Annotated in this window: 46 protein-coding genes and 2 pseudogenes (1 of these 48 running past the window's edge); 28 read left to right on the forward strand and 20 right to left on the reverse strand. The window is 66.8% G+C overall.

Going from position 1 to position 57,671, the window contains the following annotated elements; all coding sequences use genetic code 11:
• The 6 genes and pseudogenes from U7114_RS15745 to U7114_RS15770 all read right to left on the reverse strand — a co-directional run.
• Positions 1-358: pseudogene (locus tag U7114_RS15745) on the reverse strand (endonuclease); the annotation flags it as partial.
• A 94-nt stretch (positions 359-452) separates the two neighbouring features.
• On the reverse strand, positions 453-2,960 hold the full coding sequence (locus tag U7114_RS15750; protein WP_321215012.1) for a GcvT family protein: 2,508 nt from the start codon (positions 2,958-2,960) through the stop codon (positions 453-455).
• 38 nt (positions 2,961-2,998) lie between these two features.
• Positions 2,999-3,976: a formyltetrahydrofolate deformylase gene (gene purU / locus U7114_RS15755; protein WP_157239856.1), complete on the reverse strand. Its 978-nt coding sequence runs from the start codon at positions 3,974-3,976 to the stop codon at positions 2,999-3,001.
• 9 nt (positions 3,977-3,985) lie between these two features.
• Positions 3,986-5,962 carry a BCCT family transporter gene (locus U7114_RS15760; protein ID WP_321215011.1) on the reverse strand — a complete coding sequence of 659 codons (1,977 nt, stop codon included), beginning with the start codon at positions 5,960-5,962 and terminating at the stop codon, positions 3,986-3,988.
• 262 nt (positions 5,963-6,224) lie between these two features.
• Positions 6,225-7,640, reverse strand: coding sequence for a ferredoxin reductase (locus U7114_RS15765; protein ID WP_323057891.1), 1,416 nt, complete (start codon positions 7,638-7,640; stop codon positions 6,225-6,227).
• Positions 7,637-8,941, reverse strand: a complete 1,305-nt coding sequence (locus U7114_RS15770; protein WP_323057892.1) for an aromatic ring-hydroxylating dioxygenase subunit alpha — start codon at positions 8,939-8,941, stop codon at positions 7,637-7,639. The genes U7114_RS15765 and U7114_RS15770 overlap by 4 nt, the downstream gene beginning before the upstream one ends.
• Positions 8,942-9,100: 159 nt before the next feature.
• On the opposite strand from U7114_RS15770, the gene U7114_RS15775 reads away from it, so the two are divergent.
• Positions 9,101-10,033 carry a LysR family transcriptional regulator gene (locus tag U7114_RS15775; RefSeq protein ID WP_157239862.1) on the forward strand — a complete coding sequence of 311 codons (933 nt, stop codon included), beginning with the start codon at positions 9,101-9,103 and terminating at the stop codon, positions 10,031-10,033.
• A gap of 55 nt (positions 10,034-10,088) precedes the next feature.
• Here the strand turns inward: U7114_RS15775 and U7114_RS15780 are convergent, their stop codons facing one another.
• The 4 genes from U7114_RS15780 to U7114_RS15795 are packed head-to-tail and all read right to left on the reverse strand — an operon-like array spanning position 10,089 to position 15,777.
• Positions 10,089-11,867, reverse strand: coding sequence for a biotin carboxylase N-terminal domain-containing protein (locus U7114_RS15780; RefSeq protein WP_323057893.1), 1,779 nt, complete (start codon positions 11,865-11,867; stop codon positions 10,089-10,091).
• A 7-nt stretch (positions 11,868-11,874) separates the two neighbouring features.
• The gene (locus U7114_RS15785) at positions 11,875-13,593 is read right to left on the reverse strand and encodes a 5-oxoprolinase/urea amidolyase family protein (RefSeq protein WP_323057894.1); all 1,719 of its coding nucleotides are present in this window, start codon (positions 13,591-13,593) and stop codon (positions 11,875-11,877) included.
• Between the two features lie 15 nt (positions 13,594-13,608).
• Positions 13,609-14,961, reverse strand: a complete 1,353-nt coding sequence (locus tag U7114_RS15790; RefSeq protein ID WP_157239868.1) for an MFS transporter — start codon at positions 14,959-14,961, stop codon at positions 13,609-13,611.
• 57 nt (positions 14,962-15,018) lie between these two features.
• Positions 15,019-15,777 carry a 5-oxoprolinase subunit PxpA gene (locus tag U7114_RS15795; RefSeq protein WP_323057895.1) on the reverse strand — a complete coding sequence of 253 codons (759 nt, stop codon included), beginning with the start codon at positions 15,775-15,777 and terminating at the stop codon, positions 15,019-15,021.
• Between the two features lie 107 nt (positions 15,778-15,884).
• On the opposite strand from U7114_RS15795, the gene U7114_RS15800 reads away from it, so the two are divergent.
• Positions 15,885-16,571, forward strand: a complete 687-nt coding sequence (locus tag U7114_RS15800; protein WP_104996383.1) for a GntR family transcriptional regulator — start codon at positions 15,885-15,887, stop codon at positions 16,569-16,571.
• 25 nt (positions 16,572-16,596) lie between these two features.
• Here U7114_RS15800 and U7114_RS15805 read toward each other — a convergent pair whose 3' ends face one another.
• Both U7114_RS15805 and U7114_RS15810 read right to left on the reverse strand, forming a co-directional pair.
• Positions 16,597-17,409, reverse strand: coding sequence for an IclR family transcriptional regulator (locus U7114_RS15805; RefSeq protein WP_157239871.1), 813 nt, complete (start codon positions 17,407-17,409; stop codon positions 16,597-16,599).
• A 94-nt stretch (positions 17,410-17,503) separates the two neighbouring features.
• Positions 17,504-18,727, reverse strand: coding sequence for a response regulator transcription factor (locus U7114_RS15810; protein ID WP_323057970.1), 1,224 nt, complete (start codon positions 18,725-18,727; stop codon positions 17,504-17,506).
• A gap of 193 nt (positions 18,728-18,920) precedes the next feature.
• Here U7114_RS15810 and hxlB point away from each other — a divergent pair, with 193 nt between their 5' ends.
• Together hxlB and hxlA are read left to right on the forward strand one after the other, a co-directional pair.
• A complete protein-coding gene (gene hxlB, locus U7114_RS15815; protein ID WP_323057896.1) occupies positions 18,921-19,538 on the forward strand; it encodes a 6-phospho-3-hexuloisomerase in 618 nt (205 codons plus the stop codon).
• 48 nt (positions 19,539-19,586) lie between these two features.
• Positions 19,587-20,209, forward strand: a pseudogene (gene hxlA, locus U7114_RS15820) (3-hexulose-6-phosphate synthase).
• Positions 20,210-20,288: 79 nt separating this feature from the next.
• On the opposite strand, the gene U7114_RS15825 reads toward hxlA, so the two are convergent.
• Positions 20,289-21,845 carry a glycoside hydrolase family 32 protein gene (locus tag U7114_RS15825; RefSeq protein ID WP_323057897.1) on the reverse strand — a complete coding sequence of 519 codons (1,557 nt, stop codon included), beginning with the start codon at positions 21,843-21,845 and terminating at the stop codon, positions 20,289-20,291.
• Between the two features lie 276 nt (positions 21,846-22,121).
• Between U7114_RS15825 and U7114_RS15830 the strand changes: the two genes are divergently transcribed.
• The 5 genes from U7114_RS15830 (at position 22,122) to U7114_RS15850 (ending at position 27,943) form a co-directional block, all read left to right on the forward strand.
• A complete protein-coding gene (locus U7114_RS15830; protein ID WP_323057898.1) occupies positions 22,122-23,558 on the forward strand; it encodes a glycoside hydrolase family 32 protein in 1,437 nt (478 codons plus the stop codon).
• A 47-nt stretch (positions 23,559-23,605) separates the two neighbouring features.
• A complete protein-coding gene (locus U7114_RS15835; RefSeq protein WP_323057899.1) occupies positions 23,606-24,940 on the forward strand; it encodes an ABC transporter substrate-binding protein in 1,335 nt (444 codons plus the stop codon).
• Positions 24,941-25,032: 92 nt separating this feature from the next.
• Positions 25,033-25,914 (forward strand): sugar ABC transporter permease, encoded by an 882-nt coding sequence (locus U7114_RS15840; protein ID WP_321216322.1) that lies wholly within the window; start codon positions 25,033-25,035, stop codon positions 25,912-25,914.
• Positions 25,911-26,816, forward strand: a complete 906-nt coding sequence (locus U7114_RS15845) for a carbohydrate ABC transporter permease (protein WP_323057900.1) — start codon at positions 25,911-25,913, stop codon at positions 26,814-26,816. Before U7114_RS15840 ends, U7114_RS15845 begins: the two co-directional genes overlap by 4 nt.
• 38 nt (positions 26,817-26,854) lie before the next feature.
• On the forward strand, positions 26,855-27,943 hold the full coding sequence (locus tag U7114_RS15850) for a LacI family DNA-binding transcriptional regulator (protein ID WP_416235565.1): 1,089 nt from the start codon (positions 26,855-26,857) through the stop codon (positions 27,941-27,943).
• Positions 27,944-27,981: 38 nt separating this feature from the next.
• On the opposite strand, the gene U7114_RS15855 is transcribed toward U7114_RS15850, so the two are convergent.
• On the reverse strand, positions 27,982-29,181 hold the full coding sequence (locus U7114_RS15855) for a helix-turn-helix domain-containing protein (protein WP_323057901.1): 1,200 nt from the start codon (positions 29,179-29,181) through the stop codon (positions 27,982-27,984).
• Between the two features lie 125 nt (positions 29,182-29,306).
• Between U7114_RS15855 and U7114_RS15860 the strand changes: the two genes are divergently transcribed.
• Genes U7114_RS15860 through U7114_RS15870 form a run of 3 tightly spaced genes read left to right on the forward strand, consistent with a single transcriptional unit; the run spans position 29,307 to position 33,584 of the window.
• Entirely contained in the window at positions 29,307-31,001 is a 1,695-nt protein-coding gene (locus U7114_RS15860) for an amidohydrolase (protein WP_323057902.1), read from the forward strand.
• Complete coding sequence (locus tag U7114_RS15865) at positions 30,988-32,310, forward strand: MFS transporter (protein WP_323057903.1); 1,323 nt, start codon at positions 30,988-30,990, stop codon at positions 32,308-32,310. The genes U7114_RS15860 and U7114_RS15865 overlap by 14 nt, the downstream gene beginning before the upstream one ends.
• 8 nt (positions 32,311-32,318) lie before the next feature.
• Positions 32,319-33,584 carry an ArgE/DapE family deacylase gene (locus U7114_RS15870; protein ID WP_323057904.1) on the forward strand — a complete coding sequence of 422 codons (1,266 nt, stop codon included), beginning with the start codon at positions 32,319-32,321 and terminating at the stop codon, positions 33,582-33,584.
• A gap of 62 nt (positions 33,585-33,646) precedes the next feature.
• Here U7114_RS15870 and U7114_RS15875 read toward each other — a convergent pair whose 3' ends face one another.
• Entirely contained in the window at positions 33,647-34,930 is a 1,284-nt protein-coding gene (locus U7114_RS15875; RefSeq protein WP_323057905.1) for a M20 family metallo-hydrolase, read from the reverse strand.
• 150 nt (positions 34,931-35,080) lie between these two features.
• Positions 35,081-35,752 carry a GntR family transcriptional regulator gene (locus tag U7114_RS15880; RefSeq protein ID WP_157239895.1) on the reverse strand — a complete coding sequence of 224 codons (672 nt, stop codon included), beginning with the start codon at positions 35,750-35,752 and terminating at the stop codon, positions 35,081-35,083.
• Between the two features lie 156 nt (positions 35,753-35,908).
• On the opposite strand from U7114_RS15880, the gene glyA reads away from it, so the two are divergent.
• The 8 genes from glyA (at position 35,909) to U7114_RS15920 (ending at position 45,979) form a co-directional block, all read left to right on the forward strand.
• Positions 35,909-37,249, forward strand: a complete 1,341-nt coding sequence (gene glyA / locus U7114_RS15885; protein ID WP_323057906.1) for a serine hydroxymethyltransferase — start codon at positions 35,909-35,911, stop codon at positions 37,247-37,249.
• Positions 37,246-38,466, forward strand: coding sequence for a sarcosine oxidase subunit beta family protein (locus tag U7114_RS15890; protein ID WP_321214995.1), 1,221 nt, complete (start codon positions 37,246-37,248; stop codon positions 38,464-38,466). Before glyA ends, U7114_RS15890 begins: the two co-directional genes overlap by 4 nt.
• A gap of 37 nt (positions 38,467-38,503) precedes the next feature.
• A complete protein-coding gene (locus tag U7114_RS15895) occupies positions 38,504-38,926 on the forward strand; it encodes a sarcosine oxidase subunit delta (RefSeq protein ID WP_157239897.1) in 423 nt (140 codons plus the stop codon).
• The gene (locus U7114_RS15900; RefSeq protein WP_323057907.1) at positions 38,923-41,868 is read left to right on the forward strand and encodes a sarcosine oxidase subunit alpha family protein; all 2,946 of its coding nucleotides are present in this window, start codon (positions 38,923-38,925) and stop codon (positions 41,866-41,868) included. Before U7114_RS15895 ends, U7114_RS15900 begins: the two co-directional genes overlap by 4 nt.
• Entirely contained in the window at positions 41,861-42,499 is a 639-nt protein-coding gene (locus U7114_RS15905) for a sarcosine oxidase subunit gamma (RefSeq protein WP_323057908.1), read from the forward strand. Before U7114_RS15900 ends, U7114_RS15905 begins: the two co-directional genes overlap by 8 nt.
• Positions 42,500-43,873, forward strand: coding sequence for an L-serine ammonia-lyase (locus U7114_RS15910; RefSeq protein WP_157239901.1), 1,374 nt, complete (start codon positions 42,500-42,502; stop codon positions 43,871-43,873).
• 3 nt (positions 43,874-43,876) lie between these two features.
• Positions 43,877-44,773 carry a formyltetrahydrofolate deformylase gene (gene purU, locus U7114_RS15915; RefSeq protein WP_323057909.1) on the forward strand — a complete coding sequence of 299 codons (897 nt, stop codon included), beginning with the start codon at positions 43,877-43,879 and terminating at the stop codon, positions 44,771-44,773.
• Positions 44,774-44,938: 165 nt separating this feature from the next.
• The gene (locus U7114_RS15920) at positions 44,939-45,979 is read left to right on the forward strand and encodes an AAA family ATPase (RefSeq protein WP_321214991.1); all 1,041 of its coding nucleotides are present in this window, start codon (positions 44,939-44,941) and stop codon (positions 45,977-45,979) included.
• A gap of 26 nt (positions 45,980-46,005) precedes the next feature.
• Here U7114_RS15920 and U7114_RS15925 read toward each other — a convergent pair whose 3' ends face one another.
• Complete coding sequence (locus U7114_RS15925; RefSeq protein WP_323057910.1) at positions 46,006-46,953, reverse strand: DUF559 domain-containing protein; 948 nt, start codon at positions 46,951-46,953, stop codon at positions 46,006-46,008.
• Between the two features lie 148 nt (positions 46,954-47,101).
• The gene (locus U7114_RS15930; protein WP_323057911.1) at positions 47,102-48,652 is read right to left on the reverse strand and encodes a PucR family transcriptional regulator; all 1,551 of its coding nucleotides are present in this window, start codon (positions 48,650-48,652) and stop codon (positions 47,102-47,104) included.
• Between the two features lie 109 nt (positions 48,653-48,761).
• Here U7114_RS15930 and U7114_RS15935 point away from each other — a divergent pair, with 109 nt between their 5' ends.
• The 3 genes from U7114_RS15935 to U7114_RS15945 all read left to right on the forward strand — a co-directional run bounded on the left by U7114_RS15935 (position 48,762) and on the right by U7114_RS15945 (position 51,610).
• Positions 48,762-50,291 carry a cytosine permease gene (locus U7114_RS15935; protein ID WP_323057912.1) on the forward strand — a complete coding sequence of 510 codons (1,530 nt, stop codon included), beginning with the start codon at positions 48,762-48,764 and terminating at the stop codon, positions 50,289-50,291.
• Between the two features lie 16 nt (positions 50,292-50,307).
• Complete coding sequence (locus U7114_RS15940; RefSeq protein ID WP_157239912.1) at positions 50,308-51,264, forward strand: polysaccharide deacetylase family protein; 957 nt, start codon at positions 50,308-50,310, stop codon at positions 51,262-51,264.
• Positions 51,265-51,415: 151 nt separating this feature from the next.
• Complete coding sequence (locus U7114_RS15945) at positions 51,416-51,610, forward strand: three-helix bundle dimerization domain-containing protein (RefSeq protein WP_157239914.1); 195 nt, start codon at positions 51,416-51,418, stop codon at positions 51,608-51,610.
• Positions 51,611-51,683: 73 nt separating this feature from the next.
• On the opposite strand, the gene U7114_RS15950 is transcribed toward U7114_RS15945, so the two are convergent.
• On the reverse strand, positions 51,684-52,940 hold the full coding sequence (locus U7114_RS15950) for an MFS transporter (protein ID WP_321214987.1): 1,257 nt from the start codon (positions 52,938-52,940) through the stop codon (positions 51,684-51,686).
• A gap of 107 nt (positions 52,941-53,047) precedes the next feature.
• On the opposite strand from U7114_RS15950, the gene U7114_RS15955 reads away from it, so the two are divergent.
• The 5 genes from U7114_RS15955 (at position 53,048) to U7114_RS15975 (ending at position 56,853) form a co-directional block, all read left to right on the forward strand.
• Positions 53,048-53,728 (forward strand): ArsR/SmtB family transcription factor, encoded by a 681-nt coding sequence (locus U7114_RS15955; protein ID WP_323057913.1) that lies wholly within the window; start codon positions 53,048-53,050, stop codon positions 53,726-53,728.
• Positions 53,729-53,841: 113 nt separating this feature from the next.
• Complete coding sequence (locus tag U7114_RS15960; protein ID WP_157239918.1) at positions 53,842-54,093, forward strand: SHOCT domain-containing protein; 252 nt, start codon at positions 53,842-53,844, stop codon at positions 54,091-54,093.
• Positions 54,090-54,659, forward strand: a complete 570-nt coding sequence (locus U7114_RS15965; protein ID WP_323057914.1) for a sulfocyanin-like copper-binding protein — start codon at positions 54,090-54,092, stop codon at positions 54,657-54,659. The genes U7114_RS15960 and U7114_RS15965 overlap by 4 nt, the downstream gene beginning before the upstream one ends.
• 117 nt (positions 54,660-54,776) lie before the next feature.
• Positions 54,777-55,433, forward strand: coding sequence for a VOC family protein (locus tag U7114_RS15970; RefSeq protein WP_323057915.1), 657 nt, complete (start codon positions 54,777-54,779; stop codon positions 55,431-55,433).
• A gap of 238 nt (positions 55,434-55,671) precedes the next feature.
• The gene (locus U7114_RS15975) at positions 55,672-56,853 is read left to right on the forward strand and encodes an ABC transporter substrate-binding protein (RefSeq protein WP_323057916.1); all 1,182 of its coding nucleotides are present in this window, start codon (positions 55,672-55,674) and stop codon (positions 56,851-56,853) included.
• A 169-nt stretch (positions 56,854-57,022) separates the two neighbouring features.
• On the opposite strand, the gene U7114_RS15980 is transcribed toward U7114_RS15975, so the two are convergent.
• On the reverse strand, positions 57,023-57,671 hold the 3' portion of the coding sequence (locus U7114_RS15980; protein ID WP_157239921.1) for a carbohydrate kinase family protein. Its footprint extends 293 nt past the window's final position; the window shows 649 of its 942 coding nt (coding positions 294-942); its start codon lies off the right edge, out of view; it ends in the stop codon at positions 57,023-57,025.

Below are 57,671 nucleotides of genomic sequence, written 5' to 3' on the forward strand. Positions count from 1 at the left end.
GGGAGGTGCTCAGGGCGTGGGAGCGGGCCAGCAGGGCTCCGGCTGCCCGGTCACCGATGGCCATGACACAGCTGATCTCGGCGGCGATAGCCCTTTCAAGCGCCTGCACTTGCGGGTCCGGCGGGGCGGCCGCCCGTGCGGTGGCGGCGTAAGTCCCTGCAGCGCTGACCACCAGCCCCGCCACCCTGGCCTGGACCCCGGCGGCCCCGGCAAGGATGTCCAGGCACCCGTCGGCCAGCCCGGCCAGCGGATCAGCAGCGGAAAACGGCTCCGAACCGCACCCGTCCGCCTCGGCAATGAGCACGGCAAGAGCGGCATTCATGTCCGCAAACGCCTTCGCCACCGCCGCTTTCCCCATACCAAAATCATCGCGGCAGGGTACGACATTTAACCGCGGGCCTCGACCTGAGGACGGGAACCCGGGGGCAAATGTCGTACCCTCCCGCGAACGGTTAGCCGCGGAGGCGCTCCATGCCCGGGTCGAAGAGCGGTTCGGGGGTGACGGTGGCTGCGATGCGCTTGCCGAAGTACTCAATCTCCACCGAGTCGCCCTCGGATACCGACGCCGGCAGCCAAGCGTAGGCGATCGGCCTGCGGACGGTGTAGCCGTAGGCGGCGCTCGTGACGTAACCAACCGCAGCACCGTCCGCGTACACCGGTTCCTTGCCCAGCACGATGGACGTGCCGTCGTCGACCGTCAGGCAGCGCAGCGCCCGCGTGGCGGGTTGCTCCTTGCGGGCGGCGAGAGCCTCACAACCCACGAAACCGGTCTTGTCCTTGGCCACCGAGAAGCCCAGGCCGGACTCGTAGGGGTGGTGTTCGGACGTCATGTCCGTGCCCCACAGCCGGTACCCCTTCTCCAGCCGCATGCTGTTGAAGGCGCCGCGGCCGGCGGCGATGATGCCGTGCTCCCGGCCCGCCTCGAACAGCAGGTCCCAGAGCTTCAGCCCGTACTCGGCGGTGGTGTAGAGTTCCCAGCCGAGTTCGCCCACGTAGGAGAGCCGCATGGCTGTCACCGGGATGCCGCCCACGGAGATTTCCTTGGTGCGGAAGTACTTCAGGCCGTCGTTGGTGAGGTCGTCCGAGCTGACCTTGCCGATCACTTCGCGCGCCAGCGGGCCCCACAGCCCGATGCAGCAGGTGCTGCCGGTGATGTCGGAGACATGCACCCACTGGCTTGGATCGGCAGCGGACTGCTTCCGGGCCTCCACCCGGAGGTAGTCGAAGTCCACGTTGCTGTTCACGCCCAGCTGGAAGTCCTCCTCCGCCAGCCGCGCGACGGTCACGTCACTGCGGATGCCGCCGTCGTGCTCCAGCAGCAGGCAGTACGTGACTGCGCCCGGTTTTTTGGCGATGTTGCCGGTGCTGAGCCGGTGCAGCAGCGCCTGCGCTCCCGGGCCCACCACGGACAGCCGCTTCAGCGGCGTCATGTCGAAAAGCGCGACGGCGGTACGCGTCTTCCACGCCTCGGCCGCCGAGATGGGGGATGAGAACATGGCGGACCAGGAGTCCCGCTCCGGCGCCTGCCACTCGGCCGGCAGCTCCTCGAGCAGGCCGCGGTTGGCCTCGAACCAGTGCGGCCGCTCCCAGCCGGCGGACTCCAGGAAGAACGCTCCCAGTTCCTTCTGGCGGACGTTGAACGGGCTCACGCGCAGGTCCCGCGGAGATTCCCTGGGCTGCAGCGGGTGCATCACGTCGTAGATCTCCACGAAGTTCTGCTGGGATGTCTCGCTGACGTACGCATCGGAGGTCTGGACCTTTTCGAAGCGGGTGAGCTCGCAGCCGTGCAGGTCCGTGCGGGACCGGCCTTCCACCAGCAGCTCCGCCATTGCCTTGGCCACGCCGGCCGAGTGCGTGACCCAGACGGCTTCGGCCACGAAGAAGCCGGAGAGCTCGGGCGCCTCGCCCATGAGCGGGCCGCCGTCCGGGGTGAAGGAGAAGATGCCGTTGAAGCCGTCCTGGATCGCTGAGCTGCGCAGCGCCGGCAGCAGGTCCTGGCTGTCCTCCCAGGCGGGCAGGAAGTCTTCCAGGGTGAACTCCAGGCGGGAGGGCATGCGGTGGTCCGACATTTCCTCTGCGGCGACCTTCGGCAGGGCGGACATGTCCACCGGCATGGGGCGGTGGGCGTAGCTGCCGATGCCGATGCGATCGCCCCATTCCCGGTAGTACAGGTCCTTGTCCTGGTAGCGCAGGATGGGCTTGCCGGCGCCCTTGGGAAGCTCGTTGACGCCCTCGAGTTCGGGCAGCGGGGTGCTGATGGCGTACTGGTGGGCCAGCGGCAGCAGCGGGACTTCCAGGCCCACCATCTTGCCGAGTTCACGGCCCCAGAAACCTGCGCAGGACACCACGATGTCCGCCGGGATCAGTCCGTTGCCGGTTTCGACGCCGGTCACCTTGCCGCCCTCCCGGGCGATGCCGGTCACCGTAGTGGAGCCGAGGAAGGTCACGCCACGCTCGCTGGAGCGTTCGATCAGCAGCTGCACCGCACGGGCGGCCAGGGCCAGGCCGTCGGTGGGGATGAGCAGGCCGCCCAGGACTTCGCGGCCGCCGGTGAGCTTGCCCGTGTTCAGGAGGGGGTAGATCTTTTCGCATTCGTCGGCGTCGACGATCCGGCTTTCGACGCCCCAGGAGGTCATCACGCCCATCTTGCGCTTGAGGTCGGCCAGGCGCTCGGGGGTGGTTGCCAGTTCCAGGCCGCCCACCTGGTTGAAGCAGGACTGGCCGTCCTTGCTCAGGGCCAGCAGCTTGTTCACCGTGTAGGTGGCGAATTCGGTCATGGTCCGTGACGGGTTGTTCTGGAACACCAGGCCCGGCGCGTGCGACGTGGAGCCGCCGGCAAGTTCCAGCGGGCCCTGTTCCACCACCGTGATGTTGGTCCAGCCGCGGGTGGCGAGTTCGTCGGCAAGGTTGGTTCCGACAATGCCGGCGCCGATGATGACAACGCGTGGTGATGCGCTCATGGGTCTTGTTTCTCCTGTTAGCTTGGCGGGCGTTGGCGTTAGCGGAAGACGACGGTGCGGGTGTTGTTGAGCAGGACCCGGTGCTGGCAGTGCCATTTGACGGCCCGGGCCAGCGCCTGTGTTTCGGCGTCGCGGCCCACGGTCACCAGGGCGTCCGCGTCGAGGCTGTGGTCCACCCGGAACACCTCCTGCTCGATGATGGGTCCCTCATCAAGGTCTGCCGTCACGTAGTGGGCGGTGGCTCCGACGAGCTTCACGCCGCGGTCATAGGCCTGGTGGTACGGCTTGGCGCCCTTGAAGCCGGGCAGGAAGGAGTGGTGGATGTTGATGGCGCGGCCACGGAGGCTTTCGCACAGATCGTTGGAAAGGACCTGCATGTAGCGGGCCAGGACCACCAGGTCCGCGTTGTACTCGGCCACCAGTTCCAGGAGCCGGGCCTCGGCCTCGGGTTTGGTGGCCGACGTCACCGGGACGTGGATGAAGGGCAGTCCGGCGGCTTCCGCCATGGGACGCAGGTCCTCGTGGTTGGAAACCACGACGGCGATCTCCGCGCCAAGGCTCCCGGCCTGCCACCGGAAGATGAGGTCGTTAAGGCAGTGGCCGAACTTCGAGACCATCACCAGGAGCCGCTGCGGCCTGCCGTCGTTGATGGTGAAGTCCATGGCGAACTCAGCGGCGATGGGCGCAAAGGCCGAGCTGAGGCCTTCCACGTCCTGGTGGTTGAGCCCGTTCTCCTGGTGGATGTCGGAGCCAAGGGTGAAGGCCGTGCGGAGGTAGAGCTTGCCGCTGACGTGGTCGTCGAACTGCTGGTGCTCCACGATGTCGAAGCCGCGGTCCGCCAGGAAGGCCGTGACTGCCCGGACGATGCCGGGCTGCTCCGGGCAGGACAGGGTAAGGACGAACTGGGCCTGGCGCGTGGTGGGGCCCGCCGTGGCTGCGGCGGCTGCGGCGGTGCTGCTGGCAGGGGCGCCGACAGCGGCGGTGCCTGACGGGATGTTCTCGATAACGATGGTCATGGTGTGCTCCTAAAGTGTGGGTGCCGGTTTGATGGCGTCAGCGGGTTCACCGTTGGTGGAGCCCGCTTTCGGGGAATCGCTGCTGGCTGCATCACTGCCTGGACTGTCTCCCCGGCAGGTGCCGTCCGGGCAGCGTTCGCCGCATTCATGCTTGGTGACGAGGTCGAACTGGACGCCGCCATGCTGGTCAACGCCCGTGCGGATGGCGCGCTCAACTACGGAGTCAGCCAGCCGCCGCCGCAGGGACAGCGGGTCCCGCCGCAGGTCCTTGACCAGGGCGACACAGAGCAGCAGCATGACCAGCACGAACGGCAGGGCGGCCACGATGGTGATGCGTTGCAGGCCGGACAGCGCCTCGGAGGGCTCATCACCGCCGGCCAGCATCATCACGGCGGCGACTGCGCCGGTGAGCAGGCCCCAGAAGATGACGAGCCCGCGCTTCGGGTCGGAGGATCCGTTGGAGCTCAGGGACGCCATGATGATCGACGCCGAGTCGGCACCGGTGATGAAGAAGATGGCCACCAGGACCATGGCGAGGACAATAACGGCTGTGGTCAGCCAGGCAGGCATGGACATGTTCCGGACCAGGTCGAACAGGGCTCCGTCGAAGTCGATGGACGGTGAACCGCTGGCCATGGAGACCAGGCCCGGGGTGCCGGCCTTGTCCGCGTCTTCCTGGACCTTGAAGGCCGTGCCGCCAAAGATCCCGAACCAGATGACGCTCACGATGCTGGGAACCAGCAGGACGCCGGTGACGAACTGCCGGATGGTGCGTCCGCGGCTGATCCTGGCGATGAACATGCCCACGAACGGCGTCCAGGAAACCCACCAGGCCCAGTAGAAGATGGTCCAGCCGGACATCCAGGTGCGCAGCGCCTCGTCCCCCACTGCTTCGGTCCGCGAGGACATTTCGGCCAGGTCCCTGGCGTAGTCGCCTACTGCGGCCGGAATGAGGTTGAGGATGAACAGGGTGGGTCCGGCCACGAAGACGATCAGCGCCAGGATCACGGCGAGGACCATGTTGATGTTGGACAGCCACTGGATGCCGCGGCTGATGCCGGACACTGCCGAGGCGACGAAGCAGGCGGTCAGGATGGCAACGATGGCCACCAGTACAGGTGTGCCGATCTCGCCGATCCACCCGTTGGATGTCAGTCCGCTGCCGATCTGGAGTGCGCCGAGGCCCAGGGACGCGGCCGTGCCAAACAGCGTGGCAAAGATCGCCAGGATGTTGATGAACTTGCCCACCGGGCCTTCTACCGTCCTGATGCCGAACAGCGACGTGAACGCTGCCGAGATCAGCTGCCGGCGGCCCAGGCGGTATGTGCCGTAGGCCATGGCGATGCCAACGACGGCATACATCGCCCACGGGTGCAGCGTCCAGTGGAAGATGGAGGTGGCCATGGCCGTCTGGATGGCTGCGGGGGTCCGTCCGTCCACGGTGCCGGGTGGCGGCGCAATGTAGTGGTAGAGCGGTTCGGCAACGCCGTAGAACATCAGGCCGATACCCATGCCGGCAGCGAACATCATGGCGATCCATGAAACGGTGCGGAACTCGGGCTTTTCGCCGTCCTTGCCGAGGGGAATATTGCCCCACTTGCCCAGGGCCAGCCAGAGGACGAACACAACGAACAACGAGGCCAGGACCATAAAGAGCCAGCCGGTGTACTCCATGACCCAGCCCAGGGCGAGTGTTGAGGTGGCGGCCAGGCTGTCCCGGCCCAGGAAGCCCCAGGCCACAAAGGCCAGGGCGAGGACACCGGTGATGCCGAAGGTGGCCTTGTCGAGGGTGAGCTTACGGTTCCGCCGTTCTGCCACAGCCTGTTCGGCCCTGGTCTGGCGGAGTTCCTGCATGATTTGTTCGGTGTCCTCCGCGTCGTGTGAGTCGTGGGCGGAAGGAGCGTGCTCCGGTGCAGGAACGGGTTTGGGCTCTTCCATCTCGAGAGGGGGTTGGGCATCCGGGCGGATGTCGCTGCTCAAAGCCATGTCAAGTCCTTTGGTTTGAATTCTCGGTTTTGACGCTGTACTCCGGCGTCCCCAAGCCGGGCGGAAGATCGGGGTCTTCCTGGCATTCGGTCATCAAGGTCAGCTTTGCTTCCATCGCGGCAGTTGTTCCGTAAAGATCAACACGTCTCGCGATAAGCAACAGAGTGGCCTGCATAGCGGCCGCGTGTCAAGGTTTTTCTGAAGTCTTAAGCCCTATTTCAGAGGTTCCGGCCACGCCTTGACAGCGGGCCGGAACAGGGGGTCAGGCATCGATCACCAGGTCCGTCTGCGCGGTGGAGCAGCAGGGCAGGAACTTGCCCGCAGAGATTTCCCGCGCCCGGATCCCGCCCTGGTGGTTCATCTCGATCTCCCCTGAAAGCTTGACGACCTTGCAGGAGCCGCACATGCCTTCCTTGCAGTTCGCGCCGATCCTGACGCCCGCCCGCTGGGCCACCTCGAGGATGCGCTCGGTGGGGTCGATCCGCACATTGACGCGGGTACGCATGAAGGACATGGTGAGGCTGCCTGTTCCCACCGTGTCGAAGCTCGAGGCATCAGGGGAACCGGCTTCCGGCTCACCGCCCGGGCTGTCGGCGGAGGGGTCGGAGCCGGGAGTGTCCGGGTCGGCGATTTCCAGCGGCATGCCGGAGGCCTGCAGAGTCCCGTCAGCGTCGTAGCCAGGCTCGTAGAGCCCGAACGCGGCGGGCTGGCTTTCAAAGTAGTCCTCGGCGGATTCGGAGATCTCCTCGGCGATTTCCTCCGCGACGTCGGCTGCAAGTGCTACCTCCGCCTGGTATTCAAGGAGCGTCTGGCGGTCTCCCGAGAAGAACTCCATGTAAATGGAAGTGTCGTCGACGCCGACCTTCTTGAGCAGCTCGGTGGCCGTGTTCAGGTAACCCTCGGGACCACATGCGTACACCTGGCGGCCGTTGGCGTCGGGGGCCACCTCCTCGAGCGTGGCCGCCGTCAGCCTTCCACGGAGCCCTTCCCATCCCTCCGGCACGCTGCGGTCACCGAGGGAGTAGTAGACCTTGACGCGCGAGTCCACGGAGGCGATATAGGCCAATTCCCGGTGGAAGGCAAAGCCTCCAGGATCCGAGCCGTGGTAGAGCACCACAACATCGGCGTGTCCGGGCAGGGAATGGATGGTCCGCACCATGGACATGATGGGCGTGATGCCTGCGCCGGCGGCAAGCAGGAGATACCGTGCACGTCGGTCGGCATCTGGGAGGTGGAATGCTCCCACCGGTCCCAGCATCTCAAGAACGGTGCCGGGTTTGACGTTCTCGTGCACCCAGGGCGAGACCAGTCCCGTGGGGTCGCACTTGACGGTGATGCTGAAGGTCCACGGCTCGGTGGGCGAGCTGGACAGCGAGTAGCTGCGGTCCACCGGCTCCTGGTCCTCGCCATTCACGGGAAATGCGACGTTCACGTACTGGCCGGCACGGAACGCCAAAGGCGCGCCGTCGCATCGGCGGAACACGAAGGTCATCATGGCGCCGGCCTCGGGAACGGTCTCGACGCATTCGGCCATGAACTCCTGCGGATGCCATGGACCCAGTGCACGGGCTGCCCGGGCGGGTGTCTCGGTGTTTCCCATCACCCTGTTCCACGGCATCTCAAGACCGCGAATACGCTGTGGTTCCTGGATTGCCGTTTCAGTGAGGAGTTCAATCACGCCAAGTGCTCCTGCACGCGCTGCACGTACCAGTTGATGAATGCCTCGACCTGGTATTCGCTCTTCATGTAGGGCCCGGGCTCGTAGGCGGGACTGCCGGCGCCCTGCTGGCACAGCTCCACGAACGCCTTGTCCTGCAGGTTCGTCTGCTTCCAGGTGTGGGTGAGCTTCTCCAGGTCGTAGTCGATGCCTTCCACGGCGTCGTCGGCCACCAGCCAGGTGGTGCGTACGAGGCTCTGGTGTTCGTTGATGGGGAAGACAGCGAACGTGATGACGTGGTCGCCGAGGAAATGGAACCAGCTGTTGGGCTGCAGGTGCATCGAGCAGCGGCCAAGGCGGAAGTCGGGCAAGTCACCCAGCAGCTTCTTGGAAAGCCTCCGACCATCCGCGGAGAACGATTCGCCCTCTCCATCGAGCGATTCCCGTGAGATGCGGATTCCCGCGATGCGCGTGTCAAGCTGCTCGACCACCTCGTAGGGAAGGCCGTAGCGGCGGCAACGCTCCTCAAGGGAGGACTGGGCCTCCTTGTTCCGGTCCCACACTTCCTCAAGATGGGGCGGGATCAGGCCTTCCGTCAGGCCCCAGGTGGGGAAGAGGGAGCAGGCGAGCTCAGGGTGGCCGTCGCAGTGGTAGCACTCACGGTTGTTCTCCATGACGAGCTTCCAGTTGCCCTCTTCAATGATGTTCTGCTGGTAGGCGATTTTTGTCTTCGAGAGATCGTGGGGCGCCAGGTAGGGCTCAAAGATCTTTGAGGTCTCGTCAAAGTCCGCCGGCGGTTCATCCGCAATGCAGACGAAAATGAGTCCGGCGACCTCGCGTCCGTGGGCGCGCTTGAGGCCGAAGCAGCTCTTGTCGAACTTCGTTTCCCCCGGGGCGGAGGCATGGATCAAATTGCCCTCCGGCGAGTAGGTCCAGGAGTGGTAGCCGCAGACCAGGTTTCCGGTTGAACCGGCAGCCTCGGTGAGAACGCGGGCGCCGCGGTGCCGGCATACGTTGTGCAGGACGTTCACGGCACCATCGTCGTTGCGCAGCACAATCAGGGAGTAGGGCCCATAGTCGACCGTGACGTAGTCGCCCGGCTCCGGCAGTTCGGCGGTGCTGGCGGCAAAGATCCAGTGCTGGCCGAAGATGGCCTCCATGTCGATTTTGAAGATCGAGGGATCGGTGTAGAAGGGGGCATCGAGGGAGTATCCAGTGCGCCGGAACTCAAACAACGCGGTAATTTCCGCCAGCTGCTCGGCAGGCAATGATGCAGCGAGTCTTCCGCGTGAATTGAGGGGCACGTTCACTGAAGCAGTCATGGGTTTCCTCCCGGGAGGCATGGGTAGTGGGTGTTGCGGGGTGACCACGGGTGCGCGGGTGCTAACGGCCTGGTCGAAGAACTTGTAATGATGAGATTAGGGACACATCAGCTGCAACAAAAGCGCAAGATTTTGAAGATAACCATGCAGAATAGACGCATGATCGATCCGAGGCTCATCACACTTCGCGTGTTCGCCCGGTGCGGCACAATAGGCGGGACCGCGGAGCTCACGGGCTATTCTCCATCTGCCGTCTCCGCGCAATTGCGGGAGCTGCAGCGCGTGCTGGGAATGCAGCTGCTGGCGAAGGACGGCCGGGGCGTGCGGCTTACCGCCACGGGACGCTTTCTCGTGGCGGGCTCGGATCCCCTCATTGCCCAATGGGAGAGCCTGCGCGCCGCAGCCATGGAGGCCGGCGACCAGGTGCAGAGCCACTTTGGCCTCGGCGGATTCTCCTCTGCAGCCGCCCAGTTGCTCGCACCGCTGGCCGCCACGCTGCGCTCAACACACCCCCTGCTGGAGGTGCAGGTCCTTGAGGCTGATCCGGCCCGCTGCTTCGACTTGTTGATTGCGGAACGAATCGACCTTGCAGTTATCGTCGCCATGCAGTCCGACAGTTACGGTGAGGACGATCCGCGCTTCGAGCAGAGAGTCCTGCTCGACGATCCGCTGGACGTGATCATTCCCGGTGACCATCCGCTTGCATCACGCCAAACAGCGACGCTTGAAGAGCTGGCATCGGAACCCTGGATCACGGAGTCCGCCGGATCCACCTATCATTCCCTCTTCACCGCGGCGTTCACGGCAGTCGGGGTGACACCGCGGATTGCCCATGAAGCCGTTGAATGGGAAACCCACATCGCATTCGTGGGTGCGGGGCTGGGCGTCGGCCTGCTGCCCCGGCTGGCGCCTTTGCATGGTGCCGAAAACGTGGTTCGGCTACGCATCACCGGTCAAACGAAGCCCACGCGCCGCATTGTCGCGGCCGTGCGCAGGGGCAGCATCGCCTCACCCCTGATCCAGGAGTCGCTCGGCATCCTGCAGGTCAACGCCAATCGGATCCTCACCGCCCGGCCCGAAGAGAATCTCTGAGCGCTGCGAAAGCACATCCGCCGGGTGGCCCCACGGTTCCGCGTTTGTTTCCCGGTTAACCCGCGATCGTCGCCAGGACTGCCCCGGCACTCACTACGCCGCCTGCTTTCGCCCGGATCTCCGTGACGGTGCCGCCGCGGTGGGCGGCAACCTGGGTTTCCATCTTCATGGCTTCAAGGACGACGACGGGGTCCCCCGCCGCCACTTCGGCGCCCGGTTCCACGAGCCACTTCACCACGGTCCCCGCCATGTCCGCCCGCAGCTCACTGGGGTCCGCAGCGGGAGCCGCGGCGCCGCCGTCGCGCTCCCCCTCCGAAGAATGCCCGGCCGGCGAAACGCCTGCAGGCAGGCCGGCGCCGGAACGTGCCCAGCCGTCCAGCAGGGCCGCGGGAAGACCGACGGCGAGGCGCCGGCCGTCGACATCGACGGTGATGGTGCGCCGGGCACCGTCCGGAGCGGTTGTGCTGAACCCGGGATCCGCCGGGATGGATCCCGCGAAGTCCGTTTCGATCCACCGGGTGTGGATGCGGAGCGCGGTTTCCGAGGTGAAGTCCGGCGCCTGGACGACGGCCCGGTGGAACGGCAGCACGGTTGCCACGCCGGTGATTTCCATTTCCGCCAGCGCACGGCGGGCCCGGCGGAGCGCCTGCTGCCTGTCGGCGCCGGTGACGATCAGCTTGGCCAGCAGCGAATCGAACTGCGGCGCAACGATGGATCCGGCCCGGACTCCCGAATCCAGCCGGATGCCTGGACCCGTTGGGCCGCTGAACGTGGCGATGGTTCCGGGCGAGGGCAGGAACCCCCGCCCCACATCCTCGGCGTTGAGCCGGAATTCGAACGAATGCCCGCGGGGTTCGGGATCGGCCGCGAGGCGCAGGGGCTCACCGGCAGCGATCCGCAGCTGCTCCTGGACCAGGTCCACCCCGGTGGTCTCCTCGGTGATGGGGTGTTCCACCTGCAGGCGCGTGTTCACCTCAAGGAACGCCACCGTGCCGTCGGCGGCCACCAGGAACTCCACCGTCCCCGCCCCCGTATAGGCGGCTTCGCGGCAGACTGCCTTGGCGGCGGCGTAAATCTGGCTGGTCTGCTGTTCGGTGAGGAAGGGCGCGGGCGCCTCCTCCACCAGCTTCTGGTGCCGGCGCTGGAGGGAGCAGTCGCGCGTTCCCACCACCACAACGTTGCCGTGCCGGTCCGCCAGGACCTGCGCTTCCACGTGCCGGGGCCGGTCCAGGTACCGCTCCACGAAGCACTCGCCGCGGCCGAAGGCCACCACCGCTTCCCGGACCGCCGAGTCGAAGGCTTCCTCGATCTGGTCCATTTCACGGACCACTTTGAGCCCGCGTCCGCCGCCGCCGAAGGCTGCCTTGATGGCGATGGGCAGGCCGTGTTCTTCCGTGAAGGCACGTGCCTCGCCGGCCGAGGCCACCGGCCCGTCGCTGCCGGCCACCAGGGGCGCGCCTGCCCGGACGGCGATTTCGCGGGCCGTGATCTTGTTGCCCAGCAGCCTTATGGCCTCCGGTGCCGGCCCGATCCAGGTCAGGCCGGAGTCCAGCACGGCCTGGGCGAAGTCGGCGTTCTCTGACAGGAACCCGTATCCCGGGTGCACCGCGTCCGCTCCGGACTCCTTGGCGACAGCAAGCAGCTTGGGGATATCCAGGTAGGTTTCCGACGGCGCGTTGCCGCCCAGGCTGTAGGCCTCCGTGGCGGCGCCGACGTGCATGGCGTCCGCGTCGACGTCCGCGTACACGGCGACGGACTCCAGGCCGGCGTCCTCGCAGGCGCGGGCGATGCGGACAGCGATTTCTCCGCGGTTGGCAATCAGGACCTTGCGCATGTGCTGCTCACTTTTTCTGGGAAACGTTGAGGGAAGTGCTGGACGGTTCAAGGGGCAGGCCGTAGCCGGGGGCCCAACGGAACCTGATGCGGCCGCCAATGGGCACCTGGGCGGCGAGGTCCAGCTGGTGGTCCACCACCACGCCAATCACGGGGTAGCCTCCCGTGATGGGGTGGTCCGCCAGGAACAACACGGGCTGCCCTTCCGGCGGGACCTGGATGGCGCCGGCAACGGTCCCCTCGCTGGCCAGTTCCCCGTCCCGGCTCCGTTGGAGCGGCTCACCGTCCAGGCGCATGCCCACCCGGTTGGAGCGCGGCGTGACGCTCCAGTCCTGGGTGCAGAGCGATTCCAGTGCGGCGGCGCCGAACCAGTCATCCCGAGGACCGGGCACGACGTCCAGGACAGTCACACCGGTGTCCGGGAAGTCCGGCTGCACCTCAGGATTTCCCACCACGTTGGAGGACGTGGCGGCTCCGGCGGCAAGCAGTTGCCCCGGGGCCAGCGGCGCAGGCCCGATCCCGGACATGGTGTCCGTGGACCGGCTGCCGAGCACGGCTTCGGCGTCCAGGCCGCCCCGGATGGCAAGGTAGGTGCGGAAGCCCCGTTCCGGCGCGCCAAGGGTCAGGGTTTCGCCGTCCAGCAGGGCGAATGCCGTGGCCATGGGCACCTCGCGCACCCGCTCCGGCAGGCCGGCGTCGTCCGCATCCGCAGCTTCGGGGCCGGCGGGAACGTCCGACGGCGTGGCAACAGTCAGTGCCGCCGGCGCGCCGGTGACAGCCAGCACCTGGTCTCCCACGGCCTGCACGCGCAGGCCGCCGGCAACGGTTTCGACGACGGCGGCAGCTGGCTCGTTGCCCACGATGCGGTTGGCACGGCGCAGGGAGGAACGGTCCAGCGCACCGGCTGCGGAAACACCGAGGCCGCCGTAGCCGGGCCGGCCAAGGTCCTGGACCAGGCTTTGGAGCCCGGGCGACAGGATCCGCAGTCCGGAACGGCCGGCCTGTTCCCGGGCTGCCGGTGCTTCGGAATTCGCGGCATCAGCCTCCGGGGCGGAAAGTTCCACGAGTTCCCGCACCGCCCGGAACTGCACCCGGTCCCCGGGGGCAGCCAAGGCGGGCTGCTCGCGGGACAGGTCCCACATCCGGGCGGCGGTGCGGCCGATCAGCTGCCAGCCGCCCGGGGACTGCCGGGGGTAGACGGCGGAATAGTTGCCTGCAAGGGCCACGGATCCGGCCGGGACGGCAGTCCGCGGGGAGCTCCGGCGCGGGACTTCCAGCAGCTGGTTCTCCCCCACCATGTATCCAAAGCCCGGGGCAAAGCCGCCGAAGGCCACGGTCCAGACCTGCCCCGTGTGGGCCGCTACCACTCCCTCGGCACCGAGGCCGGTGAGCCTGCCCACGTCAGCGAGGTCCTCGCCGTCGTACACGGCCTCGATGACCACGAGCCTGCCTTCCGGCTGCGCGTGCACCGCCAGGTCCAGCTCCAGCAGCCGGGCCGCCATCCGCCGTGCGGCCCGGGGCGAATCCGCCTTGACCATCACGGTTTCGGCGGCCGCGAGGACCTCCACCTGGCCGGGCAGCGGATGCTCCAGCAGGAGGGCCTGCAGCGCCAGCACGTCGTGGAGCCCGGAGAGTTCGGCGAGCACCGCCGTCGTGCCTACCGGCCGTACGGCCAAAACACGGGCGGCGAGGACGCGCGCAGTGGCGGGGTTGGTGACTGTTTCCATGGCAATCCGCGCCGGTCAGGCGTGGCTCTCCTGGGCGTGGCCGTCGTGGAGCAGGCGGAGGTCGGCCTCGGGCTGCGGGTCGCGGCCCAGGCGCATGCCCACAATGGTGATGATGGCCGTCAGGAGGATGTACCCGGCGATCAGGTGCCAGCCGCCGGATGCTGCGCCGTACAGGGCGGTGAAGATCAGCGGGGCCACGGCGCCGCCGATGACGCCGGCCAGGGTGTAGGCCAGCGAGCTGCCGGCGTAGCGGAGGCGGGCCGGAAACTGTTCGGTGATGAAGGCGGCCTGCGGCCCGTACATGAAGGCGTGCAGGGCCAGGCCGATCACCACGCCGATGGTCAGCATTACCACCGATTTGCCCTGGATCATCAGGAAGAACAGCGGAATGTAGGCGGCGGTTGCGGCGGCGGCAACGCCGTACACCCAGCGGCGGTTGAGGCGGTCGGTGAGGGCGCCGGCGGCCGGGATCAGGAAGAGCTGGAAAGCAGATCCGACGAGGATTGCCGCCAGCACGTTGCCCGTGGTCATGCCCAGTTCCTTGGTGGCGTAGACGGCCACGAACACGGTGAACAGAGCGTAGAGGACGTCGGGGCAGAGGCGCGAGAGGGCGGCCGAGACCAGGGCCCGGGGTTCGGTGGTGAAGACTTCCTTGATGGGCGCCTTGGGGCGGTCGCCTTTGGCCTGGATGGCCTTGAAGACCGGGGTTTCCTCCAGCTTGAGGCGGATCACGAGGCCGAAGACCACCAGGATGGCCGAGGCGAGGAAGGCTACGCGCCAGCCCCAGGAGAGGAAGGCCTCGGTGCTGAGCGTGGCCGCCAGGATTGCCAGGGCGCCGTTGGCCATCAGGTTGCCGGCCGGCGGGCCGATCTGCGCAGCCGAGGACCAGAAGCCGCGTTTGTTGGGATCGCCGAATTCGCTGGACAGCAGGACCGCACCGCCCCATTCACCGCCGACGCCGATGCCCTGGGCCAGGCGCAGGAGCACCAGGATGGTGGGGGCTGCGACGCCGATGACCGAGTAGTCGGGCAGGGCACCGATGAGGACGGTGGCGACGCCGATCAGCACCAGGGTGAACACGAGGACGTACTTGCGGCCGATCTTGTCGCCGAGGCGGCCGAAGATCACGCCGCCGATGGGACGGGCCAGGTACCCCACCGCGAAGGCCGAGAAGGAGAGCAGCAGCCCGACGAACTCGTCATTTGAGGGAAAGAAGATCTTGGGGAACACCAGCGCAGAGGCGACGGAGTAGATGGCAAAGTCGTAGTACTCAAGCGAGGTGCCGGTGAGGCTGGCAATGTAGGCCTTGAGCGCGCCGGGCGGCGGCTTCCTTGCCGCGGTCCTTGCTGCCTTGTTGGTGCTGGTCATGTTTTTCCTCCGGGGGTGAGGGGATGGTGCGGGGCCGGTGAGCGGCCGGGAACAGGTTTAGAGGAACGAGCCGATGCTGACACCGGCGTCCCCGAGAGCGGACTTCACTGCAGCGGCCATGGCTACGGCCCCCGGCGAGTCACCGTGCACGCAGATGCTTTCCGCGCGGATCTTCAGGATGGAACCGTCGATGGTCCTGACGGACCCCTCGGTGGCCATCCGTAATACATGCTCCGCCACTTCGGCGGGGTCGGAAAGGACCGCTTCCGGTTCAGACCGGGAGACGAGCGTTCCGTCCGGGTTGTACGCGCGGTCCGCGAACGCTTCGGGAACCGCACGCAGGCCCGCTTCCCCTGCAAGCCGCAGGACTTCGGAACCGGGAAGGCCCATGATCGGCAGGCCCGGGTCAACCGATTTCACGGCGTCGACGACGGCCTGCGCCTGGGCGGTGTGGTGGATGATCGCGTTGTAAAGGCCGCCGTGCGGCTTCACGTAACGGACCTTTGCTCTCTCGGTGGCGGCCAGCGCCTGCAGGGCACCGATCTGGTACACCACGTCATCGGCCAGTTCATTGGGTTGGATGTCGAGGAAGCGGCGGCCGAAACCGGCGAGGTCCCGGTAGCCGACGTGTGCACCGATGGCAACGCCGGCGGCCGTGGCCTCGCGGCAGGTGCGGCGGATCACGCTGGGATCGCCGGCGTGGAATCCGCAGGCCACGTTGGCGCTGGTGACGGAACGGAACATGGCGGCATCGTCGCCAAGCGTCCAGTGTCCGAACGATTCGCCAACGTCGCTGTTCAGGTCGATGCTTGCCACTTGTGATCTCCATCTCATTGAGCGGTCTTTACTAGGATGCCCTAAATCTACGGATTGTTCAACAATCCTTCGATTCCACGATGTGACGATCGTGTAAATTCTGAAGTATGCCCGCTCAAGAGACCACACTCCGCTCCGCAGGCCGCCTCCGGGTGGCCGTCCCCTCCGTGGCGGAACGGGTGGCTGACGAACTCCGCCTGCAGCTGGCGGAGGGGGCCCTGCTCCCCGGGGCACGCCTTACCGAATCCACCATCGCGGAGGACCTGGGCGTCTCACGCAACACGGTGCGGGAGGCCTTCGCGGAACTGGCCAGCGAGCGGCTGGTGGTCCGGCACCCCAACCGGGGCGTTTTTGTGGCCAGCCTCGAGGCAGCGGATGTCCATGACGTCTACACGGTCCGCCGCGCCATCGAAGTCAGCGCCCTGCGCGCGGGCGGGAGTCCGGAAGACGTCGCCGCCGTCCGGGCCGCCGTCGAGGAAGGAAAACGCGCCGCCGCGGCTGGAGACAATGAAGCCCTGGGCACCGCAAACCAGCATTTCCACGGCGCCATTGTTGCCATGGCCAGGAGCCCCCGGCTGAACAGCATCATGAGCCAGGTCCTGGCGGAAATGCGGCTGTTCTTCCACAAAGCCACAGTGGACGCGCAGTTCTACCAGCACTATTTGGCGGACAACGAGGCCATCTGCGCGGCGCTGGAGTCCGGCGAACTGGACCGCGCCGCGGATCTCCTGCTGGCGTACCTGGACCGCTCCGAGGACAACCTCAGCAACGTGCACGGGGACAACCCGGAGTGAATCAAGCCGCCGCAGCGGCGCCCAGTCACCGGCGCCCGGTGTAACCCATCCTGGCGCTGACCTGGAGCCCGCCCTGCTTCAGTGCTTCGATAAGCCCAGGGGCAGTTTCCGGATCAAAGCGGAACGCCGGCCCGGAAATGCTGATGGCCCCGATCACGGCGCCCAGATGGTTGTAGACCGGAACGGCAACGGCAGTCAGCCCGATCTCGAACTCCTCCCGCACTACGCCGTAGCCCTCGCGGGCGACGTCGATCAGCTGGGTTTCGAGTTCCTTCCGGTTGGTGATGGTCCGGGGCGTCCGCGCCGGGAGTCCCGTCTCCTTCAGGATGCGGTCCCGGTCTTCCGCCGGCAGCGCGGCCAGCAGCACCTTGCCGCTCGAGGTGGCGTGCAGCGGTGTCAGGTTTCCCACCCAGTCGTAGGTGGCCAGGGTTGACGGGCCCATCGCCTGGTCCACGTTGACGGCATAGTTGGATCGGAGGACGGCCAGGTTCACCGTCTCCTTGAATTCCTCCGCCAGGGCCTCGAGGACGGGCCGGGCCTCGCGGACCAGGCTGAGCCGCCCCGGAATGGAGCTGGCCAGCCGCAGGATGCCGAAGCCCAGCTGGTACTTTCCCCGCTCGCTGTTCTGGTGGACCATTTCCCGGCTCACCAGCGAACCCAGGAGCCGCGAGACGGTTGACTTGTGGATGCCCATTTCCTCGGCGATGTCGCTCACCCCGGCGTGGCCGTCCCGCGCCAGGATCTCCAGGACGGCGAGGGCACGGTCCACGGACTGGACGCCGCCGTGCTGGCCCGCCTCGGTATCGGCGTCGGGTTCGCGATCGTTGTTGGAAGCCATGACTAATACTCTCAAGTAGCCTGCGCAGCGTGAAATCACCGCACCGGGACTCCCGCATCAGGACACGGTGCACGGGCAGCCAGCGAACTGGAGGTCAGCGCAGGCCGTTGCTGTGCGCGAGCGCCATGGCTTCGGTGCGGGAGGAGGCGCCGATCTTCCGGTAGAGGTTGCGGAGGTGGAACTTCACGGTGTTCTCGCTGATGTGGAGCTTCGCGGCGATGCCCCGGTTCCGCTGGCCCGCCGCCAGGAGCTGCAGGACCTCCAGCTCACGGTCCCCCAGGTTCCAGCCGGCAATGTCGGCCGGCGGGCGGCTGGGCGGGTCGAGCGGAAGGGTGACGGCCACGTCGGCGCCCCAGCCCGGCATGACGTCCACACCCATGCTGCCGTTGAGCGCCTCCACGCGCTGGACGAGGCGTGCCACGGCGGGTGCGGTGGCGGAAAGCTCGCCGGGACCGTCGTCGCGCACATTGACCAGCAGGTTCACGCCGTCGCAATCCCACTGGGTGCGGATCCGACGCACTCCCTGCTGGTCCACCATGGCCAGCACCAGGCCGCGGACGATCGCCCTGGCGGCGTGCGCCACCTCGCCGGGAAGTGCCCGGCCGTTAACGGGCGGCTCGACGAACTGGACGTCGATGCCGCTGAAGTTCATCAGCGGGCGCAGGTCCTCGCGCAGGCGCTGGAATGCGGAGGCAACGGGCTCCTCCACGAGGTCCGTGGTGCGGTCGCTGAGCGTACGGAGCCCCACCAGGGCCTTGGCCGCGACGTCGGTTGCCGCCGTCCTGGCGGCGGCGTCGGCCAGCGCCGGCGACCTCAGCGCGGCGAGCAGCGTTTCCAGGGTGGTGGAATGCCGGTCCACCAGCTCGGCGGTCACACGCAGGCGCTCGGCCGAGGCCGCGCGGGACTCGATGAGGTACGACGGCGGCGCATCAGCCACCTTCTCGCGGATCCGCTCGGCTGCCATCGTCCAGAGGTAGTGCAGGACCCACTGCGGGTCCGGCCCGGTCCCGGAGGCCTGGCCGGGCTGCGGGTCGGAGAGGACCAGCAGTGCATTGCTGGGCGAGGAAACCGCGAGGACCGGGCGCAGTTCGCCGCCGAACACGGCTTCACCGCGCCAGGCGGCGCCGCCCGCCCCGTAACCGTCACCGGCGAGCGGGGTGCGGAGGGCGTCCAGTTCCGCGATCGACACGCGGCTGATGATGGCCTCGGCACCGGCCTTCTTCTGCGGCCGGCCGGTGCAGTCTTCCGTGAAAATCACCAGGGCGCTTGATTCCCAGTAGGGGCTGAGGGCCGCCCGCAGCCGGTGGGCGATGTCCATAAGGGGAGCCGCGGCCAGGGCGGCGGCGGCTTCAAGCAAGGCAGTGTTGTTGGCGCGTTCCACCTGCCCAGTGTACGGGCCGGGCGCAGGAGACCCACCCCTTTGGGTAGCCGGGACCGTCCAATCATGGCGTTGGACCCACCCAACGGACGGGCGAGCATTGAAGGATCACAACGTTCAAGGAGGTACGAGCATGAGCACCATCGCCGCAACAGACCCGGCGGCCCCGGCTGATCCAGCCCTGACCGGCACAGCCCGGGCCTTTGACCGCAACCGGGCCCTGGTCCTGGACGAGGTCAGCAGGGTCTTCCAGCACGTGGACGCCGCAGAGATCGCAGCCCTGGTGACCGAGCTTCGGCTGGCCGACAGGATCTTCGTCACCGGCGCCGGACGCAGCGGCCTGGTCCTGAAGATGGCGGCGATGCGGCTGATGCACCTCGGGCTGACAGTGCATGTGGTGGGAGAAACCACGGCACCGGCCATCCGTGCCGGGGACCTGCTGCTCGCAGCCTCGGGTTCCGGCACCACCGCCGGCGTGGTGACAGCGGCGGAAACCGCTGTCGCCCAAGGCGCCCGCGTGGCCGCCTACACCACCAGCGCTGGTTCCCCGCTCGCGGCCGCTGCCGCCGCCGTCGTCCTCATTCCGGCTGCACAGAAGACGGACCACGGCTCGGCGGTGACCCGGCAGTACTCCGGGAGCCTCTTTGAGCAGGTGCTTTTTGCCACCACGGAGGCGGTGTTCCAAAGCCTGTGGGACGAGGACGCCGCCGCCCCGGAGGACCTCTGGCAGCGGCACGCGAACCTCGAATAAGCCCCCTCTCCCCCCGCAAGTCCGTTTCACAACCGAAAGAGATAGAACATGAAACTGCAGGTAGCCATGGATGTCCTCACCGTCGAAGCCGCCCTGGACCTGGCCGGCAAAGTCGCCGAGTCCGTGGACATCATCGAGCTCGGCACCCCGCTGATCAAGAACGCCGGGCTCTCGGCCGTGACCGCCGTCAAGACCCCCACCCGGACAAGATTGTCTTCGCGGACATGAAGACCATGGACGCCGGCGAGCTCGAGGCCGAAATCGCCTTCACCGCGGGCGCGGACCTGGTGTCCGTCCTGGGCAGCGCCGACGACTCCACCATTGCCGGCGCCGTGAAGGCCGCCACGGCCCACAACAAGTGCGTGGTGGTGGACTTGATCGGCGTTGCGGACAAGGTGGCCCGCGCCCAGGAAGCCCGCGCCCTGGGCGCCAAGTTCATCGAGTTCCATGCCGGCCTGGATGAGCAGGCCAAGCCGGGCTACAACCTGGACGTGCTGCTGAGCGCAGGAGAAGAGGCCCGCGTGCCGTTCTCGGTGGCCGGCGGCGTGAACCTGTCCGCCATCGGAGCCGTGCAGCGCGCCGGGGCCGACGTGGCCGTCGTCGGCGGTTCCATCTACAGCGCCGACGATCCCGCCGTCGCCGCCAAGGAACTGCGGGCCGCGATCAGCTAGCTTCCTGCCGATCATCCACCTCCCGCAACCCGACGGCGGCCCCCACGGACTCGTGGGGGCCGCCGCTTCGCGTGGCCGGCTACTGGAACGAACGGATGGTGATGCCGGAGAAGGTCGCAGGGCCGCCGTCCGTGTAGAAGGAGATCCCGGTGTCACCGTCGGCGAAATGCACCTGCTGCGAGAGCACCGTGTGGCCGGCGTTCACAAACACCTCAACGCTTTGGGTATCCACGAAGATGCGCAGGTGCACTGACCGCGCGGCCGCGTCGATGGGCGCTGCTGCGCGCGTGTACGGCACCAGCGAGAAGCCGCCCAGGTCCGACGGCGCGCGGTCCACATAGAGCTCGTTGCCGTACTTTCCGATGTTCGTATGGCGGGCGCCGTCAGCGGAGCGGCCCACGGAGATCCCCACGTTCGTTGCGGCCTCCCAGGAAATATCGAGTTCCAGCTCGTAGGCGCGGCCGTTCCAGGGCACCACGTAGTTGCCGTTCACGGTGCGGCCGGGGAACGTGGTGGCGGAGCTGGCGTAATTCGCGAGCGCCCCGATCGGGCTGCTGAGCAGGGAGTACCAACCGCCCGGCTGGCGTTCGAGGCGCAGTTCGCGCACGATCGAGTTCTGGCCGTTGTAGCCGTCGGTTGCATCTGTGGGAACGTCGCGGGCGGCGTACTTCCAGTTGTTCATCCAGCCGATCGCGTACCGCCGGCGCTCAGGTGCCTCAACGGCCGGCCACGTCACCGCGCCGTACCAGTCCCAGCCCCAGTCCAGCCACTGCGGATTGCTGACGTCGTCAGCCAGGAACTGCGTGCCGTCCCACGTGCCGGTCCAGTAGGCGTAGGTCATGGGCAGTCCGATGCTGTAGGCGTCCATGCTGGCGCCCAGCACCCAATGCCGGGTGCCGTCGTCAGCCGTCATCTCGAACAGATCGGGGCACTCGATGCCACCCAGCGCGGGGTTGGGGAAGTCGAAGTTGCGCTTCAGCTGCCAGTCACGCAGGTTCGGGGACGTATAGAAGGCCGCGTACCGGGCCCGGCCGATCACGCAGACCCACTCGTTGCGCACCGTATCCCAGTGGATCTTCGGGTCCCGGAACCATTCGGCGTTGTCGATTTCCGCCTGCGTGGTGGCGGCCCTTCCGTCCGTGTTCACGATGACCGGGTCCGGCAGCGCGGTGAACGTGTAGCCGCCGTCGGTTGACCAGTAGAGGTACTGCTCCTGGTACTTGCGGATGCCGTCCGTGGGCTGGGTGGCAAGGGCCACGATGGCGCCGGCACCGAAGCCTGCGGTGTTGGCAGTGTCCACCACCGCGGATCCGGACCACACGGGGAAGTCCGGCTGCAGCGGCAGCGCATCGCCGTGATGGGTGAACGCCACGCCATCTGCCGTGGTGGCGTGGTCCCAGCCGCCCTGGCCGTTGTTTTGCGTGGAGTGCAGGTAGTAGAGGTGGTACTCACCGCCCAGGAACACCGGGCGCTGCGGATCGCACAGCCAGCCCGAGGGCGGCGTCATGTGATAAACCGCCCGCAGTGAGCGCTTGGCCCAGGCCGGCGTGGCAGGGATCGTGCCGCCCATGAGCAGGGCGAGTGCTCCTGCTCCGGTGCCTTGCAGGACACGGCGACGGGAAAAGGCAGATGTCATCGTTGACTTCCTCTCAGGGGGCGGCTGCTCCGCCGGGCGCTTGGGGATGGAACCATCGGTGGTTCGCCGATCAGCCCACCGGCTGATTAAGCGCTTTAGCAGAACAAGATACCCAGCCGCAACCTTGTGGTCAAGCGTTTCAGCAAAATTGCCGCCGCCACAAACAGGCCGAAAAATCGCACCGGAACTACTTTTGCTAAAACGCTTGATCGCCGCTCCATTCCACGCTAGCTTCATGGTGATCAAACGCTTTAGCAGAAATGGACATCAACGCCGATGAGCTATCCAGTCTTCTTCCAGCCCGCCGATGCATGGGTTGGAGACCTTATCCCCTTCCAGAAGGACGGCGAGTTCTGGCTCTTCTACCTTTCCGAGGTCCGCGCCGACCCGAAGCCCGGAACGCCCTGGAACCTGGTGACCACCAAGGACCTCACCCAGTTCCAGGACCACGGGGTGGCCCTTCCCCACGGCACCTCGGACGAGCTCGACTTCAACTGCTACACAGGCAGCATCATTGCCGACGACTCAGGCGTCCACCACCTGTTCTACACGGGACAGAACCCGGGCAACCTCGGGACGGACGGCCTGCCCCTGCAGCTGGTCATGCACGCCACCAGCACGGACGGCATGAACACGTGGGTAAAGCACCCCGAGCTTACGTTCGGTGCGCCGGACCGGTTCGAGTCCGCGGACTGGCGGGACCCCTTCGTCTTCCGCGACGAGGCGGCCGGCCTGTGGCGGATGCTCCTGGCGGCCAGGCACTCCGACGGCCCGGAACGCCGCCGCGGGGTCATCGCGCAGTGCACGTCCACGGATTTGATGACTTGGGAGCACACGGACCCCTTCTGGGATCCCCGCAGGTACATCACGCATGAATGCCCGGACGTCTTCGAATGGAACGGGTGGTGGTACATGGTCTACTCCGAGTTCTCCGAAACGTTCACCACCCGGTACCGGATGGCCAAGAGCCCCACCGGGCCGTGGACAGTCCCGGACCTGGACAGCATCGACGGGCGTGCGTTCTACGCGTCCAAGACGGCGGAGCGGGACGGCCGGCGGTTCTTCTTCGGCTGGATTGCCAGCAAGGAAGGCAATTGCGACGACGGCGCCTGGCAGTGGGCGGGCACCATGTCCGTCCTGGAGGCACAGCAGAACCCCGACGGGACCCTGGCTTTCGGCCTCGCGGACGAGCTTGTGGACAGCTTTTGGGACGGGGTCCCGCTCGAGCTGGACCAGGAGCTGCCTCTGCAGTTGAACGTCCCGGATGGTTACGCCGCCATCGTGAGCAGCAACGATCCGCCCACGCAGTTCTATGCCAAAGCGGTGCTGGACATCCGGCCGGGCACCACGGAATGCGGGATCCTGCTGCGCTCCAGCCCGGACGGCGACCACTCCTACGTCCTACGCCTCGAACCGAAGCGTGGACGCCTGGTGTTCGACCGATGGCCCCGGACCATCACCGGAGAAGCCCAATGGCACGTTTCCGGCGACGTTCCCTACGCCATCGAACTGGAACGCCCCTGCCACCTCCCGCCCGGCCGCCACACGCTGGAAGTGGTGGTCGACGGCGACCTGTGCGTCGCCGTCGTGGACCGCCAGGTGGCCCTCAGCACCCGCATCTACGACCTCCCCGCCGGCGGAATAGGCGTGTTCGCCGGCGAAGGATCCGTCACCATCACAGATTTCGAAGTACGCAAGCGCACCGACAACTGAATACCCCCGCAACCCCATCCTCCGTTCCAATCAAGGGAGATTGACCAATGAAGAACCTGTTCCGCGCTGCCGCCTGCGCAGCCGTTACCGCCCTGGCGCTGACCGCCTGTGGCGGCGCAAGCTCCACCGATCCGTCCAACGTCAGCCCCACCGGCGAGATCAAGCCGCGCGAGATCTCGTGGCTGCTCTCCCGGCCCGCCGACGGCGCGGTCATCAACATCATGAAAAAGCTGGCCGACGACTACGCCAAGGACCACCCGGGCTTTGAGCTCAACCTGATCACCACCCCGGACCGTCCCTCCTACATCCAGAAACTCGAGACCCTGGCGGCAGCCAACAAGCTGCCCGAACTGTTCGACACCGACGCCACACCCTTCGCCCAGGAGTTGGCCAAGCAGGGCAAGATGGTGGACGCCGAAAAGCTGCTGAAGTCGCTCAACGTCTACGCCGACTACCGTCCGGGCGCGCTGGACTACCAGCGCTTCGACGACGGCTCCCTGTACATGATCCCGTTCCAGTTCGAGCTGGAATTCATCTGGTACAACAAGGCACTGCTCCAGAAGGCCGGCGTCGCAGTACCCACGTCGCTCGACGACATCCCGGCCATGTGCACTGCCCTGCGCAGCGCCGGCGTCACCCCCATCGCCATCGACGGGCAGGACCAGTGGCCGCTGGAACGCTACGTCGCCTACCAGCCCTTCCGGGAGGCCGGCCCGGACTTCGTCCAGAAGCTGAAGAAGGGCGAGGCGAAGTTCAGCGATCCCGCCGGCCAGAAGACCGTGAACTGGATGGCGGAGCTGGGCAAGGCCAACTGCTTCCAGGACGGCTTCTCCGCCCAGGGCTACTCCGACGCGCAAAACCAGTTCACCTCCGGACAGGCCGCCATGTACAACATCGGCACGTGGGAACTGCCCAGCCTGGCCACGGAGAAGCTGGATCCTGCCGTCCGCAACGACATCGACTTCTTTACCCTGCCCACCACGGCCAACTCCGTGACGGCGGCCAACGAATTCGTGTCCCCGTCCGGCATCGGCATGGCGGTGAACGCCAAAACCTACGATCCCCTGGTGAGCGACTTCCTGAAGTTCGCCCTGGAAAAGTACCCGGCCGAATATGCCGCCACCGGCGCGCTGTCCCCCACCACCGACGTCGAAACCGTTGTCCCGGCCAACGCCACCCCGCTATACCGGAAGGCGCTGGACCAGGCCGACAGCCTCGGTTCCAAGCAGGCCATGCCGTGGGATACGCAGCTGGATCCGACCACCAACGGCCGGCTGCAGCAGGAGCTGGTGCTGCTGGTGCAGGGCAACATCACGCCTGAGCAGTTCACCGAAACCATGGACAAGACCATCGCGCAGAACGCCCCCAAGTTCTTCAAGTAGGCACTGCTTCCTCACGAAACCAACGCGGCGGGGGATCCCAGCGCTCCCCCGTCCGCAAGGCCCCGAAAGGCCCCGCCATGCAACCCAACAGGATGCTGCCCAACAGGTCACGGACCTCGGTCCTGGTCTTCCTGCTCCCGCCGCTGCTCCTCTACAGCGCAGCAGTCCTCTTCCCCATCCTCCAGTCCCTGTTCCTCAGTTTCTTCTCCTGGAACGGCATCAGCGACATGGAGTTCGTGGGCCTGGACAACTACATCCGGATGTTCGCAACCGACGATATCTTCTGGCGGGCGTTCCTGAACGCCCTCGTCTACCTGGCCATCTGCCTGGTGCTGCAGCTCGGCGGCGCCCTGGCGGTGGCCAGCCTCCTCACGTCGCTCCGCCGCGGACGTGAGCTGGTCAAGACCCTCTACCTGCTGCCGGCCGTGATCTCCACGGTGGCCATCGCCTTCCTCTTCGTGCGGATCTACTCCCTGGAGCCCGTGGGCCTGCTCAACCAGCTGTTCCACTGGGTGGGCCTCGACAGCCTCGAGCGGCCCTGGCTCTCGGACGTCAACACGGTCCTTGCGGCGGTGTCCGCACCGGAGGGCTGGCGTTTCACCGGGCTGTACATGCTCATCATCTACGCGGCCCTGCTCGCGGTGCCCAAAGAGCTTGAGGAGGCCGCCGTCCTGGATGGCGCGTCCCGGTGGACGCTGTTCACCAAGATCCGCTTCCCGTACATCCGCCCGGTGTGGATCACCACCACCATCATGGCCACCACCTACGGGCTGCGCGGCTTCGACATCCCCTACCTGATGACCAACGGCGGCCCGGGGCAGTCCTCGGAACTGCTCACCACCTACATGTACAAGACGGCGTTCACCAGCACGGACTTCGGCTACGCCAGCACCATCTCCGTGTTCATCGTGGTTGAGTGCCTCGTGGCCGTCGGCCTCATCCTGTTCCTGCTGAAGCGGAAGGCAGACTCATGATCACCCAGGCAGCCCCTCCCACCCCGCCCGCCGCCGTCGTGCCCCAACGGCCGCCCATGAAGCGCCGCCGGCGCAGGCCCGACCTGTTCCGGACGTTGTCCCGCGTGCTGGTCATGCTGATCGTGATCGTGCAGGTCTACCCGCTGGCGTGGCTCTTCCTGACGAGCCTCCGCACGGAACAGGACTTCGCCACCGGTGACCCCTTTGCCCTGCCCGGCTCCCTGACGTGGGAGAACTATGCCCGGGCTTTCGAAACCGGTGACCTGGGCCGGAACATCCTGAACAGCTTCATCGTCACCATGGGCGCGAACATCCTGATTGTCCTGCTGGGCATGATGGCCGCCTACGCCATCCAGGTCCTCGGTTTCCGGCTCAGCAAACTGGTCCGCGGGCTGTTCCTGATCGGCATCATCGTCCCGGTCCAGATCGCCCTGGTCCCCCTGTTCATCGACTATTCGGCCGTGAACCTGCTGGACACCTACCAGTCGATGATCATCCCGCTGGCCGGTTTCTCGCTGCCCATGTCCATCTACCTTTTCTGCTCGTTCTACGAGTACATCCCCAAGGAAACGTACGAGGCAGCGTCCCTGGACGGCGCCGGCCCCTACCGGATCTTCGGGCTGATCACCATGCCGCTGTCCCTGAACACCGTGGTGACCGTGGTCCTGGTGAACAGCATCTTCATCTGGAACGACTTCATCTTCGCCAACACGTTCGTCCTGTCCGAGGACCTGAAGACCATTCCGCTGGGCCTGCAGAACTACATCGGCGCCATGGGCAAGGTGGACTGGACGGCAACCTTCGCCGCCGTGTGCGTGACCATCACCCCGCTGCTGCTGGTGTTCCTGGTGCTCAACAAGGCCATGATCCAGGGACTCGAAAGCGGGGCGACGAAAGGATGACGGCAACGGCGGATGGATATACTCCTCAAGGAGGGCAGATGAGTTCAATGGAGAATGGTGCGGAGGTGCCGGCACCTGCGGCCCGGGCGCCAAAAGCCCCGGAGCGCGCGCACCCTGTCACCCTCCGCGACGTGGCAGAAGCAGCCGGTGTTTCCACGGCCACGGTGTCCCTGGTGGTCAACAAGAAAAAAGCCGCCCGGATCGCCGAGGAAACCCGCCGGCGGGTGCAGGAAGCCATCCGGACCCTGGGCTACCGCCCCAACGCGATGGCCAAAACCCTGGTCAGCGGCACCTCCCGGTTCATCGGGCTGGTGGCGGACGGCGTTGCCACCACGCCCTTCGCCGGCCAGATCATCCACGGCGCACAGGACGAGGCGTGGAAGCACGGGTACGCCCTTCTCATCGCCAACACCGAAGGCAACGGCGAGCTTGAGCAGGACGCCATCCAGATGATGCTCGAATACAAAGTCCGCGGCATCCTCTACTCCACCTGGTTCCACCGCCAGACGGAAATTCCGGCGCCGCTCCGGGAAGCCGACTTCGTCCTGGTCAACTGCTTCTCCCAGGAGCCGGGAACCCGGGCCGTGGTGCCCGACGAGGTGCAGGGCGGCCGCTCAGCCACCGACATCCTGCTGGGACACGGGCACCGGAAGATCGCCTTCATCAACGCCACCATCCCCGCCCCCGCCAAGGACGGACGGCTCCAGGGGTACCGGGAAGCACTGGAGAAGGCCGGTGTTCCGTTCGACCCCGAGCTGGTTCTGGAAGCCTATCCGGACCAGGAAGGCGGCTACGGGGCCACCTCCGAACTCCTCAAGCGCGGCGTGACCGCGGTGTACTGCTACAACGACCGGATGGCAATGGGCCTCTACGACGGCCTGCGCGAGCACGGCCTGTCCATCCCCGAGGACATGGCTGTGGTGGGGTTCGACAACCAGGAAGTCATTGCCGCGCACCTGCGTCCCCCGCTTTCCACCGTCTCGCTCCCCCATTATGAACTGGGCGCGGCGGGCGTGCGGATGCTGCTCGGGCTGGACGACGCACCCGGGACCGCGGCGGACGGGGTGGCGAAAATACTCTGTCCCGCCGTGGAACGGACCTCCGTCCGGGCCCAGGCGCACGCCTGAACCTGAGCTGTTACAGCCCCGGAGGCATCCGCCTTTCCTTAGGTTGAGGCCGGGAAAAGGACATGGAGGGCGGCAATCACCGCAGCAGCGTCCTGGGGATTAGCGGGATCGAAGCTGGTGAGTTGCCCGAACCGGGCAAGGCGGTTCAGCACAGTGTTTCGGTGGCAGTACAGCTCCCCGGCAGTTTCCGACACCGATCCGGTGCGGAGGTACGCCTGGACCGTCTCGATCAGCCGGTCACGTTCATGCGTGGAGATCGTAGCGAGAGGGCCCAGCACGGTGTCCGCCAGGACGGTTCCGTATTCTCCCAGCCGAGTCATGGCAACATGCCCCCATGCCTCACGCACGGTCCGCTGGCCCGGGCGTTGCGGCGTCACCACCGGCAACGACTCCAGGGCGATCCGAAGCATCCGGGGCACGTCGGCCAAGGAGCGGGCGGGGGGCGCCACAAAGCAGTCCACCCTGGACAGCCACGGGCGGGCGCCCTCCGGCTCCCTACCCGTCCGGGCAGGAACGTCCTCAAGAATGAGGATCAGTGCACCGTCGCGCTCGTGGAGGAATTGCTCAGCACCGGCACGAAGCACCTCTGCACGGAATGCCTTCTGGGCGTATTCGGCGGCAACGGCAACGATGAAGTTGCTGTCCGGCGCCACGCCGAGCGCGCGGGCAGCCTGTCCCAGCACCTGCGGATCCTTACCGTCCGAATTGAGCAGCCGCGACAGGAGGAACGCGCGCTGCGTCTCTTTTTCCTGCGCCATGCTGGCGAGCTCATCGAGGTAGCCTGCGTGCACCCGGATAGTGTGGAACTCCACCGCTTCCCACACGCGCACTGCATCCTTGGTCAGCTCCGGCAAGGACGAGGGCGGAACCTTCTCCAGCATTGCCGTCCAGAGCACCCGGAAGTCCATGCGCACTGCGCGCAGCAGGGATTCCAGGGGCAGGCCCTGCTGCGCGCGGCGGTGTCCCAGTGCGTCGGACATACCCGCGAGCCGGTCGGGTATCGGAAGGCTTCCCACCAGCCGCAGCAGTAGTTCTATCGAGGCGACAGCTGTCTCCTCCAGATCCTGGACAGCCACCGCAGAGGCCGCATAATCGTCGATCTTCTGCACCTCGAGAAGGTACTGGTGCGCGATCCGGTCGATGTCGGCGAGGCAGTCGGACACCAGGTCAGACACCACCGACCTGGGGTCGGCTCCAGCGGACGCCGGAGTCCTGTCCGCGGACGCTGTATTGGGCATATGCCCATTCTAGAACCGGACTGCACTGTGTTCGTCCATTGTTTCCCCACGTGATCCATCCCACCATTGAAGGAGGTGTTCCGTAAGCTCGCGCTCGTATCCGGAAAGGACAGCCGCCGAGGCCCATGCTCGATTTGAAACTTGTCAAAGCCCGCATCTTCACGATGGCTGATGCCCCTTCAACAGCCCACGCCATGGGAGTGCTCCACGGGCGGATCATCGGGTTTGACGACGACGTCCTGGACCTCCCGGCTCGGCGGACGCTCGACTGCGGCGGAGCCGTCGTCGTCCCCGGCTTTGGTGATTCGCACAACCATATGGCGTGGTTTGGCCAATCCCTCGCCGAACTCGATCTGTCCGGCTGCCGGACCCTGGAGGAACTGTACGATGCAGTCTCCCGGTTTGCGCGCGGCCTCCCTGAAGACGCGTGGGTGGTGGGATCGGGTTATGACGACACGGTCCTGGGGGGTCATCCGCACCGGAGCGGCCTGGACCGGTCCGCTCCCGGCCGTGCGGTCTGGCTCAAGCATCGGTCAGGGCACATGTGCGCCGTAAACTCTGAGGTGCTTGGTCGCACGGGCGTTCTGGACGGCTCGGCGATTGTTCCCGAGGGCGGCACGGTGGTGGAGGATTCCGGCGGGCCTACCGGATTGCTTGAGGAGCAGGCGCAGAAACTGGTCACTGCGCTTGTTGTGCCGTACCCGGTCACGGACCTCGCGGACGCGATTGGCGCAGCAAGCGGGGTTTACGCTTCCGAGGGCCTGACGCACGTTGTGGAGGCCGGCATCGGGTCGGGCTGGATCGGCCGAAGCCCGGTCGAACTCGCTGCCTATGTTGAAGCACGACGCCGGGGCCTGCTGAAAACCCGGGTCCAGATGATGGCCGTCAGCGATGCCCTGCACCCGCTCCAGTCCAATGCCGCGGACAGGATCAGCTTCGGCTTGGACCTCGGCATCACGTCGGGCTTTGGCGACGACCACCTCCGGCTGGGCGCCATGAAAATATTTATCGACGGTTCCCTGATCGGCCGCACTGCAGCAGTAACCGAGCCGTTTTGCGATCATGATCACGGCAACGGCAGCTTCCAGCTATCGCCCGGGGAACTGGCCCGGCGCATTATCGACGCACACTGCTCCGGCTGGAACGTCGCAGCGCACGCGATCGGGGATTCGGCAGTCGACGTCGCGCTGGACGCTTTTGAGGCAGCGCACCGGAAGTTGGCGCGGCCCGACGCGCGGCACCGCATCGAGCACGCCGGCATGGTCCGTCCGGACCAGCTTCCCCGGTTCGCGGCGCTGGGCGTCACACCCGTTCCGCAGCCGCACTTCCTGTATGAGGTGGGCGACACCATGGTGGACGCAGTCGGCGAGGAGCGGACGCCGTGGCTGTACCGCCACAAGTCCTTCCTGGACTCCGGGGTACGCGTTCCCGGCAGCTCGGACCGCCCGGTAGCGGCCGGGGCGCCGCTGCTGGGCATGCAATCCATGGTGACGCGCGCCAGTTCCGGCGGCGCCACGCTGAGCCCACAGGAACGGGTCGACGCCGAAACCGCCCTGCGCGCCTACACGGTCGACACCGCGTGGATGGCAGGCGAGGAAGACCGCCGGGGAACGCTGGAACCGGGAAAGTTCGCCGATCTCGTGTTCCTCTCCGCACACCCCGCAGACGTGCCGCCCCACGAGATCGGCCAGATCGGCGTGCTGGCGACCCTGCTCGACGGCGCCTGCGTTTTCGGGCACGGCTACATCGAGAAACTCCAGAGCACCGCATCGTCCCACCCCATTCCCACATTGAGAGGCACCGAGCATGCAACCACATGACGCCACCCAGGAAGAAGCAGCCGTACCAGTTGTCAGCGGAGCCGACGCCGGCAAAATCGCCCGCGCGGCCTTCGTCGGCACCGCCCTCGAATGGTACGACTACTTCCTCTTCGGAACCGCTGCAGCCATCGTTTTCAACCGGCTGTTTTTCACATCGCTGGATCCGACGGCTGCGACGTTGGCGGCCTTCGCCACATTCGGTGTCGGTTTCGCTGCCCGTCCGCTCGGCGCCGTTCTCTTCGGCTACATCGGTGACCGTGTAGGGAGGCGTCCGGCCCTGCTGATCACCATCGTCGCGATTGGCGTGGCGACGGGCCTTATCGGCGTGCTGCCTGATTTCGGCACCATCGGCCTGGCAGCCCCCGTCATGCTGGCCATCCTGCGCCTGGTGCAGGGCCTCGCAGTGGGCGGTGAGTGGGGCGGTGCCATGACCATCGCCATCGAACACGCCCCCATTGAGAAGCGTGGACGGTATGCCGCCCTGGTGCAGGTCGGTTCACCCGTGGGGACGCTGATGTCCTCCGGCGCCTTCGCCCTGGTACTGCTCATGCCCTCTGCGGTCTTCGATTCCTGGGGCTGGCGCCTGCCGTTCCTGGCGGCCTTCCCGCTGCTGCTGATCGCGCTGTACATCCGGCTGAAGGTTGAGGAATCACCGATCTTCCGTGAACTGGTCAAGCTGGAGGAACGCGCCAAGATTCCGGCAGTCGACGTCTTCCGTCAGGCGTGGGGCCGGCTGATCGTTGCTATCGCCGCCGCTTTCCTCGGCGTCGGCGGTTTCTACATCATGACTACCTTCGTCATCAGCTACGGCACCGCCACCCTCGGCCTGGACCGTGGACTCATGGTCAACGCCACCCTCGTCGCCGCCGTCGTGCAGATCGGCGTCATCCTGGTCATCGGCCGTATCAGTGAAAAGGTCGGGCCGGGACGGATGACCTTCATCGGCGGCCTCGTGACCGCCGCCGCAGCGTTCCCGCTCTTCTGGATGATCGACTCCCGCAATCCGTTTGCCGTCGTCCTCGCCGTCACCCTCGGCATCGGGCTGCTTTCCGTGGCCTACTCGGTCACCGGCGCCCTGCTGACCGAACTGTTCCCGCCGCAGCTCCGCTACAGCGGCGTCGCCCTGGGCTACAACTTGGCCGGCGCCCTGAGCGGGTTCCTGCCACTGATCGCCGTCGCCCTGCTCGGTGTATCCGGTGGAGCCTCATGGACCGCCTCCCTGCTGCTGATCGTCGTGTCGCTCATTACCGCAGCCGGCGGATTCTTCGGCGAGCGCCTCCGCGTCAAGGACAAAGCGATCGTACGGTAAGGAGCCCCATGCTGAACCCGGAAACAGCCCGCCTTATTACCGAGGCCGTGGATGCAGCCTTTGACCGCCAGCTCAATTTCACCGCGGAGCTGATCCGGCATCCCTCCCTGAGGACAGCCGAGGCCGGGGCGCAGGACCTGATGTTCGCTGAGTTTGAGGCCCGCGGACTTGCCGTGGACCGCTGGACGCTCGACGGCGAAGCCCTCGCTTCGCACGTGGGTTATGGTCCCAGCACGGTCGCCTTCGAGGACCTCACCAACGTGGTGGGCACCTACACTCCCCCGCAGGAAAAGGGCCGTTCGCTCATCCTGAACGGGCATGTCGATGTGGTTCCCACCGGGCCTGAGCAAGTATGGGAACGCAACCCCTGGAATGCCGTGGTGAAGGACGGCTGGATGTATGGCCGCGGGGCCGGTGACATGAAGGCCGGGCTCGCTGCCAACCTGTTCGCCTTCGACGCCATCCGGGCCGCCGGCTTCGCGCCGGCCTCGACCATCCACTTCCAGTCAGTGGTGGAGGAGGAGTGCACGGGCAACGGATCGCTGGCTGCGCTGCAGCGCGGCTACACCGCGGATGCTGTCATCATCCCCGAGCCGGAAGAGAACATGCTGGTCCGGGCAAATGTGGGGGTGATCTGGTTCCGGGTCCGTGTTTCCGGCAGGCCCACCCATGTACGGGAGATGGCGTCGGGCTTCAACGCAATCGACGCCGCCTACACCGTCATGGGTGCGTTGCGGGAGCTCGAAGCCAAGTGGAACGCAGATAAGGGCAGCCACCCGCACTTCGAGGACACAGACCATCCGATCAACGTCAACATCGGCATGATTTCCGGCGGCGACTGGCCTTCAAGCGTGCCGGCCTGGTGTGAGTTCGATGTCCGGGCGGCCCTGTATCCGGGGGTCCCGGCCGTGGATGCGTGGAATGAGATCCTGGAGTGCCTGCAGACGGCCGGAGCGGGTGCGTCGGTGTCGGCCGAACGGACGGGCTTCTTCTCTGAGGGCTACGTCCTGGAGGAGGGATCGGAAGCGGAAGGGGCGCTGGCCACGGCGCACGAGGCTGTCTTCGGTTCGGCGTTGCAGAGCTTCACGACGCCCGGTTACCTCGACGGCCGGGTCTTCGCCCTTTACGCGGGGATCCCGGCGCTGGTCTACGGTCCCGTCTCAGAGGCGATTCACGGGTTCGATGAGCGTGTGAACATCGAGTCGGTCCGCCAGGTGACCAAGACCATCGCCTTGTTCATCGCCGGCTGGTGCGGTGTCACCGAGGCAGCATGATCCTTACGGCACGCAGAAGGCGCCCGGCCCATGGGCCGGGCGCCTTCTGCGCGTTGTGGTGCCTACCGGGGGTCGAGTTCCCCGAGGCAGAGGCTGCGGACAACGTCGGTGAGCACGTGCAGGCCGCTGATGATGTCCTGGTCCCTGGTGTACTCATGCTCGTTGTGGGAGATGCCCTCAGCTGACGGCACGAAGAGCATCACGGTGGGAACGACGTCCTTCAGGTTGGTGGAGTCGTGTCCGGCCAGCGTCTTGACCCGCGCATAGGCCAACCCGCGGTTTGCCGCGGTCTTTTCGGCCAGCGCCACTCCTTCCGGCTGGTAAGGAGTAACCGGCCAGCAGTGGGATCCGGTCTTGCTGATCTCCACCCGGGCAGCCCGCTCGATCCGGCCGATGCGGTCGTGGAGCATCCGGTCGGCTTCGGCGAGGAGTTCCTCGTCGGCTGACCTCAGGTCAAGGAGCAAGGAAACCAGCGAGGGCACGACGACGGGCGAGTTGGGATAGACGTCAAGCTGGCCCACCGAGGTATGCACTGCCCCGCCTGGAAAGTGGTCTGCAATTTCCCTGGCGGCGACCACGAGCATCGATGCACCCAGGAGGGCGTCGCGCCGGTCAGCGATGACCGTTGAACCGGTGTGCGCCTGCTCGCCGCGGACCTCAAACTGGTACTTGTTGGCCGCCCAGTTGGAGTCGACGACGCCGATAGTGACGCCGTCGCGTTCCATGCTGCGGCCCTGCTGGATATGGATTTCGGCGGCGTAGGCTGCCGTCGGCCCTGTGCCCTCGCCCAGCGATGCGGTTGCTTCCAAGGCCTGGCGAACGGTTGTGCCGCCATGGTCCGCCGTCGCCAGGGCTTCCTCGGGTGTCATCTTTCCCGTGTAGACGGAACTGCCCATCATGGACGGTTTGAAGCGGGCACCTTCCTCATTGAACCAGTTCACGACGGCCAGGTTGTACCGGGGAGTTGTCCCTGCGGCACGCCATTCGGCAGCGAGGCTGAATGCTGCATGGGCGGCGGCGAGCACGCCGTAGGCACCGTCATACCGTCCCGCCGTCGGCTGCGAATCAAGGTGGGAGCCGACCAGCACGTATGGCGCACCGGGGTTCACCTCCAGCAGGCCGAACTGGTTTCCGATCCGGTCGAAGGATACGTTGAACCCCTTGTCCCGAAGGATGGCGGACAGCCAGGCACGCTGTTCCCCGTCTGCCGGTGAACCCGCCTGCCGCTCCACACCCCCGCCGGGAGTGGCACCAAAAGCGCTGAGTGTGGCGAAGTCCTGGAGGAACACGGCGTCAGCTCCTGTGAACTTCGTGGGATCGGGTTCGGGCACGGCACCGTTGCTCATGACTGCTTGTCCTTAACGCTTGGATTGATGATGTACACAATCGTCTCAAGACGGCATGCTGCAGGCACTGGGACCGGACAACCAATTCGGCCCGCGGCATTGTGAATCTGCACATCAGCCAAGGCAATAGTGGCGACGGCGCGGTTTGTGCTACAGCACCTTGCGGATGGTTTCCTCGAAGCTGGTGACGTGGTGCAGGGCCAGCTCGCCTGCCTTGTCGGCGTCGCCGGCGGCCACCGCCTTGAGCAGGTCCACATGCTCGGTGATGTGGCCGGTCACGGAGGGCACCTTGTCCAGCACCACGCACCAGATGCGCGTGGCCAGGTTGTCGTAGCGGATCAGGGTGCTTTCCAGGTGCGGGTTGGCGGCCGCCTTGTAGATCAGCCGGTGGACCATCAGGTCGTAGCGCATGAGTTCGCGCGATTCGCCCTGGCCCGGCGCCAGCCCGGCGATGGCGTCGGCCACCTGCAGCAGTTCACGGCGCATGCTGTCACTGGCCCTATTGGCCGCGCGGCGCGCGGCCAGCGGCTCCAGGAGTTCCCGGATTTCCGAGACATCCGCCAGTTCCGTGAAGTCCACGTTCGTGGCAAAGGTTCCGCGGCGCGCGTAGGAAATGACCAAGTGGTCCACTTCCAGCCGCTTGATGGCCTCCCGGACGGGAGTGCGGCCGAACCCGAGCTCAGCCGCCAACTGGCCCTCGTTGATGGGCTCGCCCGGCCGGATTTCCAGCATGATCAGCTTGTCCCGCAGCTGCCGGTACGCGGCCTCCGCCTGGGACGGTGCTTCCTCCTCCGTCTGAGGCAGGGCAAGAAGTGCATTCAAGGCGCCACTCCGTTCTTTGCTGCAGTTACGAGGCTACCGACCGGGAGCTTCGTGCCACTTTCGTCCAGCTATTGACTCAGCTGTGATCCCAATCATACCATTGAGATCACACTGATATATCAGTTAGTTAGCAAGTGGTATTTCAAAGGAGCATCCGTGGTTGAGCAGTTGAACGAGCGACTTTCAGTCGTCGATCCCGAGGTCCAGGAGGCCATTGCCAGTGAGCTGGCCCGCCAGCAGTCAACGCTGGAAATGATCGCCTCCGAAAACTTTGCCCCGTCCGCCGTCATGGAGGCCCAGGGCTCAGTCCTGACCAACAAGTACGCGGAGGGCTACCCCGGCAAGCGTTACTACGGCGGCTGCGAGCACGTTGATGTGGTGGAGCAGCTGGCCATCGACCGGGTCAAGGCCCTTTTCGGCGCCGAGTTCGCCAACGTCCAGCCCCACTCCGGCGCGCAGGCCAACGCCGCCGCCATGTTCGCACTGCTGAACCCGGGCGACACCATCATGGGCCTGAGCCTGGCCCACGGCGGCCACCTGACGCACGGCATGAAGATCAACTTCTCCGGCAAGCTCTACAACGTGGTCCCGTACCACGTGAGTGAGTCAGACCTCCGCATCGATATGGCCGAAGTCGAAGCGCTGGCCCTCGAGCACCGGCCCAGGCTGATCGTGGCCGGCTGGTCCGCCTACTCCCGCCAGCTGGACTTCGCCGAGTTCCGCCGCATTGCGGACCTGGTGGACGCCTACCTCATGGTGGACATGGCACACTTCGCCGGGCTGGTGGCCGCCGGCCTGCACCCGAACCCGGTGCCGTACGCCGACGTCGTCACCACCACCACCCACAAGACCCTGGGCGGACCGCGCGGCGGCGTCATCCTCGCCAAGGAGCAGCACGCCAAGAAGATCAACAGCGCCGTCTTCCCCGGCCAGCAGGGCGGCCCGCTGGAGCACGTCATCGCCGCCAAGGCCGTGGCCTTCAAGCTCGCCGGGAGCCCCGAATTCAAGGAACGCCAGGAACGCGTCCTGGAGGGCTCCAAGCTCCTGGCCGAACGGCTCCTCCGCGACGACGTTGCCGCGGCCGGAATCTCCGTGGTCAACGGCGGAACCGACGTGCACCTGGTCCTGGTGGACCTCCGCAACTCCGAGCTGGACGGACAGCAGGCCGAGGACGCCCTGCACCGCATCGGCATCACCGTCAACCGCAATGCCGTCCCCTTCGACCCCCGCCCGCCGATGGTCTCCTCGGGACTGCGCATCGGCACGCCTGCCCTCGCCACCCGCGGCTTCGGCGCCAAGGAATTCGCCGAGGTAGCCGACATCATCGCGACGGCGCTCATCGCATCGGCGGCCAGCGGCACCCTGGGCGACAGCACCGCCGTCGAACTCCGCGCCCGCGTCACCGCCCTGGCGGAGAAGTTCCCCCTCTACCCCCATCTCAGCAACGGCACTGAAGTTGCCGCCCTTGAAGCAGACCTGATTGGAGCAGCCCAGTGAGCGCAGACCTCCTCCCCGAGCACCCGGATTTCCTCTGGCGCAACCCGGAGCCCAAGTCCTCCTACGACGCCGTGATTGTGGGCGGCGGCGGGCACGGCCTGGCCACCGCGTACTTCCTGGCCAAGAACCACGGAATGACCAACATCGCCGTCCTGGAAAAGGGCTGGCTGGCCGGCGGCAACATGGCCCGGAACACCACCATCATCCGGTCCAACTACCTCTGGGACGAGAGCGCCGCCATCTACGAGCACGCGCTCAAGCTCTGGGAAGTCCTGCCCGAGGAGCTGGAATACGACTTCCTCTTCAGCCAGCGCGGCGTCATGAACCTGGCCCACACGCTGGGCGACGTCCGTGAAAGCATGCGGCGCGTGGGCGCCAACAAGCTCAACGGCGTGGACGCCGAGTGGCTGGACCCCAAGCAGGTCAAGGAACTCTGCCCCATCCTGAACATCAGCGACAACATCCGCTACCCCGTCATGGGCGCCACCTACCAGCCCCGCGCCGGCATCGCCAAGCACGACCACGTGGCCTGGGCGTTCGCCCGCAAGTGCGACGAAATGGGCGTGGACATCATCCAGAACTGCGAAGTCACCGGCTTCGTCAAGGACGGCAACCGCGTGGTGGGCGTCAAGACCAACCGCGGCACCATCAACACCGAAAAGGTGGGCCTCGCCGCCGCCGGACACAGCTCGGTCCTGGCCGAAATGGCCGGCTTCCGGCTCCCCATCCAGTCCCACCCGCTGCAGGCGCTGGTCTCCGAACTGCACGAACCCGTCCACCCCACCGTGGTCATGTCCAACCACGTGCACGTCTACGTGTCCCAGGCCCACAAGGGCGAACTGGTGATGGGCGCCGGCGTGGACTCCTACAACGGCTACGGCCAGCGCGGCTCCTTCCACGTGATCGAGCACCAGATGGCCGCCGCCGTCGAGCTCTTCCCCATCTTCGCCCGGGCCCACGTGCTCAGGACCTGGGGCGGAATCGTGGACACCACGCTGGACGCCTCCCCCATCGTGGGCAACACGCCGGTGGAAAACATGTTCGTGAACTGCGGCTGGGGCACCGGCGGCTTCAAGGCCACCCCCGCGGCCGGGCTCACCTTCGCGCACAACATCGCCACGGGCTCCCCGCACAAGCTGAACAAGCCGTTTGCGCTGGAACGCTTCGAAACCGGCGCGCTGATCGACGAACACGGCGCCGCCGCCGTGGCCCACTAGCCGCCAGCGAACACTGCACTTTAGAAAGAAGACGCACATGCTGCTCATCTCCTGCCCCAACTGCGGCTCCCGTGACGAGACCGAGTTCCACTACGGCGGCCAGGCCCACGTGCCGTACCCGGAAAACCCGAACGAACTCAACGACCGCGAATGGGCCGAGTACCTGTTCTACCGGGACAACACCAAGGGCGCCTTCGCCGAGCGCTGGCTGCACAGCACCGGCTGCCGCCAGTGGTTCAACATGCTCCGCGACACCGTCACCTACGAGATCCAGGCGATCTACCCCATGGGCACGCCCCGGCCGGATGCAGCGGGCCAGGTGACCCGTGAGACCGGCACCGCCAGCCTCGCCCCGGACAGCACCACCACCGGAACCGCGGCACCCAGCACCGCTGCAACCAGCATCGCCCCAAGCACAACCTCCGCCAGCACCACCGCCCCGGAAGGAGCAACCAAGTGACTTCCCAGAACGCCCGCCTCGCCGCCGGCGGACGCATCGACCGCACCATCTCATGGCGTTTCACCGTGGACGGCGAGGAATTCACCGGCCACCCCGGCGATACCCTCGCGTCGGCCCTGATCGCCAACGGCCGGATCAGCGCCGGCAACTCCCTCTACGAGGACCGGCCCCGCGGCATCATGTCCGCCGGTGTGGAGGAATCCAACGCGATGGTGAAGATCGCCGCGCGTTTCCCCGGTGACGTGGCCGAATCCATGCTTCCGGCCACTACCGTCACCCTGGTGGACGGCCTGAAGGCGGAACTGCTCAGCGGCCTTGGCAAGCTCGACCCGGCCGAGGACCGCGCCGAGTACGACAAGAAGTACGTCCACACCGACGTCCTGGTGGTGGGCGGCGGTCCCGCCGGCCTGGCCGCGGCCCGTGAAGCGGTCCGCTCCGGCGCCCGCGTGATGCTCCTGGACGACCAGCCCGAGCTGGGCGGGTCCCTCCTCTCCGGGTCCACGGCGCCCGGGCTGGCCGAGACCATCGAAGGCAAGCCGGCGCTGGAATGGGTGGCGGACGTCGAAGCCGAGCTCGTCTCCGGCGCCGAGTCCACCGTCCTGAACCGCACCACGGCCTTCGGCGCGTATGACGCCAACTACGTCATCGCCGTGCAGAACCGCACCGACCACCTGTCCTCCCCCGCCGCCCCGGGCGTCTCCCGGCAGCGTATTTGGCACATCCGTGCCAACCAGGTTGTGCTGGCCCCCGGCGCCCACGAGCGCCCCCTTGTGTTCGAGAACAACGACCGCCCGGGCATCATGCTCGCCTCGGCTGTCCGCAGCTACCTCAACCGCTACGCCGTGGCCGCCGGCCGGCGCGTGGTCATCAGCACCACGAATGACAGCGCCTACGCCCTGGCCACGGACCTCCGCGCCGCCGGCGTCAAGGTCGCCGCCGTGGTGGACGCCCGCCCGCAGCTCACCCCAGTGGCCGCTGCCGCCGTAGAGGCCGGCACGCGGGTGCTGATCGGCAGCGCCGTGGCCAACACGTCTTCGCAGTCAGCAGACGGCCGCGTGGACGGCGTCACCGTCCGCAGCATTAACGACGACGGCGAGCTCACCTCGGGCGTCGAACAGATCGCCTGCGACCTCCTGGCCGTCTCCGGCGGCTGGAGCCCGCTGGTCCACCTGCACTCCCAGCGGCAGGGCAAGCTGCGCTGGGACGACGAGCTGGCCGCCTTTGTGCCCAGCACCGTGGTCCCCAACCAGCAGACCATCGGCTCGGGCCGCGGCAGCTTCGAGTTGGGCGACTGCCTCGCCGAGGGCGTCGCCGCCGGCGCTTCCGCAGCCATCGCTGCCGGTTTCAGCTCCTCAGTCGAACCCGCCCCACTCGCCGAGCCCAAGGCCTCCGCCCCCACCCGCCAGCTGTGGCTCGTCCCCGGCGAGACCGGAACCCCGGACGACTGGCACCAGCACTACGTCGACTTCCAGCGCGACCAGTCCGTGGCTGACGTGCTGCGGTCCACCGGTGCCGGCATGCGGTCCGTGGAACACATCAAGCGCTACACCTCCATCAGCACCGCCAACGACCAGGGCAAGACCTCCGGCGTCAACGCGATCGGCGTCATCGCCGCCGCGCTCCGCACCGCAGGAGAAGCCTCCCGCGGCATCGGCGACATCGGCACCACCACCTACCGCGCTCCGTTCACCCCGGTGGCATTCGCGGCACTGGCCGGACGCCAGCGCGGCGGGCTGTTCGATCCCGCCCGGAAGACCTCCATCCACCCCTGGCACGTGGCCAAGGGTGCCCTGTTCGAAGATGTAGGGCAGTGGAAGCGGCCCTGGTACTACCCGCAGGACGGGGAGGACATGGACACGGCCGTGCTGCGCGAGTGCGCCGCCGTCCGCGAATCCGTGGGTTTCATGGACGCCACCACCCTGGGCAAGATCGAAATCCGGGGCAAGGACGCCGGCGAGTTCCTCAACCGGATCTACACCAACGCCTTCAAGAAGCTCGCCCCGGGCTCGGCCCGCTACGGCGTGATGTGCATGGCGGACGGCATGATCTTCGACGACGGCGTGACCCTGCGCCTGGACGAGGAGACCTACTTCATGACCACCACCACCGGCGGCGCCGCCAAGGTGCTGGACTGGCTGGAGGAATGGCTGCAGACCGAGTGGCCGGAACTGGACGTGCACTGCACCTCGGTGACCGAACAGTGGAGCACCATTGCCGTCGTCGGACCCAAATCCCGCGCCGTCCTCGCGAAGGTGGCCCCGGAACTGGCCGCCAACGGCGGACTGGAAGCCGAAGCCTTCCCGTTCATGACCTTCCGCGAAACCACGCTGGCCTCCGGCGTCCGCGCCCGGATCTGCCGGATCTCCTTCTCCGGTGAACTTGCCTACGAGATCAACGTGCCGTCCTGGTACGGGCTGAACACCTGGGAAGCCGTGGCCGCCGCCGGGGCCGAGTTCAACATCACGCCCTACGGCACCGAAACCATGCACGTGCTCCGCGCCGAGAAGGGCTACCCGATCGTCGGCCAGGACACGGACGGCACCGTCACCCCGCAGGACGCGGGCATGGAGTGGATCGTCTCCAAGGCCAAGGACTTCATCGGCAAGCGCTCCTACGCCCGGGCCGACGGCCAGCGCGAGGACCGCAAGCACCTGGTCAGCGTGCTGCCCGTGGACGGGACGCTGCGGCTGCCCGAAGGGACCCAGCTCGTTGAAAAGGGCCGTTCCACCAATCCGGCCTACGGACCGGTCCCGATGGAAGGCTTCGTCACCTCCAGCTACCACAGCGCGGCGCTGGGCAGGTCGTTCGGCCTGGCCCTGATCAAGAACGGCCGCAACCGCATCGGCGAAACCCTCGTGGCTGCCGCCGGCGACCAGCTGGTGGACGTCGTCGTCGCCGAAACCGTACTTTTTGACCCCGAAGGGACCCGCAAAGATGGCTGAAACAGCAGCACCCGCAACCTCCTACGAGAACAACCTCTCACTCCGCGTCAGCCCCGCCGCCCAGCTCCGCGCAGACTTTGAAACCGGCTCCGTCCCGGGCGTGGCGGAGATCAGCGAAGTGGTCTTCCTGACCATGGTGGGCCTCCGGGTCAGCCGGGACAGCGACGCCGGACAGCGCATCGCCTCCGTCACCGGCGGCCTGCCCGCAGCGTGCGGCGGCGTGGCCGGCACCGGTGATACGTCCGTGCTGTGGCTCGGGCCCCAGGAGTTCCTGGTGGTGGCACCAAGGGAAGCCCACGAATCCCTCGGCGGCGGCCTGATCCAGGCGCTCCGCGAAGCGCTCGGGGACGGCGAAGGCCAGGTGGTGGACCTCTCCGCCAACCGCACCACGTTCGAACTCACCGGCCCGCGGGCCCGCGCCGTCCTGGAGAAGGGCTGCTCGCTGGACCTGCACCCGCGCGTGCTGAAGGCCGGAACGGCGCTCTCCACGGAGGTCGGCAACATCCCGGTGGTCCTGTGGAAGACCGGCGACCAGAGCTACCGGATTTTCCCCCGCGCCTCGTTCGCCGATTTCCTGGGCCGCTGGCTCCTGGACGCCATGCGCGAGTACGCATCCCCTGAGGTCCCCTAAATGGCACTCAGCGTCCTGGACCTGTTCACCGTTGGCATCGGGCCGTCGTCGTCACACACGGTCGGCCCGATGCGGGCGGCGAAGCTGTTCGCCGACGGGCTCAAGGGCGACGGGCTCCTGAGCTCCACCCGGCGCGTGCAGGCCGAACTGTTCGGCTCGCTGGGCGCCACGGGGCGGGGCCACGGCTCGGACAAGGCCGTGGTCCTGGGCTTCAAGGGCCTGGACCCCGAAACCGTGGATACGTCGACGGCCGATGACCAGGTGGCTGCGGCCGCCCTCGACGCCGAACTGTGGCTGGGCGGCGACCACCGGGTGGACTTCAACTGGGACGAGGACGTGGTGCTCCACCGGCGGAAGTCCCTCCCGGCCCACCCCAACGGCATGACCTTCCGGGCCCTGGACCACTCCGGGGCTGTCCTCAGCGAACGGAGCTTCTACTCGATTGGCGGCGGCTTCGTGGTGGACGGGGACGCGGACGCGGGCGACCGCGTGGTCGCTGACGCCACGGTCCTGCCCTACCCCTTCAGCACGGCGGACGAGCTCCTGGCGATCTGCAGCCGCGAAGGCATGTCCATCTCGGACGTCATGCTCGCCAACGAACTCGTGTGGCGGACCGAAGCGGAGCTGCGGGAGGAACTGCTGAAGCTCTGGGCCGTCATGCGCGAATGCGTGGACAACGGCTGCGCCGCGGAAGGAATCCTTCCGGGCGGCCTCAACGTCCGCCGCCGCGCGCCGTCGTTGTTCCAGACCCTGACGGCGGACACCGGCGTGACCGATCCGCTGCGGGCGATGGAGTGGGTGAACCTGTTCGCCCTCGCCGTGAACGAGGAGAACGCAGCCGGCGGCCGGATCGTCACCGCGCCCACCAACGGCGCGGCGGGCATCGTCCCGGCGGTGCTGCACTACTACGTGAAGTTCGTCCCCGGCGCCAACGACGACGGCGTGGTCCGCTTCCTGCTGGCCGCGGCCGCCGTCGGAATCCTGTTCAAGATCAACGCCTCCATCTCCGGCGCCGAGGTGGGCTGCCAGGGTGAAGTGGGTTCCGCCTGCTCCATGGCAGCCGCCGGGCTCTGCGAGGTGCTGGGCGGAACGCCGGCGCAGGTGGAGAACGCCGCCGAGGTGGGCATTGAACACAATCTGGGCCTGACGTGCGATCCGGTGGGCGGGCTGGTGCAGATCCCCTGCATCGAGCGCAACGCCATCGCCAGCGTCAAGGCCATCAACGCCGCCCGCCTTGCCCTGCACGGCGACGGCAGCCACAAGGTATCCCTCGACAAAGCCATCAAGACGATGCGCGAGACGGGCGCCGACATGAAAACCAAGTACAAGGAAACCTCCCGAGGAGGACTCGCCGTGAATGTGATCGAGTGCTGAGCCATGACTGCCATTGAGACTGAAACTTCCCGTTCCGCGCCGGTGACCACGGTGGAGCATGTCCTGACGCTGGACTGCCAGGAGTCGCCGGGCATCGTCCACGCTGTGTCCGGCTTCCTGCTGGAGCACGGCTGCGACATCATCGACAACCAGCAGTTCGGCGAGCGTTCCGAGAAGCACTTCTTCATGCGGGTGCATTTCGCGTCCGACGGCGATGCCTCCACCGTGGACACCCTGCGGACCGCGTTCGGTCCCGTTGCGGAGAAGTTTGGGATGCGCTGGCGGCTGGAGCCGCACGGCTCCAAGCGGCGCGTGCTGATCATGGTGTCCAAGTTCGGGCACTGCCTGAACGACCTGCTGTTCCGGGCGCGGATCGGCGAACTGCCGGTGGACGTGGTGGCCGTGGTGTCCAACCATACGGACCACCAGGCTTTGGTGGAGTGGCACGGGATCCCGTTCTTCCACGTGCCCGTCACCGCCGACACCAAGCCTGCGGCAGAGGCGCGGCTGCTGGAGCTGGTGGACGAGTTCGATGTGGAACTCGTGGTGCTGGCCCGCTACATGCAGGTGCTCAGTGACAACCTGACCCGCAAACTCGACGGGAAGGCCATCAACATCCACCACTCGTTCCTGCCCAGCTTCAAGGGCGCCAAGCCCTACCACCAGGCCTACGCCCGGGGCGTCAAAACCGTCGGCGCCACGGCGCACTACGTCAACAGCGAGCTGGACGAGGGTCCGATCATCTCCCAGCAGACCGTGGAGGTGGACCACACCTACGGGCCCGAGGACCTGGTTGCGGCCGGCCGCGACACCGAGTGCAAGGCCCTGTCCAACGCGGTCCGCTGGCACTGCGAGGGCCGGGTCATCCTGCAGGGCAACCGCACGGTGGTCCTCCGCTGACCCGCCCTCCCCACCCGATCCTCTCTCACTTAACGCGGGTTTCCGGGCGATCTTCTCTCACTTAATGTGGGTTTTGACGGGACGCTCTCTCACATTCGGGGATCATTGCCGTAGCTGTTCCTGGAGTCCCCATCCCGGCCGGGGATGGAGGACTACAGTGGATGCATGGCTGCCAGCCGCAATCCGCTCGACGACCTGCGCGAAACCATCGGCCGCCTGGCCGATCAGATCAAGCTGCCCGGTTCTGAGCGCGTCGACGACCTGGTCGGCGATCTCATCACTGCAAGGCCCGGGCCGGCCCGGGCCTTGTCGGAAGTGCAGGCCGAGCTCGACGCGCTGGTCGGACTGGAGACAGTGAAGGAACAGGTGCGGGCGCTCGTCGCACTGCTCCAGGTCCAGGCCCGCCGTAAGGCGCACGGCCTGCCGGAGGTGGCCACGTCACAGCATCTTGTGTTCCTCGGAAACCCGGGCACGGGCAAGACCACCGTGGCGCGGCTCCTGGCCGAGATGTACCGCGCGGTCGGTCTGCTGCAGAAAGGCCATCTGGTCGAGGTGGACCGTTCGGGGCTGGTGGGGCAGTACGTCGGCACGACCGCCATCAAGACGGACCGGGTGATCCGGCGTGCGCTGGACGGCGTCCTGTTCATCGACGAGGCCTACGCCCTGGCCCCGGAGGACGGCCGGATGGACTTCGGCCCCGAGGCGATCGAGGTCCTGCTGAAGCGGATGGAGGACCACCGCCACCGCCTGGTCGTGATCGTGGCCGGGTACCCGCGGCTGATGGAGTCCTTCCTGCTTTCGAACCCCGGACTGCGCTCCCGGTTCGCCCGCGAAATCACGTTCCCCGATTACTCCGTCGACGCTCTCCAGACGATCTTCCACCGGATGCTGGCCCAGCACGAGTACAGGCTGGAGCCGGGTGCGGACCAGATGCTGCGCCGCATCTTCACCGGGCTCCACGCGGGCGAGGACTCCGGCAACGCACGGTTCGCCCGCACGCTGTTCGAGCAGGCGCTCAACCGTCAGGCGCTGCGGCTGTCGCGCGACGAGGAACAAAGTCTCGACGCGCTCGATCGTGAGGCCGTCATGACGCTCACCGCGGACGACATCGTCGAGGCCGCACTGGCCTTGGGCGAGGAGCCGGAACCGGAACCGGAACCGACGCCGGTACCGGAGCAGCCACGCTGGTGGCGCTGGCTGGTCTGATCCCATCTGCGGCGGCAGTGCGGCTGTCAGGCGAACCCGGATGCCTGGGGGTGGTCAAGCCAACTGTTCCGAAGGGCCCGTTTGATCCGCTGTACTGCGCGCTGAAATTCGTCCGCAAGATCGTCCTTATCGAAGACCAGGACGGTCCAGCCGGCGGATTCGAAGGCCTTATCCCGTCTCCTGTCACTGAGGATCTGCGCCTCCCCGAGGTGATGTCCGCCGTCGTACTGGATCGCAAGGCGGCGATGACGGTAGCCGAGATCGGCCGACGGCGACCGCGTGTCTCCGGCGCGCAACGGCACCTGGAGTCCGGGCTCCGGCAGCCCGGCGTCAGCGATGGCCAAGCGAAGCAGCGATTCGGGCGCGGAGTCGGCACCCACCCGCATCAGATCCAGCGCTTCACGGGCGCGGACGATGCCCTGCAGATTAGGGTGGCGGCCCACCAGCATCCGAAGGCCCGCAATGGTGTCATAGGGCTCCGTCCTCCCCTCGAAATCCACCCGCGGGATGCGGACCAGCTGGTCACCCATGCTGACCAGGTCATGGAGCGGCAGCACGCGTGCCAAGTCGAGCCAGGTGCGGGACCGCGTGCTCAGGCGGATGCCGTCGACAAGTTCGATCTCATCTTCGCGTGCCAGCACGGTATGGCCGAACACGCCCTTCCGGCGAACTGATGGCAGCGAACGCGGCTTGCTGAGGTGCAACTCCGTGGAATCGGCAAGCCACGGAGGCAATACCAGACATCGAAGCCGGGCCGCGGTCACATGGGAGATCCAGGCTCCCGGCGACGCGGCGGACAACACCCTGGCCGCGCCCTCCAAATCAAAGTCCCAGGCCGCAGGACGGTACAGGCCCCGGCCCACGTTGACCACATCCTTGCGGCGAAGCCTGCTTAGCGGGACGCCGGAAGCCATGGCTGAGCTGAAGGTGAAGGGAGCCGCTGCCAACGGCAGGGGCAGAACTTGCTTTCGCATGCTGGCATTGTGCCCCGAGACGGCAGGACGCTGCAGAAGTTATCCACAGGACTGCCGTCGGGGTGCTGGAGGTGAAAGAGGGATGCCCGAAAACCCACATCAAGTGAGAGAGGATCGCCGGAAAACCCGCATTAAGTGGGAGAGCGTCCTATTTGGGCTGGAGGGCGGCGAGGCGGGTGGCCAGGTGCAGGGCAGCGAGGCGGCCGGTGCCGCGGGGATCCCCGCCGCACAGGGAGAAGATGCGCTGCATTCGCTGGTGCATGGACTGCCGTTCAAGATGAAGGTCCCGCGCGGCCTGCGCAGTGTTGCAGCCGGAATCCAGCCAGACCCGCAGCGTCTCCACCAGCTGTGAGTGCCGCTGGGCGTCGTGCTCAAGAACGGCGCCCAGTTGCTGGCGGATGAAATCCCGCCGAACGGGCTCATCCATTGACTGGACCGCCAGGCGCTCCACGGCGAACGCCTGGGCGTCAAACACCCGCCGGGGAGAGATTGCTCCTGACCTCCCGCGCCCGACGTCGGCAGCAAGTTCCAGCGTGAGCCTCGCCTCGGACAGGGACCACGGGGCGGCCGCTATCCCCGACGCGGCAGGGCCGACGGCACTGACAGTCCCCTCGGGCACGTCCAGCGACTGCAGGCCGTCCACGATCTTCTGGCGTTCCACATGAGGATTGGCGGAACGGAGGACAGCCAAGGCGAGAAGCTCCGCGTTGTCCGCGTAGCTGGCACTGTACTGCCCGCCCGGGTCCAAAAGGTGCTCCACGCTTCTCCGAAGCTCCTTGGAGGCTGGAGAACGGACAACCACTGCCACCACCCGCGCAGACACTGGAATTCCGGCGGCCGGACCCAGCTCCTGGAGCCGCCAGTTCTGCTTGCCGGAATCTATCGCCCGGATCAGGGCCGCGCCCGCCAGCTCCTTCAGCCCGGGAGGCATCCGCTGCAACAGGGCCAGGGAAAGAATATCCACGGACCGGTTCCCGGCGATCCTCGCCAGGTTCACATCCGCGTCCTCGCGGACATGCAGGGTCAGCCGGGCAGATGGGATCCCACGCACCGGAACCTCGACGTGGACGGTTCTTTGGTGGTCCCGGGCTTCGTCCGCCGAAGCGACGTGCGCAGGTGCATCGGTGTCCCCTGCAGGTTCGGCGCTGGCCAAGGTGATCCCAGCTGTGGAAATCAACTCCACTTCGGCGCCCGTTGCAGCAGCTAGGACGCCCAGAATCCTGTCCAGGCTACTCCCGTGGGCGAGCTCCACCGCCATGGCGTGGCTGGCCTGGTCGGCCTGCTGCAACTGGGCGGCCGACTGGCTGACGAGCTGGGAGTTGATGGCCTCCATGACCGCCACGAAAGGGACCACGCGGCGCAGCTCGATCAACGGAAGGCCGGCTTCCTCGGCTGCGGAAACCATCGAGGAGGGGATGGAAGGCAGGACGCTTCCCGTCTCGACGGCGAGCGCCGCCACCCCGCGCCCGGCAAGGTCCCGAATGTAGCCCGTCCGGCGCTCATCGGAGGCCGCGGCTAGGGCTTGGCCGCCCGTAAGCAGCAGTTCACCGCCTCCGAGCAGCGAAGCGATGTCCAGGACTTCGCTTGAGTGGACCCAGCGGAGCTGCGTGCGGGGAACAGCGCCGGCCGCAGCCCGGACCACCGGTTCGGCAGCAGTGAGGGTGGGATGTTTCAACACATCCTCCAAGCGGACCGGCATGACACTCCGTCGCGTTTAATCGGAAACCTAAAGACACATTGTAGATGGTGCGTGTGGCGCCCGACACATAATCTTGGAGAACTCCCATCCCCTCAACGAAGAGGCTTCGATGCAACAACAACCCACAACGCCAGGAATCGAGCAGTCCGTCCACGCGGAAGACGTCGAAGCCTGGCTCCAGCCAATCCCCGAGTCCCAGCGCACACGCAAAGTTTCAGGCCAGTTCTGGATCTGGGCGGGTGCCAACCTCGCACCGATCAACTGGGTATTGGGTGCCCTCGGAATCCACCTGGGGCTGGGTTTCGCGGACACCGTGACCGTCCTGGTGCTGGGCAACCTGATCGGCATGCTGCTCTTCGGTTGCTTCGTCCTCCTCGGCCAGAAGACCGGAGCCACCGGCATGGTCCTGGCCCGCGCGGCGTTCGGCCGACGGGGCAACTACCTCCCGGCAGCCATCCAGGCACTCCTGGTCATCGGCTGGTGCGCGGTGAACACCTGGATCATCCTGGACCTGGTCATGGCGCTCTTCGGAACGCTCGGCTGGGTGGATCCCACAGCCCATAACTACGGCTGGAAGATCGGCGTGGCCACAGCCATCATGGCCGCCCAGGTAGCCATTGCCTGGTTCGGCTACAAGGCAATTGCCGCCTTCGAAAAGTGGACAGTACCGCCCACCATCATCATCCTGGCGGTCATGTCCGCCGTGGCCTGGTTCGGCATGAAGATCGACTGGGGCTACGCCGGCCCGGCAGGCAACATCCTGGAAGGCTCCGAGCGGATCGCCGCCATGAGCGCCGTCATGACCGCCATCGGCATCGGCTGGGGGATCACCTGGTTCACCTACGCCGCGGATTACTCCCGCTTCGTGAGCACCGAAGTGCCCAAAAAGAAGGTCTACCTCGCATCAGTCCTGGGCCAGTTCATTCCCGTCGTCTGGCTGGGCATCCTGGGTGCGAGCCTGGCCACCAACAGCGGCGAAATCGATCCCGGAAAGCTGATCGTCCAGAACTTCGGGGTCCTCGCCCTGCCGGTGCTGCTGATGGTGCTGCACGGCCCCATCGCCACGAACATCCTGAACATCTACACCTTCTCGGTGGCCACCCAGGCGCTGGACATCACTATCAGCCGCCGCAAGCTCAACCTGTTCGTCGGCGTCCTCTCACTCGCCGCCGTCGTCTTCTTCATCTTCCAGGAGGACTTCGCCGCAGTCCTCGACGCGTGGCTCATCGGCCTGGTGGCCTGGGTGGCTGCCTGGGGCGGCGTGATGCTGGTGCACTACTTCTGGATCGACAAGCGCTGGCCCGGCAACCCCGAAAGACTGTTCGACGGCGTCGGCACCAGGCGGCTCCCCGGCGTCAACTGGGCGGGAGTGACGTCCCTCCTGGTAGGCATCTTCGCCACCTGGCTGTTCATGTACGGGCTCGTTCCCGCGATGCAGGGCCCCATGGCCGTGGCCCTGGGCGGCTGGGACCTGTCCTGGCTGGCCGGCGGCCTTGCAAGCGCCGCCAGCTACGCCATCCTGGGCCCGAAGGTGCACCGCAGGTTCCTTGAGCAGGCTCCGTCCACAACTGCCGCCCACCATCTGCCCACCGAACTGACAGGCGCCGCGGCCCAGCCCGGCACGCCCGCAGCCCTCTGAAACGCAGGATCCCACCATGACTGAAGCATTCCCCGACTCCGCCCACCCGATCACCTGGCCCGAGGGCAAGCGTGCCGCAGCATCCTTCACGTTCGATGTCGACGCAGAATCCTGCACCATCTCCCACGATCCCAAGAGCACAAGCCGCATGTCCCTGATGACCCACCAGTCGTACGGACCCAAGGTTGCCGTCCCGCGGCTGCTGCAGATCCTCCAGCGGCAGGACATCCGCGCCACGTTCTTCGTCCCCGGCTTCACGGCCGAGTGCTACCCGGATACCGTCCGGCGGATCGTGGACGCGGGACATGAGGTGGCCCACCATGGCTACCTGCACGAGCCCATGAAGGGCATCAGCGCCGAGGCGGAGGCGCGGTACATCGACCGCGGGCTCGAGGCGCTGGCCAAGGCCGCCGGAGTGGAGCCGGCAGGCTACCGGGCGCCGTGGTGGGAACTGAACTGGCACTCCGCCGGCCTCCTGGCGGACCGCGGGTTCCTCTACGATTCAAGCCTGCTCGACGGCGACGCCCCCTACCGCTTCAGCGTCGCCCCGGGTGACAGCAGGGATATCGTGGAGATTCCCGTCGACTGGGCACTGGACGACTGGGAGCAGTACGCCTTCTACCCGGGCGTGACAGGCAGCGGCGTCATTGAGAGCCCCGCGAAGGTCCTGGAGATGTGGACGCTGGAGGCCGAGGCCCACCACGCGCAGGGCAGCTGCTTTGTCCTCACCAACCATCCCTTCATCTCCGGCCGGCCCTCCAAGGCGGCAGCCCTGGAACGGCTGATCGAACGGGTCAAGGGCCTGGACGGCATGTGGGTGGCCACCATGGAGGAGATCGCCGAGCACACCCGCCGGACAGTCCGGGAGGTCCACACCCACGCCCGGATCGAGGTGCCGGGCTTCCCCGACACCGGCGCCAGGTTCACGCCGTCCGCCGTCCGCGAGTCGTGGCCGGTGGCTGCCGCCGGCTGAAGCCGCACAGAGCCGGACCGCTACGAGGAGTGGCCGCCGCCCGCCAGGGGCAGCGGCCATTCCTCCTGTGCAGGACGGCACTTAAAGGGCGCTGACGTGGGACGACTAAGTGATGGTTGACTCTCCTCCCCGCCAGGCCGAAGCTTTGGGAATGACAAACGAACCCGAAGTGCGGGCCCTCATGGCTGTTGTCGACCGGCTGGCGGAGCGCTTCCCCGAGGAACCGCGCTCCGTCATCGAAAACGTGGTCGCCGAAGAACACCGCGTCCTCGATGACGGCCCTATCCGGGATTACGTGCCGGTCCTCGTGGAACGGGCTGCGAGGCTCCGGCTGACCCAGCATTAGCGGACCTCGCCCCATCGGCACTCCACTCGAGTCGGGAGCAGGTTGAACCGCCCCCGCGGCCGGGAGTCCGTTTCTAGGCCGTCTGCCGGTGATGATCCGTTGACCGCATGCGGACCGCCACCACGACGCCGGACGCCCCCGTGACAGCGCCGACGACCGCGACCGCCGCGGGGATCCCGTAGGCGTCGGCGAGGACGCCGGCAAGGAGGGCTCCGACGGCGAAGCCGCCGTCGCGCCACAGACGGTAGATTCCCACTGAGCGAGCACGCCATTCCGGGTGTGCGACGTCGCTGACGGCGGCGAGCAGGGTCGGGTACACCATGGCCGTTCCGGCCCCGAGGAGAACGACGGCGGCCAGCCAGATCCCGAAGTCCTGGCCGACGGCGATCATCGCCAAGGCGACGGCCTGCAGGAGCATACCGCCGACAATCAGCCATTTCCGGCCGTATTTGTCCGACAGTGCCCCGGTGACGAGCTGGCCTGCGCCCCAGACCGCAGGGTAGACGGCGGCAAGGATGCCGATCTTCTCGATCGTGAGTCCCGCGGCGGCGAACAGGACGGGGAAGAGTCCCCAGGCGAGACCGTCGTTGAGGTTGTTGACCAAGCCGGCCTGGCTGACTGAAGACAGGGATCTGTCCCGGAAGCTGGTCAGGGTGAAGATTTCCCGGTTGCTCAGCCTCCCGTGGGCGCCGGCGTGGGCGGAAACGTGGTTCGCGGCCTCCAGCCGGGCGTGGTCCCGGGTTTCCTTCACAGCAAAGACCGAGAGGCCCAGGCCCAGGGCAATGTAGGCGGCGCCGAGCAGGAACGGACCCGGCCGCAGCCCGTAAGCGGCGGCGATGTACCCGGTGGCCAGGGCGGTGGCGGCCACGCCGAGATAGCCCGCCGCTTCGTTCAAGCCCATGGCAAAGCCGCGCCGGGACGGTCCGACGAGGTCCATTTTCATCACGACGGCGGTGGACCAGGTCAGGCCCTGGCTGACGCCCAGGATCACATTGGCCGCGACGATCCACGCCCAGGAGGTTCCGAATATGAGCATCAGCGGCACCGGCAGCGCGACAAGCCAGCCGGCGACCAGGACCGGTTTGCGGCCGTAGCGGTCCGAGAGGGTGCCGGCGAAGTAGTTGGTGCCGGCCTTGGCCACGCCGAACGCCAGGATGTAGGTGAGCGCGGAGGTATAGAGGTCCAGATGGAAGACCTGCCCTGCCAGCAGCGGAAGCACCGTGCGCTCCTGGCCGAGGGTGCCGCCAACAAGGGCGTTGACGGCGACCAGGAGCATGAACTGGGCCAGGTTCTGCCGCAGGCCAAGCGTGGTCACGTCCCGGATGCCCATGGCGCACGGTCCTTCCGTGCCGGTGGTGAACCGGCAATAGGCTGGCATTCCAAGAAAACGTGGAATAGTATTTGTTCCAGTATTACATGGATCTCTGGAGGACTAAAGTGGGCGACAAGGCAAGGAAATCTGAACTCTTCGAGGAGTTCGCCCGGGTAGGCAAGGCTCTGGCCAACGGCAAGCGGCTGGAACTGCTGGACCTGCTCAGCCAGGGGGAACGGAGCGTGGAAACCCTGGCCGCCGCCGCCGGGCTGGGGTTAAGCACGGCCTCGGCGCACCTCCAAACCCTTCGACAGGCCGGGTTGGTAACCACCCGGCGGGACGGCAACCGAATCCACTACGACCTCGCCGGCCCCGACATCCTGCGGCTCTACAGCCTGCTTCGATCCGTTGCGCAGGAGCACGTGGCCGGCGTCGAACCCAAACGCGTCGCTTATCTGGAACTTGGAGATCGCCGGGGAGATGAGGAGGAAATGAGCCGCGAAGAGCTCCTCGCCCGCGCCCGGGCTGGAACCGCAACGGTCCTCGACGTGCGCCCGAACGAGGAATACAACGCCGCCCATATCCCCGGGGCCATCTCCATCCCGCTGGAGGAGCTCAGCGACCGGCTGTCCGAACTGCCCGGGGACCAAGAGGTCGTGGCCTATTGTCGGGGCGCCTACTGCGTCCTTGCCTACGAAGCCGTGGCCCTGCTGCACGCAGCCGGCCGCCGTGCCCGGCGCCTGCACGAAGGAATGCTTGAATGGCGCATCGGCGGCCTGCCGGTCGAGGCAGGATCGGCCGCCTAGAAAACCGCGCGCGCAGGCGCCTCCCTCGTGACCAAGGACCCTGTTCGCCAGACGCTCCACAGGCAATGGTGAAAGCAAGCAGCAGTCACAACTACAGAAAGGGAGGTCCGGGCATGATGTACGGATGGTACGGCGACGGGGGAATCGGCGGCTGGGTGGCCATGGCGCTAATGATGCTGCTGTTCTGGGGAGGCGTGGTGACGGTGGTCATCCTCCTGATCCGCGGCGGGCAGCCCGGCGCCTGGCGATCCTACGGGCCCCCGCACGACGATCCTGAGCGGATCCTCAACGAACGCTTCGCACGGGGGGAGATTGACGCCACCGAGTTCAATGAACGCCGCGCCGTGCTGAGACGGAAACCGTGAAAACCCGGTCCCTCAGGGGGCAGGTCCTGCTCGGTATCCTCGCGGCCCTTGTCCTGACGGCCGCATCCATGACGGCCATAGTGTTCATGAACGGCGGGGTGGCACCGGGCGGTTACGGATTCCCTGGAACCTCCCGGTGCACTCCGCCCAGCCTCCCGGGCGCGGTCATCCATGTCACGGCATCCGATATGGGAGGCCCCATGATGGGCGGCCGCGGGATGATGCGGCGCAGCATGCAGCTGACCGCCGACCGGTCCACCGTGACGCGCGGCGAGGTGTCCTTCCTGGTCACCAACGCCGGCAATATCCCTCATGAAATGATGATCATCCCGCTGGCGGACACCCAGATCGCCGGAACCCGCCCGGTCGGCCGGGACGGGAAAATCGACGAGGCCGGCAGCCTGGCCGAGGCCGCCGCCACCTGCGCCGAAGGCGAGGGCAACGGAATCCTCCCGTCCGCTGCCGGATGGATCACCCTTGACCTGAAGCCCGGAAGATATGAACTGGTCTGCAATCTGCCGGGCCACTACTGGGCCGGGATGTACACCCAGCTGACCGTCACCTAAACCGGCAAACGGTCCCGCAGATGGCCGCACGTAACGGCGGCTGCGTGCGGTGTCCGGAGCCGGCAGCACCCGGATCGGCGACTATCGCGTGACCTGTAACCGCGTTAAGGAGGTCCTGTGAGCAGCACCGAAGTCGATCACCTCGTCGTCGCCGCGACCAGCCTGGAACAGGGCGTGGCCTGGTGCGAGGCCACGCTCGGCATCACGCCTGGGCCGGGCGGCAAGCACCTGCTGATGGGCACTCACAACCGGGTGTTCAGCATCGCGTCGGCCGCGTTCCCGGGCGCGTACTTCGAGATCATCGCGATCGATCCGGAAGCTCCGCCGCCAGCGCGCCGGCGCTGGTTCGGCCTCGACGATCCGGCACTGCAGCAGCGCATCGGCGATGCACCGCGTCTGGTGCACCTGGTGGCGCGCACCCGCATGCTCGGCCTGCACCGAGAAGGTCTCGTCAACGTCGGGATCGACCCGGGGCAGCCGCTGGCCATGTCTCGCGAGACACTGCAGGGGAGGCTGGCCTGGCAGATCCTGGTGCGCGACGACGGCGCATTGCAGCTCGGCGGCGCGTTGCCGACTCTGATCCAGTGGGACGGCACGCATCCCACCGCGCGCATGGCGACCAGCGGCGTCGCGCTGCGCGAGCTGCAACTGGGCGGCCTGCCGCCGCCGGTGCGCCAGCTGCTGGCGCTGCCGGGCGTGGCATATGCCGCGGCCCCGGCGCTGCGCGCCGTGCTGTCCACGCCGCTGGGCGACGTGACCCTGGACACGGGCTGACCACACCCCGTTACCACCGCAGCCGGGCTGCGGCGGGTCCTCAGCGAGCTCCACTCATCAGGGCTGCGTAGGCAATCCTGCCGGGCCCCGGAAGACGTCCCGCGACGTTTCTTGACGCCGCGCTACGTCCTGTTGAGCGTTCGCGACCTTCCGTGAACGCCCGCTACGGGAATGATTGTGGCGCTGCCGGGTGCTCCGTAATCTCGTCTCAGCATCCGCCCCAGCAAAGGAATTCCCAGTGTCAGACCCCTCGAACAAGAGCCCCCGGAGCCAGCCAGGTTCCACCCGCATCGTGGCCGGACAGTCCGCCGCTCCCAAGCGTTCCCTCGGCCAGAAGATCGGGATCGGCGCTGCGCTCCTCGCCCTGGTGGGCGGAGGTGCCGCCGTCGCCGCGGCGGTGAACAGCGGCGGCACTCCCGCTGCCGTGCAGGAAACCGCCCCCTCCGGCAACCCCGCTGCCGAACTAAAGCTTGGCTACTTCGGCAACGTCACCCACGCCCCCGCCCTGGTGGGCGTCAGCCAGGGCTACATTGCCGGCGAACTGGGCGACACCAAGCTCAGCACCCAGGTGTTCAACGCCGGGCCGGCAGCCATCGAGGCCCTGAACGCCGGCGCCATCGACGCCACCTACATCGGCCCCAACCCCGCCATCAACTCGTACGTCAAGAGCGGCGGCGAGTCGATCAACATCATCGCCGGCGCTGCCGCCGGCGGCGCCCAGCTGGTGGTCAAGCCGGAGATCAACTCCGCGGCGGACCTCAAAGGCAAGACCCTCGCCTCCCCGCAGCTCGGCGGCACCCAGGACGTTGCCCTCCGCGCCTGGCTGGCCTCCCAGGGCTACAAGACGAACGTGGACGGCAGCGGCGACGTCGCCATCAACCCCACCGAGAACGCCCAGACCCTGAAACTGTTCCAGGACGGAAAGCTCGACGGCGCGTGGCTGCCTGAGCCCTGGGCCTCCCGCCTGGTGCTGACCGCCGGCGCGAAGGTCCTGGTGGACGAGAAGGACCTCTGGGACGGCTCGCTGTCCGGCAAGCCGGGCGAGTTCCCCACCACCATCCTGATCGTGAACCAGAAGTTTGCCGCAGACCACCCGGACACCGTGAAGGCTCTCCTGAAGGGCCATGTGAAGTCGGTCGAGTGGCTGAACGGGGCAGCCGACGGCGAGAAGGCCAGTGTCATCAACGCCGCACTCAGGGAAGCCGCCGGCGCCGAGCTGAAGGCCGACGTGATCGACCGGTCGCTGAAGAACATCGTGTTCACCGTGGATCCGCTGGCCGGAACCTACCAGAAGCTCCTGGCCGACGGCGTGACCGCCGGAACCACCAAGCAGGCGGACATCAACGGCATCTTCGACCTGCGGGCGCTCAACAGCGTGTCCGGCGAGAAGACCTCGGCCGCGGGGCTCGGCAAGGACTAGGTCCCCAGCCAACACGCTCGCTCACTTAATGCGCCATCCTGGCCAGCGCTCTCTCACTTTCCTTTAGAAAGTGAGAGAGCGCTGGCCGTTTAAGCGCATTAAGTGAGAGAGCGTCGCAGTCTGCAGGTATCAGTTAGGGATACTTGATCGGAGCAACCGATGATCCGGCCTAATCCTCCGCAGGCACCCCGTTCAGCTCAGCCCGGGTCGGCGGGTTTGCGCCTGGCCGGGACACCGTGACAGCGGCGGCCTTCGCTGCATGGGCCAGGAGTTCCTCCAGCCCCTCCGCCGGGAGTTCGCGCAGGTCCTTCCGGTTCTGGGCTCCGTCCAGGCCGCGGTCCACCAGGCCGGACAGGAGCGCGGCCATGAAGGAATCGCCCGCGCCCACGGTATCCGCCACCACAACCTTGGGAGCCGGCACCTGAGCCTCGCCCGCCCGGCACACCCCCCAGGGCCCTTCGGCGCCGCGCGTAACCACCACCATCGCCGGCCCCTCCTCCCCGCCAAGGGCCAGCCACTTGCGCGCCGATTCCAGCACATCCTGCCCTGGGTAGAGCCAGGCCAGGTCCTCATCCGAGGCCTTCACCACGTCGGCGAGGGACACGAACTTTTCCGCGTGGCGGCGGGCATAGTCAACATCGCTGATGATGCTGGGCCGGCAGTTGGGGTCGTAGCTGATGGTGGCGTGCGGGTGGGCGAATTCGACGGCGGCGAGCACCTCGGTGGCGCCCGGCGCCAGCATTGTTGCTATGGATCCCGTGTGCAGCAGGGTGGTTCCCTGCAGCATGAACGCGAGCCGGTCGGCGATGCCGGGGAGC

It is taken from the genome of Pseudarthrobacter sp. C1 (assembly GCF_034720455.1).
Classification (GTDB): Bacteria; Actinomycetota; Actinomycetes; order Actinomycetales; family Micrococcaceae; genus Arthrobacter.

Coding starts and splice junctions, on each gene's coding strand:
- U7114_RS15750 (WP_321215012.1), bottom strand. CDS start 2,960: ATGAGCGCATCACCACGCGTTGTCATCATCGGCGCCGGCATTGTCGGA.
- purU (WP_157239856.1), bottom strand. CDS start 3,976: ATGACCATCGTTATCGAGAACATCCCGTCAGGCACCGCCGCTGTCGGC.
- U7114_RS15760 (WP_321215011.1), bottom strand. CDS start 5,962: ATGGCTTTGAGCAGCGACATCCGCCCGGATGCCCAACCCCCTCTCGAG.
- U7114_RS15770 (WP_323057892.1), bottom strand. CDS start 8,941: ATGACTGCTTCAGTGAACGTGCCCCTCAATTCACGCGGAAGACTCGCT.
- U7114_RS15775 (WP_157239862.1), top strand. CDS start 9,101: ATGATCGATCCGAGGCTCATCACACTTCGCGTGTTCGCCCGGTGCGGC.
- U7114_RS15780 (WP_323057893.1), bottom strand. CDS start 11,867: ATGCGCAAGGTCCTGATTGCCAACCGCGGAGAAATCGCTGTCCGCATC.
- U7114_RS15785 (WP_323057894.1), bottom strand. CDS start 13,593: ATGGAAACAGTCACCAACCCCGCCACTGCGCGCGTCCTCGCCGCCCGT.
- U7114_RS15790 (WP_157239868.1), bottom strand. CDS start 14,961: ATGACCAGCACCAACAAGGCAGCAAGGACCGCGGCAAGGAAGCCGCCG.
- U7114_RS15800 (WP_104996383.1), top strand. CDS start 15,885: ATGCCCGCTCAAGAGACCACACTCCGCTCCGCAGGCCGCCTCCGGGTG.
- U7114_RS15805 (WP_157239871.1), bottom strand. CDS start 17,409: ATGGCTTCCAACAACGATCGCGAACCCGACGCCGATACCGAGGCGGGC.
- U7114_RS15810 (WP_323057970.1), bottom strand. CDS start 18,727: ATGGACATCGCCCACCGGCTGCGGGCGGCCCTCAGCCCCTACTGGGAA.
- hxlB (WP_323057896.1), top strand. CDS start 18,921: ATGAGCACCATCGCCGCAACAGACCCGGCGGCCCCGGCTGATCCAGCC.
- U7114_RS15825 (WP_323057897.1), bottom strand. CDS start 21,845: ATGACATCTGCCTTTTCCCGTCGCCGTGTCCTGCAAGGCACCGGAGCA.
- U7114_RS15830 (WP_323057898.1), top strand. CDS start 22,122: ATGAGCTATCCAGTCTTCTTCCAGCCCGCCGATGCATGGGTTGGAGAC.
- U7114_RS15835 (WP_323057899.1), top strand. CDS start 23,606: ATGAAGAACCTGTTCCGCGCTGCCGCCTGCGCAGCCGTTACCGCCCTG.
- U7114_RS15840 (WP_321216322.1), top strand. CDS start 25,033: ATGCTGCCCAACAGGTCACGGACCTCGGTCCTGGTCTTCCTGCTCCCG.
- U7114_RS15845 (WP_323057900.1), top strand. CDS start 25,911: ATGATCACCCAGGCAGCCCCTCCCACCCCGCCCGCCGCCGTCGTGCCC.
- U7114_RS15850 (WP_416235565.1), top strand. CDS start 26,855: ATGAGTTCAATGGAGAATGGTGCGGAGGTGCCGGCACCTGCGGCCCGG.
- U7114_RS15855 (WP_323057901.1), bottom strand. CDS start 29,181: ATGCCCAATACAGCGTCCGCGGACAGGACTCCGGCGTCCGCTGGAGCC.
- U7114_RS15860 (WP_323057902.1), top strand. CDS start 29,307: ATGCTCGATTTGAAACTTGTCAAAGCCCGCATCTTCACGATGGCTGAT.
- U7114_RS15865 (WP_323057903.1), top strand. CDS start 30,988: ATGCAACCACATGACGCCACCCAGGAAGAAGCAGCCGTACCAGTTGTC.
- U7114_RS15870 (WP_323057904.1), top strand. CDS start 32,319: ATGCTGAACCCGGAAACAGCCCGCCTTATTACCGAGGCCGTGGATGCA.
- U7114_RS15875 (WP_323057905.1), bottom strand. CDS start 34,930: ATGAGCAACGGTGCCGTGCCCGAACCCGATCCCACGAAGTTCACAGGA.
- U7114_RS15895 (WP_157239897.1), top strand. CDS start 38,504: ATGCTGCTCATCTCCTGCCCCAACTGCGGCTCCCGTGACGAGACCGAG.
- U7114_RS15905 (WP_323057908.1), top strand. CDS start 41,861: ATGGCTGAAACAGCAGCACCCGCAACCTCCTACGAGAACAACCTCTCA.
- U7114_RS15910 (WP_157239901.1), top strand. CDS start 42,500: ATGGCACTCAGCGTCCTGGACCTGTTCACCGTTGGCATCGGGCCGTCG.
- purU (WP_323057909.1), top strand. CDS start 43,877: ATGACTGCCATTGAGACTGAAACTTCCCGTTCCGCGCCGGTGACCACG.
- U7114_RS15920 (WP_321214991.1), top strand. CDS start 44,939: ATGGCTGCCAGCCGCAATCCGCTCGACGACCTGCGCGAAACCATCGGC.
- U7114_RS15925 (WP_323057910.1), bottom strand. CDS start 46,953: ATGCGAAAGCAAGTTCTGCCCCTGCCGTTGGCAGCGGCTCCCTTCACC.
- U7114_RS15930 (WP_323057911.1), bottom strand. CDS start 48,652: ATGCCGGTCCGCTTGGAGGATGTGTTGAAACATCCCACCCTCACTGCT.
- U7114_RS15935 (WP_323057912.1), top strand. CDS start 48,762: ATGCAACAACAACCCACAACGCCAGGAATCGAGCAGTCCGTCCACGCG.
- U7114_RS15940 (WP_157239912.1), top strand. CDS start 50,308: ATGACTGAAGCATTCCCCGACTCCGCCCACCCGATCACCTGGCCCGAG.
- U7114_RS15945 (WP_157239914.1), top strand. CDS start 51,416: ATGACAAACGAACCCGAAGTGCGGGCCCTCATGGCTGTTGTCGACCGG.
- U7114_RS15950 (WP_321214987.1), bottom strand. CDS start 52,940: ATGGGCATCCGGGACGTGACCACGCTTGGCCTGCGGCAGAACCTGGCC.
- U7114_RS15960 (WP_157239918.1), top strand. CDS start 53,842: ATGATGTACGGATGGTACGGCGACGGGGGAATCGGCGGCTGGGTGGCC.